This window comes from Streptomyces olivochromogenes, from assembly GCF_021538895.1.
In the GTDB taxonomy this organism is placed as follows: domain Bacteria; phylum Actinomycetota; class Actinomycetes; order Streptomycetales; family Streptomycetaceae; genus Streptomyces; species Streptomyces olivochromogenes_A.
Genome location: NZ_JADDRL010000006.1, coordinates 1 through 56,295 on the forward strand (window position 1 = coordinate 1; position 56,295 = coordinate 56,295).

The 56,295-nt window shown below is 72.6% G+C and carries 48 protein-coding genes and 2 pseudogenes (1 of these 50 only partly in view); 25 read left to right on the forward strand and 25 right to left on the reverse strand.

Translation table 11 applies throughout. The annotated features are described in order from the left end of the window. Positions 1-446: 446 nt before the first annotated feature. The 3 genes from IPZ69_RS04325 (at position 447) to IPZ69_RS04335 (ending at position 4,600) form a co-directional block, all read left to right on the forward strand. Entirely contained in the window at positions 447-1,412 is a 966-nt protein-coding gene (locus IPZ69_RS04325) for an SCO0930 family lipoprotein (protein WP_235452541.1), read from the forward strand. 234 nt (positions 1,413-1,646) lie between these two features. After that, on the forward strand, positions 1,647-2,459 hold the full coding sequence (locus IPZ69_RS04330) for an SAM-dependent methyltransferase (RefSeq protein WP_235452337.1): 813 nt from the start codon (positions 1,647-1,649) through the stop codon (positions 2,457-2,459). Further along, the gene (locus tag IPZ69_RS04335; RefSeq protein WP_235452338.1) at positions 2,456-4,600 is read left to right on the forward strand and encodes a putative bifunctional diguanylate cyclase/phosphodiesterase; all 2,145 of its coding nucleotides are present in this window, start codon (positions 2,456-2,458) and stop codon (positions 4,598-4,600) included. Before IPZ69_RS04330 ends, IPZ69_RS04335 begins: the two co-directional genes overlap by 4 nt. 223 nt (positions 4,601-4,823) lie before the next feature. On the opposite strand, the gene IPZ69_RS04340 is transcribed toward IPZ69_RS04335, so the two are convergent. Beyond that, positions 4,824-5,711, reverse strand: a complete 888-nt coding sequence (locus IPZ69_RS04340; protein WP_235452339.1) for a LysR family transcriptional regulator — start codon at positions 5,709-5,711, stop codon at positions 4,824-4,826. Between the two features lie 120 nt (positions 5,712-5,831). Between IPZ69_RS04340 and IPZ69_RS04345 the strand changes: the two genes are divergently transcribed. From IPZ69_RS04345 to IPZ69_RS04370, 6 genes and pseudogenes are all read left to right on the forward strand, one after another. Further along, positions 5,832-6,503: a succinate dehydrogenase gene (locus IPZ69_RS04345; RefSeq protein ID WP_235452543.1), complete on the forward strand. Its 672-nt coding sequence runs from the start codon at positions 5,832-5,834 to the stop codon at positions 6,501-6,503. Position 6,504: 1 nt separating this feature from the next. Beyond that, positions 6,505-8,454, forward strand: coding sequence for a fumarate reductase/succinate dehydrogenase flavoprotein subunit (locus tag IPZ69_RS04350; RefSeq protein ID WP_235452340.1), 1,950 nt, complete (start codon positions 6,505-6,507; stop codon positions 8,452-8,454). Beyond that, complete coding sequence (locus tag IPZ69_RS04355) at positions 8,451-9,200, forward strand: succinate dehydrogenase/fumarate reductase iron-sulfur subunit (protein WP_235452341.1); 750 nt, start codon at positions 8,451-8,453, stop codon at positions 9,198-9,200. The genes IPZ69_RS04350 and IPZ69_RS04355 overlap by 4 nt, the downstream gene beginning before the upstream one ends. A gap of 104 nt (positions 9,201-9,304) precedes the next feature. Continuing rightward, positions 9,305-9,586, forward strand: a pseudogene (locus tag IPZ69_RS04360) (hypothetical protein); the annotation flags it as partial. 153 nt (positions 9,587-9,739) lie between these two features. After that, a complete protein-coding gene (locus tag IPZ69_RS04365) occupies positions 9,740-10,510 on the forward strand; it encodes a GNAT family N-acetyltransferase (protein WP_235452342.1) in 771 nt (256 codons plus the stop codon). Further along, positions 10,510-11,343, forward strand: a complete 834-nt coding sequence (locus tag IPZ69_RS04370) for a lysophospholipid acyltransferase family protein (RefSeq protein ID WP_235452343.1) — start codon at positions 10,510-10,512, stop codon at positions 11,341-11,343. The genes IPZ69_RS04365 and IPZ69_RS04370 overlap by 1 nt, the downstream gene beginning before the upstream one ends. 90 nt (positions 11,344-11,433) lie before the next feature. On the opposite strand, the gene IPZ69_RS04375 is transcribed toward IPZ69_RS04370, so the two are convergent. Together IPZ69_RS04375 and IPZ69_RS04380 are read right to left on the reverse strand one after the other, a co-directional pair. Next, a complete protein-coding gene (locus IPZ69_RS04375; RefSeq protein WP_235452344.1) occupies positions 11,434-13,764 on the reverse strand; it encodes an ATP-binding cassette domain-containing protein in 2,331 nt (776 codons plus the stop codon). Between the two features lie 105 nt (positions 13,765-13,869). Beyond that, a complete protein-coding gene (locus IPZ69_RS04380; RefSeq protein ID WP_235452345.1) occupies positions 13,870-14,061 on the reverse strand; it encodes an antitoxin in 192 nt (63 codons plus the stop codon). Between the two features lie 148 nt (positions 14,062-14,209). Between IPZ69_RS04380 and IPZ69_RS04385 the strand changes: the two genes are divergently transcribed. Further along, complete coding sequence (locus IPZ69_RS04385) at positions 14,210-16,705, forward strand: ATP-dependent Clp protease ATP-binding subunit (protein WP_235452346.1); 2,496 nt, start codon at positions 14,210-14,212, stop codon at positions 16,703-16,705. Between the two features lie 31 nt (positions 16,706-16,736). On the opposite strand, the gene IPZ69_RS04390 is transcribed toward IPZ69_RS04385, so the two are convergent. After that, positions 16,737-17,753 (reverse strand): LLM class flavin-dependent oxidoreductase, encoded by a 1,017-nt coding sequence (locus tag IPZ69_RS04390; protein WP_235452347.1) that lies wholly within the window; start codon positions 17,751-17,753, stop codon positions 16,737-16,739. Positions 17,754-17,823: 70 nt separating this feature from the next. Between IPZ69_RS04390 and IPZ69_RS04395 the strand changes: the two genes are divergently transcribed. Further along, entirely contained in the window at positions 17,824-18,315 is a 492-nt protein-coding gene (locus IPZ69_RS04395) for a phosphatase domain-containing protein (protein WP_235452348.1), read from the forward strand. Between the two features lie 45 nt (positions 18,316-18,360). Here IPZ69_RS04395 and IPZ69_RS04400 read toward each other — a convergent pair whose 3' ends face one another. After that, on the reverse strand, positions 18,361-18,576 hold the full coding sequence (locus IPZ69_RS04400; protein WP_235452349.1) for a dodecin: 216 nt from the start codon (positions 18,574-18,576) through the stop codon (positions 18,361-18,363). Positions 18,577-18,825: 249 nt separating this feature from the next. Here IPZ69_RS04400 and IPZ69_RS04405 point away from each other — a divergent pair, with 249 nt between their 5' ends. After that, positions 18,826-20,085 (forward strand): extracellular solute-binding protein, encoded by a 1,260-nt coding sequence (locus IPZ69_RS04405; RefSeq protein ID WP_235452546.1) that lies wholly within the window; start codon positions 18,826-18,828, stop codon positions 20,083-20,085. Position 20,086: 1 nt separating this feature from the next. Here IPZ69_RS04405 and egtD read toward each other — a convergent pair whose 3' ends face one another. Genes egtD through egtA form a run of 4 tightly spaced genes read right to left on the reverse strand, consistent with a single transcriptional unit; the run spans position 20,087 to position 24,520 of the window. Continuing rightward, positions 20,087-21,049, reverse strand: a complete 963-nt coding sequence (gene egtD / locus IPZ69_RS04410) for an L-histidine N(alpha)-methyltransferase (RefSeq protein WP_235452350.1) — start codon at positions 21,047-21,049, stop codon at positions 20,087-20,089. Further along, positions 21,046-21,861 carry an ergothioneine biosynthesis protein EgtC gene (gene egtC, locus IPZ69_RS04415; protein WP_235452351.1) on the reverse strand — a complete coding sequence of 272 codons (816 nt, stop codon included), beginning with the start codon at positions 21,859-21,861 and terminating at the stop codon, positions 21,046-21,048. The genes egtD and egtC overlap by 4 nt, the downstream gene beginning before the upstream one ends. Beyond that, positions 21,861-23,177 carry an ergothioneine biosynthesis protein EgtB gene (gene egtB, locus IPZ69_RS04420; RefSeq protein ID WP_235452352.1) on the reverse strand — a complete coding sequence of 439 codons (1,317 nt, stop codon included), beginning with the start codon at positions 23,175-23,177 and terminating at the stop codon, positions 21,861-21,863. Before egtB ends, egtC begins: the two co-directional genes overlap by 1 nt. Continuing rightward, on the reverse strand, positions 23,174-24,520 hold the full coding sequence (gene egtA, locus IPZ69_RS04425) for an ergothioneine biosynthesis glutamate--cysteine ligase EgtA (protein WP_235452354.1): 1,347 nt from the start codon (positions 24,518-24,520) through the stop codon (positions 23,174-23,176). The genes egtB and egtA overlap by 4 nt, the downstream gene beginning before the upstream one ends. A 269-nt stretch (positions 24,521-24,789) precedes the next feature. On the opposite strand from egtA, the gene IPZ69_RS04430 reads away from it, so the two are divergent. Continuing rightward, complete coding sequence (locus IPZ69_RS04430; RefSeq protein WP_235452356.1) at positions 24,790-25,614, forward strand: TIGR02452 family protein; 825 nt, start codon at positions 24,790-24,792, stop codon at positions 25,612-25,614. Here IPZ69_RS04430 and IPZ69_RS04435 read toward each other — a convergent pair. From IPZ69_RS04435 to IPZ69_RS04450, 4 genes are all read right to left on the reverse strand, one after another. Then, positions 25,599-26,045, reverse strand: a complete 447-nt coding sequence (locus IPZ69_RS04435; protein ID WP_235452358.1) for a type II toxin-antitoxin system PemK/MazF family toxin — start codon at positions 26,043-26,045, stop codon at positions 25,599-25,601. The genes IPZ69_RS04430 and IPZ69_RS04435 overlap by 16 nt on opposite strands. 51 nt (positions 26,046-26,096) lie before the next feature. Then, positions 26,097-27,581, reverse strand: a complete 1,485-nt coding sequence (locus IPZ69_RS04440) for a flotillin family protein (RefSeq protein ID WP_235452361.1) — start codon at positions 27,579-27,581, stop codon at positions 26,097-26,099. Between the two features lie 131 nt (positions 27,582-27,712). Beyond that, positions 27,713-27,931 carry a hypothetical protein gene (locus IPZ69_RS04445; RefSeq protein WP_235452363.1) on the reverse strand — a complete coding sequence of 73 codons (219 nt, stop codon included), beginning with the start codon at positions 27,929-27,931 and terminating at the stop codon, positions 27,713-27,715. A gap of 26 nt (positions 27,932-27,957) precedes the next feature. Beyond that, positions 27,958-29,382 (reverse strand): amidase, encoded by a 1,425-nt coding sequence (locus tag IPZ69_RS04450; RefSeq protein WP_235452365.1) that lies wholly within the window; start codon positions 29,380-29,382, stop codon positions 27,958-27,960. 414 nt (positions 29,383-29,796) lie between these two features. On the opposite strand from IPZ69_RS04450, the gene IPZ69_RS04455 reads away from it, so the two are divergent. Beyond that, a complete protein-coding gene (locus IPZ69_RS04455) occupies positions 29,797-33,891 on the forward strand; it encodes a molybdopterin-dependent oxidoreductase (RefSeq protein WP_235452549.1) in 4,095 nt (1,364 codons plus the stop codon). On the opposite strand, the gene IPZ69_RS04460 is transcribed toward IPZ69_RS04455, so the two are convergent. Beyond that, positions 33,888-34,949, reverse strand: a complete 1,062-nt coding sequence (locus IPZ69_RS04460; RefSeq protein WP_235452367.1) for a helix-turn-helix domain-containing protein — start codon at positions 34,947-34,949, stop codon at positions 33,888-33,890. The genes IPZ69_RS04455 and IPZ69_RS04460 overlap by 4 nt on opposite strands. Positions 34,950-35,152: 203 nt before the next feature. Here IPZ69_RS04460 and IPZ69_RS04465 point away from each other — a divergent pair, with 203 nt between their 5' ends. Beyond that, positions 35,153-37,222, forward strand: a complete 2,070-nt coding sequence (locus tag IPZ69_RS04465; RefSeq protein ID WP_235452551.1) for a xanthine dehydrogenase family protein molybdopterin-binding subunit — start codon at positions 35,153-35,155, stop codon at positions 37,220-37,222. An 80-nt stretch (positions 37,223-37,302) separates the two neighbouring features. After that, positions 37,303-37,773 carry a (2Fe-2S)-binding protein gene (locus IPZ69_RS04470; RefSeq protein ID WP_235452368.1) on the forward strand — a complete coding sequence of 157 codons (471 nt, stop codon included), beginning with the start codon at positions 37,303-37,305 and terminating at the stop codon, positions 37,771-37,773. A 28-nt stretch (positions 37,774-37,801) separates the two neighbouring features. On the opposite strand, the gene IPZ69_RS04475 is transcribed toward IPZ69_RS04470, so the two are convergent. Beyond that, positions 37,802-38,776 carry an alpha/beta hydrolase gene (locus IPZ69_RS04475; RefSeq protein ID WP_235452369.1) on the reverse strand — a complete coding sequence of 325 codons (975 nt, stop codon included), beginning with the start codon at positions 38,774-38,776 and terminating at the stop codon, positions 37,802-37,804. 33 nt (positions 38,777-38,809) lie between these two features. Then, the gene (locus IPZ69_RS04480) at positions 38,810-40,117 is read right to left on the reverse strand and encodes an MFS transporter (RefSeq protein WP_235452370.1); all 1,308 of its coding nucleotides are present in this window, start codon (positions 40,115-40,117) and stop codon (positions 38,810-38,812) included. 56 nt (positions 40,118-40,173) lie between these two features. Between IPZ69_RS04480 and IPZ69_RS04485 the strand changes: the two genes are divergently transcribed. Beyond that, positions 40,174-41,163 carry an ArsR/SmtB family transcription factor gene (locus tag IPZ69_RS04485; RefSeq protein WP_235452553.1) on the forward strand — a complete coding sequence of 330 codons (990 nt, stop codon included), beginning with the start codon at positions 40,174-40,176 and terminating at the stop codon, positions 41,161-41,163. Positions 41,164-41,416: 253 nt separating this feature from the next. Then, on the forward strand, positions 41,417-42,298 hold the full coding sequence (locus tag IPZ69_RS04490) for an LLM class F420-dependent oxidoreductase (protein ID WP_235452371.1): 882 nt from the start codon (positions 41,417-41,419) through the stop codon (positions 42,296-42,298). 132 nt (positions 42,299-42,430) lie between these two features. Here IPZ69_RS04490 and IPZ69_RS04495 read toward each other — a convergent pair whose 3' ends face one another. Continuing rightward, on the reverse strand, positions 42,431-42,988 hold the full coding sequence (locus IPZ69_RS04495; RefSeq protein ID WP_235452372.1) for an NADPH-dependent FMN reductase: 558 nt from the start codon (positions 42,986-42,988) through the stop codon (positions 42,431-42,433). A gap of 98 nt (positions 42,989-43,086) precedes the next feature. Between IPZ69_RS04495 and IPZ69_RS04500 the strand changes: the two genes are divergently transcribed. Next, positions 43,087-43,770 carry a TetR/AcrR family transcriptional regulator gene (locus IPZ69_RS04500; RefSeq protein WP_235452373.1) on the forward strand — a complete coding sequence of 228 codons (684 nt, stop codon included), beginning with the start codon at positions 43,087-43,089 and terminating at the stop codon, positions 43,768-43,770. A gap of 71 nt (positions 43,771-43,841) precedes the next feature. Here IPZ69_RS04500 and IPZ69_RS04505 read toward each other — a convergent pair whose 3' ends face one another. Further along, positions 43,842-44,978 (reverse strand): FAD-dependent oxidoreductase, encoded by a 1,137-nt coding sequence (locus tag IPZ69_RS04505; RefSeq protein ID WP_235452374.1) that lies wholly within the window; start codon positions 44,976-44,978, stop codon positions 43,842-43,844. Between the two features lie 132 nt (positions 44,979-45,110). Beyond that, positions 45,111-45,794 (reverse strand): TetR/AcrR family transcriptional regulator, encoded by a 684-nt coding sequence (locus IPZ69_RS04510; protein WP_235452376.1) that lies wholly within the window; start codon positions 45,792-45,794, stop codon positions 45,111-45,113. Positions 45,795-45,919: 125 nt separating this feature from the next. Between IPZ69_RS04510 and IPZ69_RS04515 the strand changes: the two genes are divergently transcribed. Next, a complete protein-coding gene (locus IPZ69_RS04515) occupies positions 45,920-46,966 on the forward strand; it encodes a LacI family DNA-binding transcriptional regulator (RefSeq protein WP_235452379.1) in 1,047 nt (348 codons plus the stop codon). A gap of 144 nt (positions 46,967-47,110) precedes the next feature. On the opposite strand, the gene trxA is transcribed toward IPZ69_RS04515, so the two are convergent. After that, a complete protein-coding gene (trxA, locus tag IPZ69_RS04520) occupies positions 47,111-47,491 on the reverse strand; it encodes a thioredoxin (RefSeq protein ID WP_235452381.1) in 381 nt (126 codons plus the stop codon). A 119-nt stretch (positions 47,492-47,610) separates the two neighbouring features. Here trxA and IPZ69_RS04525 point away from each other — a divergent pair, with 119 nt between their 5' ends. Further along, a complete protein-coding gene (locus tag IPZ69_RS04525) occupies positions 47,611-49,047 on the forward strand; it encodes a dihydrolipoyl dehydrogenase family protein (protein WP_235452382.1) in 1,437 nt (478 codons plus the stop codon). Positions 49,048-49,069: 22 nt separating this feature from the next. Here IPZ69_RS04525 and IPZ69_RS04530 read toward each other — a convergent pair whose 3' ends face one another. Further along, on the reverse strand, positions 49,070-49,765 hold the full coding sequence (locus tag IPZ69_RS04530) for a peptide deformylase (RefSeq protein ID WP_235452383.1): 696 nt from the start codon (positions 49,763-49,765) through the stop codon (positions 49,070-49,072). Between the two features lie 127 nt (positions 49,766-49,892). After that, a complete protein-coding gene (locus tag IPZ69_RS04535) occupies positions 49,893-50,240 on the reverse strand; it encodes a tetratricopeptide repeat protein (RefSeq protein WP_235452556.1) in 348 nt (115 codons plus the stop codon). A 249-nt stretch (positions 50,241-50,489) separates the two neighbouring features. Here IPZ69_RS04535 and IPZ69_RS04545 point away from each other — a divergent pair. Further along, positions 50,490-50,699: pseudogene (locus IPZ69_RS04545) on the forward strand (hypothetical protein); the annotation flags it as partial. Positions 50,700-50,858: 159 nt separating this feature from the next. Next, complete coding sequence (locus IPZ69_RS04550) at positions 50,859-51,737, forward strand: COG4705 family protein (RefSeq protein ID WP_235452384.1); 879 nt, start codon at positions 50,859-50,861, stop codon at positions 51,735-51,737. Positions 51,738-51,741: 4 nt separating this feature from the next. Here IPZ69_RS04550 and IPZ69_RS04555 read toward each other — a convergent pair whose 3' ends face one another. The 3 genes from IPZ69_RS04555 to IPZ69_RS04565 form a co-directional block, all read right to left on the reverse strand. Continuing rightward, entirely contained in the window at positions 51,742-53,121 is a 1,380-nt protein-coding gene (locus IPZ69_RS04555; RefSeq protein ID WP_235452385.1) for a sensor histidine kinase, read from the reverse strand. Continuing rightward, entirely contained in the window at positions 53,118-53,780 is a 663-nt protein-coding gene (locus IPZ69_RS04560) for a response regulator transcription factor (RefSeq protein ID WP_235452386.1), read from the reverse strand. The genes IPZ69_RS04555 and IPZ69_RS04560 overlap by 4 nt, the downstream gene beginning before the upstream one ends. 190 nt (positions 53,781-53,970) lie before the next feature. Beyond that, a complete protein-coding gene (locus tag IPZ69_RS04565) occupies positions 53,971-54,750 on the reverse strand; it encodes a COG4705 family protein (protein WP_235452387.1) in 780 nt (259 codons plus the stop codon). Between the two features lie 335 nt (positions 54,751-55,085). On the opposite strand from IPZ69_RS04565, the gene IPZ69_RS04570 reads away from it, so the two are divergent. Together IPZ69_RS04570 and IPZ69_RS04575 are read left to right on the forward strand one after the other, a co-directional pair. Next, on the forward strand, positions 55,086-56,033 hold the full coding sequence (locus tag IPZ69_RS04570) for an ATP-binding cassette domain-containing protein (protein ID WP_235452388.1): 948 nt from the start codon (positions 55,086-55,088) through the stop codon (positions 56,031-56,033). Further along, positions 56,030-56,295: the start of an ABC transporter permease gene (locus tag IPZ69_RS04575; protein ID WP_235452389.1), read on the forward strand. Its footprint extends 574 nt past the window's final position; the window shows 266 of its 840 coding nt (coding positions 1-266); it begins with the start codon at positions 56,030-56,032; the stop codon falls past the right edge of the window. The genes IPZ69_RS04570 and IPZ69_RS04575 overlap by 4 nt, the downstream gene beginning before the upstream one ends.

A 56,295-nucleotide genomic window follows, 5' to 3' on the forward strand; every position in this document is an offset into this window, starting at 1 on the left:
CAGGAGCCGCCGCCTGCGACGGCCACCGCCACCGTGCCGTCCGGCCCCGTCGATGCGTACGCGCAGGCGTCGGCCGCCGCCGGGCCTGCCGGGCAGCCCACGCACACCCACGTCAGCGTCAACAGGGTCAACATCCTTGCGGCGGGCGCGAATCGGGTCCGTACGGGTCCATGCACGACCGAGATCATGAGCCGCCAAAGGCCCTGTCACGCCGGGGTGCCCGGGGAATGGCCCGAAGGGGGGACAAAGGGCGTACGGCGGTTTGAAAGCCCCGTCCCCGGCGGCCGTCCGGCGTGCACGCCTGTGCGGGGAGTGGCCGGGGGTGTCACAGGTTCCGGAAAGAAATTTGGGCCCGCGTTGAACACATCGGCCCGTCCCGTCCGTACCCAATGTCGTGCGGCGACACAGAGGCGCTGCAACATCCAGGCGATAATGGGGAGTTGACGATGAAGACCTCCTGGCGGGGCGCCTCAATGGTGGCGACGGCCGCGTCGGTGCTGGTGCTGACGACGGCGTGCGGTCAGGACAACGCCACCACTCCGTCGTCGGCGGCCCAGAACGTCGGTGCGACGGCGGCCGCGGGCGATTACGGCAGTGTCACGGCGGGTGCCGGGACCGGTGCGGGCAATGGCTACGGCGCCGACGGCAGCCAGGCTTCGAGCGCCCCGACCGCGGCCGCGTCGCCCGCCGGTGAGCTGTCCGTGGCGAAGAACCCGGAGCTGGGCAGTGTGCTGACCGACAAGGCCGGCCTCACCCTCTACCGTTTCGACGCGGACACCGCCAATCCCCCCAAGTCGAACTGCAACGGCGACTGTGCCACCACCTGGCCGCCGGTCCCCGCGGACGACGCCACGGCCGGCGCCGGTATCGACAAGGCCCTGCTCGGCGAGGTCACCCGCGCCGACGGCACCAAGCAGCTGACCGTCGGCGGCTGGCCGGCCTACCGCTACGCCAAGGACGTCAACTCCGGTGACGTCAACGGCCAGGGTGTGGGCGGCAAGTGGTTCGCGCTGGCCCCCAACGGCAAGAAGGCGGGCGGGGCGAGCTCGGCCGGCCTGTCGACCCGCAAGGACGCCAAGCTCGGCGAGATCGTGGTCGACCGCAACGGCATGACCGTCTACCGCTTCATCAAGGACAAGGCATGGCCCAAGTCCGTGTCCAACTGCACCGGAGCCTGCCTGGAGAAGTGGCCCGCGGTCGCTCCGGTCCAGGCCAATGACACCAAGGGCGTCGAGAAGAAGGGCCTGATGGGCTTCACCCGGTCCGACGGCGTCAAGCAGATGACGGTCGACTGCTGGCCGATCTACACCTTCTCCGGCGACAAGGCTCCCGGGGAGACCAACGGTCAGGGCGTCGGCGGCACGTGGTACGCCGTCCGCCCCGACGGCAAGCTGGTCGGCGCGTCCAAGTAGAGATCACCTCCCCAGGGTCGTCCCACACCGACGCCCGACCACCGGGTCCGCCCCCTCCGCACCGCACGGAGGGGGCGGACCCTTTGCCGCGTTGCGTACTGTCACAGGCCAGACGTGGTGACCGGGAACGGACGGTCAATTTCCGGTTCGGGTCGCTCCTTTGGCGGGCGATCAGTAGCCTCTGCTCGAACACCGGATCGCCTGGACCTGTCGCCTACCCCCTTGGAGAGATACATGGAGCGTCCCGCCTGGGCCCCACGGAGCATCGACATCACGGTGCCGAGCGTTTCGCGTATCTACGACTACTACCTGGGCGGTTCGCACAATTTCGAGGTCGACCGTGAGGCGGCCCGCAAGGCGATGGAGTTCATGCCGGGACTCCCCAAGATCATGCAGGCGAACCGGGCGTTCATGCGCCGCGCCGTGCGGTTCGCGGCCGGCGAGGGCATCACGCAGTTCCTCGACATCGGCTCCGGCATCCCCACGTTCGGCAATGTCCACGAGGTGGCCCAGGCGGCCAGGCCCGGCACCCGGGTCGTCTACGTCGACCACGACCCGGTGGCCGTGGCGCACAGCCATGCCGTCCTGGCGGGCAACGAGGACGCGGACGTCGTCGCCGCCGACCTCCGCAAGCCCCAGGAGATCCTCTCCAGCCACCAGGTCGAGCGGCTCATCGACCTGAATCGGCCAGTGGCGCTGCTTCTCGTTGCCATACTGCATTTCGTGGAAGACGCGGACGACCCGTATGCGGCGGTGGCCGAGTTGAGCGACGCGCTCGCTCCCGGCAGCCTGCTGATCCTCACGCATGCCTCGTACGAGGGAATCCCGCTGTCACCGGAGCGGGCCGAGGGCGCGGTGGACGTATACAAGGACATTCGCAATCCTCTGATCATGCGCTCGCGCGAGGAGATCGCGCGGTTCTTCGAGGGGTACGACATGGTGGAACCCGGACTGGTGCCGATGCCGCGCTGGCGGCCGGAATCGGCGCCGGAGGACGAGGATCCGTATGCCTTCTCCGGATTCGCCGGCGTGGGGCGTACGGCGTGACCGCGGAGCCGGACGGCCCGGAGGACAGACTGCGCCGGTTCGCGACGATCTGGAGCCGGGCGGTCTTCCCGGTGACCTCGACGTCGTTGACCCGGCCGGAGTTCGAGGAACAACTCCTGCCGCTCGCCCGCCGGTTGAGCGGGGCGCTGCGGACCAGGAGCTTCGACGCCGACGAGGCCAAGGCGGTCGGCGCCGCGCTCATCGGCGCGCACTGCACCGACCCCGAGGCGCTCACCCGCACCCTGGACTGCGTCGACGCCTACCTGGTGCTCTACTGCGGTGAGGACGGCCCGCAGGAGGAGTTGCGGATGCGCTCCTCGCGGCTCCAGCACGCCATGGCGGCCGGGTTCGCCCAGGCGCTGCGCGAGCGCACCCTGGGCGAGCAGGAGGCCATCGCCCAGGCCGCGTTGCGCGCCCAGGGAGTCGTGGCGCAGGCGCTGCACGCCACCGAGGCCCGCTTCCGCGCGGTGTTCGAGGGCGCGGCCATAGGAATCGGCATCGCCGACCTCGACGGCAACGTGCTCCAGGTCAACGGGGCGCTGCTGCGCATGTTCGGCGGCTCCGAACAGAGCGTACGAGGCCGCAACGTCATGGAGTGGACCCACCCCGAGGACGCGCCCCAGACCTGGCGGCTCTACGACGAGCTGGTGCGCGGCGACCGCGACCACTACCACGTCGAGAAGGCGTTCAACCGCCCCGACGGCACGGTGCTTTGGACCAACCTGACGGTCTCCCTGCTGCGCGACGCCGACGGCAACCCGCAGTACCAGCTCGCCCTCATGGAGGACACCACCGAGCGGCGGCTGCTCAACCTCCGGCTGCGCTACGAGGCCACGCACGACGCGCTCACCGGACTGCCCAACCGCACGCTGTTCTTCGAGCGCCTGGAGAAGGCCCTGAACGCGGCCGAGGGGCAGCGCTTCGGACTGTGCTACCTCGACCTTGACGGCTTCAAGACCATCAACGACAGCCTGGGCCACGCGGCCGGCGACCGGCTGCTCGTCGAGGTCGCCGACCGGCTCCAGTCCTGCGCGACCGCGCCCGGCGAGATGGTCGCCCGGCTCGGCGGCGACGAGTTCGTGGCGCTGACCACCGGTCCCGCCACCGAGAGCGAGGTCGACGACCTCGCCGAACGCATCATGAACGCGCTCGTCACCCCGATCCGCATCGACGGCCGTGAACTCCTGGTGCGCGGCAGTATCGGCATCGTCGAGGGCCCGGCGGGCGAGCGCACCCCGGCCGAGGTGCTGCGCAGCGCCGACATCACGATGTACCGGGCCAAGTCGGCGGGCGGCAACCGCTCCGAGCTGGCCGACCCGGAGGCCGACGCCCGCGCCATCACCCGGCACGGCCTGACCACCGCGCTGCCCGCGGCCCTGGACCGGGGCGAGTTCTTCATCGAGTACCAGCCGCTGGTCCACCTCGGCGACGGCAGTGTCCGCGGCGCCGAGGCCCTGGTGCGCTGGCTGCATCCGCAGCACGGCGTCCTCGGCCCCGACCGGTTCATCCCGCTCGCCGAACACACCGGGCTCATCGTGCCGTTGGGCCGCTGGGTCCTGGAGGAGTCGGTCCGTCAGGCCCGCGAGTGGCGCGAGCGCCATGGCGAGCAGACGGACTCCGGCCCGCTGCGCATCAACGTCAACCTCTCGCCGTGCCAGCTCACCCATCCCGGGCTGGTGCAGGACACTGTGGACATTCTGGAACGCCTCGGCGTGCAGCCGGACTCGCTGTGCCTGGAGGTCACCGAGTCCGCGTTGATCGGCGCCGACGACGACCTGCTCAAACCGCTGCGCCGGCTCGCCGAGATGGGCGTCGACATCGCCCTCGACGACTTCGGCACCGGCTACTCCAACCTCGCCAACCTGCGCCGGCTGCCGGTGAGCATCCTCAAGCTGGACCGCTCCTTCACGCAGAGCATGCAGCAGTTCCCGGCGGACCCGGTCGACCTCAAGATCGTCGAGGGGATCGTTTCGCTGGCCCACAGCCTCGACCTCGCGGTCACCGTGGAGGGCGTGGAGACGGGCGCGCAGGCCGAACAGCTGCGGATACTGGGCTGCGACACGGCCCAGGGCTGGTACTACGCCCGCCCGGGCCCACCGGAGCGCCTGCACGACCTGGCCCTGGTGGACGCAACGGGCTGAACTCCGAAGCACGGGTCGCGCAGTTGCCCTTTCAGGGGCGCGGGGAACTGCGCGACCAGCCACAACGAACCCGCACCCCCGAACGGCGCTGAAGCGGCAGACGCACCGGGCCAAAGGCCCACCCCCACCCGCCAGGGGCGCGGGGAACTGCGCGACCAGCCACGACGAACCGGCACCCCCGAACGGCGCTGAAACGGCAGACGCACCCGGCCAAAACCCACCCTCACCGCTCAAGCAACATCCGCTGCAACTCCCGCGCGGCCCGAGGCGGAGCCACATCGCTGCGGTGGGCCAGCGCGATCGTGCGGTGCAGCCCCGGCCGGGCGAGCGGCGTCACCCTGAGCCCCTGTCCGGCCCGCGTGGCGACCATGCGCGGCACCACGGCCACGCCCAGCCCCGCCCGCACGAACCCCAACACCGCGTCCATCTCACCCCCCTCGACAGCGAAGTGCGGCTCGAACCCCGCGGAGCGGCACGCGGCCACGGTGAGCTCGCGCAGGTCGTAGCCGTGCCGGAACATCACGAGGCGCTCGCCCTCCAGGTCGGCGACGCGCATCACCAGTCCGTCCCGGCATCCCGGCGCGGGCGCCTCCGTCGACGAGACCACCACCAGGTCCTCGCGCAGCAGCTCCACCGTGGTCAGGGCGGGCGAGGCGGGGGGCAGGGGGAGGACGATCAGGGCGAGGTCGAGGGCGCCGCGCGCGAGCTCCCGTACGAGATCGTGCGAGCCGCCCTCCTCGATCAGCAGCCGGATGCCGGGATAGCGGTCGTGGAAGGCCCGCAGCACGTCCGGGAGCAGCCCGGTGCACAGGCTCGGGGTGGCGCCCAGGCGTACGCGGCCGCCGCGCAGCTGCACCAGCTCCTGCACCTCGTGCCGGGCGGTGTCGGCGTCGGCCAGGATCCGCCGGGCCAGCGGGAGCAGCGCCTCGCCCGCGTCGGTGAGCGTGATGTTGCCCCGGGCCCGCAGGAACAGATCCGCCCCCAGCTCCCGCTCCAGCGCCTTGATCTGCTGGGACAGCGACGGCTGTGCGACATGGACCAGCTCGGCGGCCCGGGTGAAGTGCCGGGTCTCGGCGACCGCCACAAAGTAGTGGAGCTGCTGGAACTGCATGGCTTCAGGATAGCTCTGGCCTATGGAAACGAGCCGGATCATGTCTTGGACCGATCGGGACCTTCGGCCCTAGCGTGCTGACTCATGGCTCTGGCAACGCGGACGGACCGACGGCCGTCCATGGCACGCACCGTGTGGGACTCGACCGTCGGCAAGAAGACCGTGATGGCGGTCAGCGGGCTGATCATGCTGCTGTACCTGGTCGCCCACATGATCGGCAACCTGAAGATCTACTTCGGGGCGGGCGAGTTCAACCACTACGCCCACTGGCTGCGCACCGTCGGCGAACCGTTCATGCACTACGAGTGGACGCTCTGGCTCATCCGCGTGGTCCTCGTGGCCGCCGTGATCGCCCACGCCACGTCCGCGTACCAGCTCAGCCGCCGCGACATCAGGGCGCGGCCCAGCAAGTACGTGCACAAGAAGCCGCGGGCGAGCTACGCGACGCGCACCATGCGCTGGGGCGGGATCATCCTCGGCCTGTTCCTCGTGTGGCACCTCCTGGACCTGACCACCGGCACCGTGCACTCCGGCGGTTTCCAGGAGGGCCGCCCGTACCAGAACGTCGTGGACACCTTCTCCACCTGGTACGGCAACGTCGTCTACATCGTGGCGATGCTGGCGCTCGGCCTGCACATCCGGCACGGCTTCTGGAGCGCCGCCCAGACCCTCGGCGTCGGCAGCCGCACCCGCGACCGCGCCCTCAAGGCCGTCGCCGACGTTCTCGCACTGCTGCTCACGGCCGGCTTCATCGCCGTACCCGTGGGCGTCATGACCGGAGTGGTGAGCTGACATGACAACCTACGCGAACTACGAGACCGGCTCGCCCGTCGTCGACGGCAGGGCACCCTCCGGCCCGATCCACGAGCGCTGGGACAAGCGCCGCTTCGAGGCCAAGCTGGTCAACCCCGCCAACCGGCGCAAGCACACGGTGATCGTCGTCGGCACCGGTCTCGCGGGCGGCTCCGCCGGTGCCACGCTCGCCGAACAGGGCTACCACGTCGTCCAGTTCTGCTACCAGGACTCCCCGCGCCGCGCCCACTCGATCGCCGCGCAGGGCGGCATCAACGCGGCGAAGAACTACCGCAACGACGGCGACTCGATCCACCGGCTGTTCTACGACACCGTCAAGGGCGGCGACTTCCGCGCCCGCGAGTCCAACGTCCACCGCCTGGCACAGATCTCCGTGGAGATCATCGACCAGTGCGTGGCGCAGGGCGTGCCCTTCGCCCGCGAGTACGGCGGCCTGCTCGACACCCGCTCCTTCGGCGGCGTCCAGGTCTCGCGCACGTTCTACGCCCGCGGCCAGACGGGACAGCAGCTCCTCCTCGGCGCCTACCAGGCGCTGTCGCGGCAGATCGCGGCCGGGAACGTGGAAATGCACCCGCGCACCGAGATGCTCGACCTGATCGTCGTCGACGGACGGGCGCGCGGGATCGTGGCGCGGGACCTGATCACGGGCCGGATCGACACGTACTTCGCGGACGCCGTCGTCCTCGCCAGCGGCGGCTACGGCAACGTCTTCTACCTGTCGACGAACGCCATGAACTCCAACGCCACCGCGATCTGGCGGGCGCACCGCCGGGGTGCCTACTTCGGCAACCCGTGCTTCACCCAGATCCACCCCACCTGCATCCCGCGCACCGGCGACCACCAGTCCAAGCTCACCCTGATGAGCGAGTCGCTGCGCAACGACGGCCGGATCTGGGTGCCCAAGGCCAAGGGCGACACCCGGCCGCCGAACAAGATCCCCGAGGACGAGCGCGACTACTACCTGGAGCGCATCTACCCGTCCTTCGGCAACCTGGTCCCGCGCGACATCGCCTCCCGCGCCGCCAAGAACGTCTGCGACGAGGGCAGGGGAGTGGGCCCCGGCGGGCAGGGCGTGTACCTGGACTTCGCGGACGCGATCAAGCGAATGGGCCGGGCGGCCGTCGAGGCGAAGTACGGCAACCTCTTCGACATGTACCAGCGGATCACCGACGAGGATCCGTACGAGGTGCCGATGCGGATCTACCCCGCCGTGCACTACACGATGGGCGGACTGTGGGTCGACTACGACCTGCAGACCACGGTCCCCGGCCTGTTCGCGGTCGGCGAGGCCAACTTCTCCGACCACGGCGCCAACCGGCTCGGCGCCTCCGCGCTGATGCAGGGCCTGGCCGACGGCTACTTCGTCCTCCCGGCCACCGTCAACGACTACCTCGCCCGCAACCCGCACCAGGAGCGGGTCACCGCCGAACACCCGGCGGTCCAGGAGGTGCTGGCCGAGACCGAGGACCGGCTCGACCTGCTCCTCGCCGTCGACGGCGACCGCACCCCCGACTCCTTCCACCGCGAACTCGGCGAACTGATGTGGGAGTTCTGCGGCATGGCCCGCAGCGACGCGGGACTGCGCAAGGCACTGGAACGCATCCCGCAGATCCGCGAGGAGTTCTGGCGGCGCATCAAGGTGCCCGGCACCGGCGAGGAGTTCAACCAGTCGCTGGAGAAGGCCAACCGCGTCGTCGACTATCTGGAGCTCGCCGAGCTGATGTGCCTCGACGCGCTGCACCGCGCCGAGTCCTGCGGCGGCCACTTCCGCGAGGAGTCCCAGACACCCGACGGCGAGGCCGCCCGCCAGGACGACGCGTTCTCCTACGCGGCCGCCTGGGAGTTCACCGGCACCGGCGTGGCCCCCGTCCTGCACAAGGAAGACCTGGTCTTCGAGTACGTCCACCCCACCCAGCGGAGCTACGCATGAGGCTCACCCTGCGCGTCTGGCGGCAGAAGAACGCCGACGCCGACGGCGCCATGTCCACGTACGAGGTGGACGGCATCTCCTCCGACATGTCCTTCCTGGAGATGCTGGACACGCTCAACGAGGAGCTCATCCTCCGCGGCGAGGACCCGGTCGCCTTCGACCACGACTGCCGCGAGGGCATCTGCGGCGCGTGCTCGCTCGTCATCAACGGCGACGCGCACGGGCCGGAGCGCACCACGACCTGTCAGCTGCACATGCGGTCCTTCCGGGACGGCGACACGATCGACATCGAGCCGTGGCGGTCCTCGGCGTTCCCGGTGATCAAGGACCTGGTCGTCGACCGGTCCGCGTTCGACCGGATCATCCAGGCCGGCGGGTACATCACGGCGCCGACCGGGTCCGCGCCGGAGGCGCACGCGACGCCGGTGCCGAAGCCGGACGCGGACTTCGCCTTCGAGCACGCCGAGTGCATCGGGTGCGGGGCGTGCGTGGCCGCCTGCCCGAACGGGGCGGCCATGCTGTTCACCTCCGCCAAGATCAACCACCTGAACGTGCTGCCGCAGGGGGCGCCCGAGCGCGAGACGCGGGTGCTGGACATGGTGGCGCAGATGGACGAGGAGGGCTTCGGCGGCTGCACGTTGGCCGGCGAGTGCGCGACCGCCTGTCCCAAGGGGATTCCGCTGGTGTCGATCACCAGCATGAACAAGGAGTGGCTGCGGGCCACCCGGAAGGGCGCGAAGAGGTAGCGCCTTCGACGGAGTTGACGGCGCTCGCGCACCAGACGTTCGCCGAGCGGGCGGACGGGCGGGACCGGGAGTGGTGCTCATCCCCGGTCCCGCTTCGCCACCCCGAGGCCGCCGTCTGCCGCGACCGGCCCGGGCAGGTGCACACGACCGGCTCGTTCAACCTCGTCACCCCCACCGGCGAATGGGTGTGGAACGAGGGGACGCCCAGCGACATCCCGCTGGTCGACGGGGTCCGGCTGCTCGTCCTGGACCCGCCGCCGTACGAGCGGAGCCGGCCCGCGGGCCGGTTCTTCCCGCACATGACGGGCGACGTCGTCCTGGAGCGCGTGCTCGCTCCGGAGGAGGCCGGGCGCCTGCTCGCCGGGTGCGTGACGAAGTTCGGCTGAACGTCCGGGACCCGGCGTTCAACATCCCCACATCCCCTCTCCTGACGCAGGTCACGCGCACGCCAACCGGCATAGGAAGAACAGGAGCGGCGGGCCGTACGCAACCGGCCCGTCGCCTCCGTCGCCGAACCGGCCCGTGACCAGGAGAGAGCCATGACCGGCGTTTCCACCCTCGACCGTCCCCCGCAGCCCGCGGCACCCACCCGCTACACCGTCACCCTCGCCCGTGACGAGGCCGACGTGCGTGCCGCGCAGCGTCTGCGGCACGACGTCTTCGCCGGCGAGATGGGCGCTCTGCTGTCCAGCCCGCAGCCGGGGTACGACATCGACGCCTTCGACGCGTACTGCGACCACCTGCTCGTGAACGACACCATGACCGGGCAGGTCGTCGGCACCTACCGGCTGCTGCCGCCGGAGCGGGCCGCGGTCGCCGGGCGGCTGTACTCGGAGAGCGAGTTCGACCTGGCCCCGCTCGACTCGATCCGACCGGGCCTGGTCGAGGTCGGCCGTTCCTGCGTGCACCCCGACCACCGCGACGGCGCGGTCATAGGGCTGATCTGGGCCGGCATCGCCCGCTACATGGTCGACCGCGGCCACGAGTGGCTGGCGGGCTGCTGCTCCATCCCGCTCGCCGACGGCGGCGCCCTCGCGAGCGCCACCTGGGACCGCGTCCAGGCCAAGCACCTGGCGCCCGAGGAGTTCCGGGTACGGCCGCTGCTGCCCTGGATCCCGAACCAGCCCGCCCCCACCGAGCGGGCCGAGCTCCCGGCCCTGCTGCGCGGCTACCTCCGCCTCGGCGCCTGGGTCTGCGCCGAGCCGGCGCACGACCCGGACTTCGGGGTCGCGGACCTGTACGTGCTGCTGTCGATGCGCCGGGTCAACCCGCGCTACCTGAAGCACTTCCTCTCGCTCGTGCCGTCCTGATGAGCGTCTGGCTGCCCAGCGCGCCCTGCACCCCCGGGGCGTGCGTGGAGCCGGCGGGGTCCGCCACGGCCGTACCACGTGCCGTGCTGCGGCTCACGGGGGTCGTGATCCTGGTCCTGGCCGGGGTCGTGCTGCTCCCGCTCGGCGGGCGGATCCCCGCCGGGCCGGTCAGGTGGTGGTGCCGGGCGATCGTACGGGTCGCCGGGGTCCGGATCCGGATCACCGGCACCGCCGCACCCACCGGCGGACTGCTCCTGGTGGCCAACCACATCTCCTGGCTGGACATCCCGCTGCTGGCCGCCGTGCGGCCGGCCCGGATGCTGGCCAAGTCCGAGATACGGCAGTGGCCGGTGGCGGGCCCGCTCGCCGCGCGCGGCGGCGTGCTGTTCATCGAGCGTGACCGGCTGCGGGCGCTGCCGGACACGGTCGAGCGGATCGCCGACACCCTGCGCGGCGGCGCGGCGGTCACGGTCTTCCCCGAGGGCAGCACCTGGTGCGGCCGGGCGCACGGCCACTTCCGGCGTGCCGTGTTCCAGGCCGCGCTGAACGCGGGGGTGCCGGTCCAGCCGGTCGGCATCCGCTACCGGCTCGACGGCGGGGCCGCCGGGACCGCCGCCGCGTTCGTCGGCGACGACTCGCTGCTCGCCTCGATGTGGCGGGTGGTCAAGGCGCGGGGGCTGACGGCCGAGGTGGAGGTGCGGGACGCGATCCGTCCCGGCTCGTACCCCGACCGCCGCACCCTCGCCCGCGCCGCCGAGCCGGTCATGGGCGAGCCGACCTGGACCCACACGGCCGTCGTCGCCGACAGCGGCCGTTCCCCGAGCGCCGCCTGACCGGGCCCACGCCGCTGTCGCCGCCCCACGGGACGCGGACGACGGTGGCGTGGGCCCGGCTCGGCACGCAGGGCAGCGGGTGGGCCCGGTTCAGACCATGACGCGGGCGAGGTAGGGCGCGGTGGCGCTGTCCTTCGCCTCGGCCACCTGCGCCGGAGTGCCCGCCGCCACGATGCGGCCGCCCGCGTCGCCGCCGCCCGGTCCCAGGTCGATCACCCAGTCCGCGCCCGCGACCACCGACATGTCGTGCTCGACGACCACCACGGTGTGCCCGGCGTCGACGAGCCCGTGCAACTGGCCCATCAGCACCTCGACATCGGCCGGGTGCAGACCGGTCGTCGGCTCGTCCAGCAGGTACAGGGTGTGGCCGCGCCGCCCGCGCTGCAGCTCGCTCGCCAGCTTGATCCGCTGGGCCTCCCCGCCGGACAGCTCCGTCGCCGGCTGCCCGAGCCGCAGATAGCCGAGCCCCACGTCGAGCAGCGTGCCCAGGCTGCGGGCCACGGCCGGGGTGTCCGCGAAGAACTCCGCCGCGCTCTCCACCGTGAGGTCGAGGACCTGCGCGATGTTCCGCCCCCGGTGGGTCACCCGCAGGGTCTCGGGGTTGTAGCGGGCCCCGCCGCAGTCCGGGCAGGGCGCGTATGTGCTCGGCAGGAACAGCAGCTCGACACTGACGAAACCCTCGCCCTGACAGGTCTCGCAGCGCCCTTCCGCCACGTTGAAGGAGAACCGCCCGACGCCGTAACCGCGCTCCCGTGCCTCGTCGGTGGCCGCGAACACCTTCCGGACCACGTCGAACAGCCCTGTGTAGGTGGCCAGGTTGGAGCGCGGCGTGCGCCCGATGGGCCGCTGGTCGACCGAGACCAGCCGCCCCACCCCCGCCGCCTCCTCGGTGATCTCGCCGATCAGCGTCGACTTGCCCGAGCCCGACACACCGGTGACCGCCGTGAACACGCCGAGCGGGAACTCGGCCGTCACCCCGCGCAGGTTGTGCCGGGTGACCGGCCCGACCGTCAGCCGGCCGCGCGGCGAACGCGCCGGCCGCGCCGGCGCGGGGGAGCGGTCGAAGAGGAAGCGGGCCGTCGCCGACTCCGGGACCGACGCCAGGTCCGCCACCGGGCCGCTGTGCAGCACCCGTCCGCCGTGCTCGCCGGCGCGCGGGCCCACGTCCACCAGCCAGTCGGCGCCGCGCACCACGTCCAGGTGGTGCTCCACCACGAACACCGAGTTGCCGGCCGCCTTCAGCCGGGCCAGCACCGTGAGCAGCGCCTCGGTGTCCGCCGGGTGCAGACCGGCGGACGGCTCGTCGAGGACGTACACCACACCGAAGAGTCCCGAGCGCAACTGCGTGGCGAGCCGCAGCCGTTGGAGTTCACCGGCCGAGAGGGTGGGGGCGGCGCGGTCGAGGCCGAGGTAGCCGAGACCGAGCTCGACGACCGGGGCGATACGGGACTTGAGGTCGTCGGTGAGGACGCGCGCGGCCTGGGACCCGCCGTCGAGCAGCCCGGCCAGCTCGGCCAGGGGCAGCGCGGCCAGTTCCGCGATCGTACGGCCCGCGAAGGTCACCGCCAGCGCCTCGGGCCGCAGCCGGGCGCCGCCGCACACCGGACAGGGCGCGCTGGTCAGGAAGCGCTCCGCCTTCGCCCGCAGGGTCGGGCTCTTGGAGTCCGCGAACGTCTTCATCACATACCGACGGGCACTCATGTACGTGCCCTGGTACGGGCGTTGGATGCGGTCGGCGTCCCGCACCGGGTGCACCGTGACCACCGGCTGCTCGTCGGTGAACAGGATCCACTCCCGCTCCTCGGCGGGCAGGTCGCGCCACGGCCGGTCCACGTCGTGACCGAGCGCGTCGAGGATGTCGCGCAGGTTCTTGCCCTGCCAGGCGCCCGGCCACGCCGCGATCGCGCCCTCCCGCACGGACAGCGAGGGATCGGGGACCAGCGACTGTTCGGTCGTGCGGTGCACCCGCCCGAGGCCGTGGCACTGGGGGCACGCTCCGGCCGCCGTGTTGGGGGAGAAGGCGTCGGAGTCGAGCCGCTCGGCGCCGGGCGGATAGGTGCCGGCGCGCGAGAAGAGCATGCGCAGCGAGTTGGAGAGATTGGTGACCGTGCCGACGGAGGAGCGCGAGGTCGGCGACGAGCGGCGCTGCTGGAGCGAGACCGCCGGCGGCAGCCCCGTGATCTCCCCGACCTTCGGCGCTCCCACCTGGTGGATCAGCCTGCGCGCGTACGGCGCCACCGACTCGAAGTAGCGCCGTTGCGCCTCCGCGTACACCGTGCCGAACGCCAGCGACGACTTGCCCGAGCCGGACACGCCCGTGAAGACGACCAGCACGTCCCGCGGGATGTCCACGTCGACGCCCTTGAGGTTGTGCTCACGGGCGCCGCGGACGCGGACGTACGGGTCGTGAGGGCTGTGCATCGGGGGAACTCCGTACGGGCCGGCCGGGCGGGGACAAACCCCGCGATTCTAGCCCGCGGCCCGGTGCGCCCCGCCGGCGCGGCCCTGCCTTCCCGCCGTCGCGGTTCAGGGGTGCGGCGGGATGTCCCGCTGCTGACCGCCCAGCTCGTCCTTCATCCTCTGCTGGGCCGTGTCGACCTGGGACCGGTACTTGCCCTGGGTCTTGTCGTCGACGTGGTCGCCCGCCTTGTCGATGCCCTTGCCCGCCTGGTCCTCGTGGCCTTTGAGCATGCCCTTGAGCTTGTCCATGATGGACATGGCAACCCTCCTGCCTGATAGAGGCCCCCGCGTCCCAGCCTCACCGCCCCGGACGCGGTTCGCATCTCGGCAGGCCTCCGAATGCACGGTGCCCGGCCCTGTGCGAGCTTGGAGAACGGACGCCTGTTCCCGCAGAAAGGTCCGTCCCATGACTACTCCTGGTTTCGGATTCGGACGCAGCCCGTTCGAGGAGTTCGACGAGCTGATGAACCGCTTCTTCGGTGGGGCCGGTCCGGCCTCGCCCTCTCGGCGGGTACAGACGGTCGACATCGGCAGCCTGCTCTCGGAACGGGCCCGCGAGCTGGTCGCCGAGGCCCGGGAGGTCGCCGCCGCGGAGGGCAGCGACGAACTCGACGCCCGGCATCTGCTGGCCGCCGCCACCCGGCACGACTCGACCCGGCGGCTGATGACCGAGGCGGGCGCGGACCCCGACCGGATCCGGGAGCGGCTCGGCGCCGCCGAGGGCGCCCAGAAGAGCGAGCCCACCACGTTGACCCCGGCCGCCAAGCGCGCCCTGCTGGACGCCTACCAGCTCTCCCGGGCCGAGGAGGCCTCCTACATCGGTCCCGAGCACCTGCTGCGGGCCCTCGCCCTGAATCCGGAATCGACGGCCGGGCGGGAGCTCGCCGAGAGCGGCTGGGAGCCCACCCGGATGCCCGTCGAGGGCGCGGCCGAGCGCAGGAAGCCCAGCAGCACGCCGACCATCGACGAGTACGGCCGCGATCTCACCGAGGACGCTCACGCCGGCCGCCTCGACCCGGTGATCGGACGGGACGACGAGGTCGAACAGACGATCGAAATCCTGTCCCGGCGCAGCAAGAACAACCCCGTGCTCATCGGCGACCCCGGCGTCGGCAAGACGGCCATCGTCGAGGGCATCGCGCAGCGCATCGCCGCCGGGGACGTGCCCAGGACCCTGGAGGGCAAGCGGCTGATCTCGCTGGACCTGGCGGGCATGGTGGCCGGCACCAAGTACCGGGGCGAGTTCGAGGAACGCCTGAAGAAGCTGCTCGACGAGGTGCAGGAGCACGCCGACGAGCTCGTCCTCTTCCTCGACGAACTGCACACCGTCGTCGGCGCCGGCGCGGGCGGCGAGGGCGCCATGGACGCGGGCAACATGCTCAAGCCCGCCCTGGCCCGCGGCGAACTGCACCTCATCGGCGCGACGACCGTCGACGAGTACCGCAGGCACATCGAGAAGGACGCCGCCCTGGAGCGCCGGTTCGCCCCGATCCTGGTCGGCGAGCCCACCGTCGACGACACCATCGAGATCCTGCGCGGCCTGCGCGACCGCTACGAGGCGCACCACCAGGTCCGCATCACCGACGAGGCGCTCGTCGCCGCGGCCGAGCTGTCCGACCGCTACATCACCTCCCGTTTCCTGCCCGACAAGGCCATCGACCTGATGGACCAGGCCGCCGCCCGGGTCCGGCTGCGCGCCAAGACCCCCGTAGCCGACATCCGGGAGATCGAGGACCGGATGGCCGCCCTGAACCGGGAGAAGGACCAGGCGGTCGCCGACGAGGAGTACGAGCGCGCCAAGGAACTGCGCGACCGGATCAAGGCCGTCGAGGGCGAGCGGGCCGACATGGGCAAGGCGGACGAGCACGCGCCCAGGGTCACCGCCGAGGACATCGCCGAGGTCGTCTCCCGCACCACCGGCATCCCCGTCGCCCAGCTCACCGAGGAGGAGCGCGAGCGGCTGATGAAACTGGAGGAGCACCTCCACGAACGCGTCGTCGGCCAGGACGAGGCGATCACCGCGGTCGCGCGGGCCGTCCGCCGCGCCCGGGCCGGCATGAGCGACCCCAACCGCCCCGTGGGCAGCTTCCTCTTCCTCGGCCCCACCGGTGTCGGCAAGACGGAGCTCGCCCGCGCCCTCGCCGCCGCCCTCTTCGGCGACGAGACCCGCATGATCCGGCTGGACATGAGCGAGTTCCAGGAGCGGCACACGGTCTCCCGGCTGGTCGGAGCGCCTCCCGGATACGTCGGCCACGAGGAGGCCGGCCAGCTCACCGAGGCGGTGCGCAGGCAACCGTACGCCGTGCTGCTGCTCGACGAGGTCGAGAAGGCCCACCCCGACGTCTTCAACACCCTGCTGCAGCTGCTCGACGACGGCCGGCTGACCGACTCCCAGGGCCGCACGGTCGACTTCAAGAACACCGTCGTGATCATGACGTCCAACATTGGCGCCGACCGCATCCTGGCCTCCGGCGTGGAGGACTACACCAAGGTCCGCGAGTCGGTGATGCCGGTGCTGAACCAGCACTTCCGGCCGGAGTTCCTCAACCGCATCGACGAGATCATCGTCTTCCGCGGCCTGGACCGCGGCCAGCTGCGCCAGATCGTCGACCTGCTCCTGGAGCACACCCGGCGCCGGCTGCACGCCCAGGACGTCGACATGGAGGTCACGGACACGGCCGCCGATCTGCTCGGAAACATCGGCTACCAGCCCGACTTCGGCGCCCGCCCACTGCGCCGCACCATCCAGCGCGAGGTGGACGACCGGCTCGCCGATCTGCTCCTGTCCGGCGAACTGGCCCCGGGCGACCGGGCCGTGGTGGACGCGGCCGACGGCGCCGTCGTGATCCGCGCGGACAAGCCGACCGGGGCCGGGGCGCGGAAGACGGACGAGACCGGCTGAGGAGGCTCGGGGCCCGAAGGCCCGCAAAGGCTCAGGGCCCGGTGTTCTTCGCCCGGTTCACGATCCCGGCCAGCCGCCGGTAGGAGTCCAGCAGGGCCCCACGGTCGTACGTGCTGGTGGTCACGAGGACTTCCTGCGCGCCGGTCTCCTTCAGCAGCGTCTCCAGCTCGTGGGCGACCTGCTCCTCGGTGCCGGCCAGGTGCCCGGCGAGCCCGGACGCGTAGAAGTCCCGCTCCTTCGCGGTCATCGCGCGGGCGGCGGCGTCCTCGGCCGGCGGCAGGGGCGGGAAGGCGCCGTGCGTGCGCGAGTACGCCATGGACCACGCCTCCGGGATCAGCAGCCGCCGCGCCTCCTCGGGCGTGCCGGCCACCGCGACCGTGCCGGAGACGACGACGTACGGCTCCGACGCCCACGGCGACGGCCGGAACTGCTCCCGGTAGTGGTCGATGCCGCGCCGCATCCGCTCGCGGTCGCGCAGGTCGCCGATGACCATCGGCAGCCCCGCACGGGCGGCGATCCGGGCGCCCTCGCCCATGGCCAGCACGAACGGCGGCACGCTCAGCCCCTCCGCCGGGCGGGCGTGCACCCCGGTCGGGGAGGTCCCCCGGAACCAGCCCAGCAGCTCGTCGAGCTGGGCCGCGAAGTCCTCGGCGTCGTCCTTGCCGCGCCCCAGCGCCCTGCGTACGCCGTCGGTGAAGCCCACGGACCGGCCCAGACCCATGTCGATCCGCCCCGGGAACAGCGACTCCAGCACCCCGAACTGCTCGGCCACGACCAGGGGTTGGTGGTTGGGCAGCATCACCCCGCCGGTGCCGACCCGGATGGTGCGGGTCGCGGCGGCCACGGCGGCGGCCAGCACGGTCGGCGCGGACCCGGCGACCCCGGGCACCCCGTGGTGCTCGGAGACCCAGAACCGGTGGTACCCCAGCCCCTCCAGCTCCCGCGCCAGCGCGACGGTGTCCCGCAGCGCCTCGGCGTGCGTGTGCCCCTCCCGCGTACGGGAGCGGTCGAGAACGGAGAACCGGGTCCGGGCGGTCAACGAGGTCACACGGATGTCAACACCGGGGAGGCCGCAGGATTCCCGGACCGTCCGGTGGGACGCAGATTAGGGTGGTCGGGTGGCTGACAGCAGTGAACCCCAGGTCGCCGTGTTCGACCTCGACAACACCCTCGCCGACACCGGGCACCGGCAGCGGTTCCTGGAGCGCAGGCCGCGGGACTGGGCGGGGTTCTTCGCGGCGGCGCCGAAGGATCCGCCGCTCGCCGAGGGGGTGGCCCTGCTCCGCGAGCTGGCGGGGGAGTGCGAGATCGTGTATCTCACCGGGCGGCCCGAGCGCTGCCGGTTCGACACGCTGGACTGGCTCGCCCGGCACGGGTTGCCCGAAGGGCGTGTGTACATGCGGCGGGACGCCGATCGCAGGCCCGCCCGGAACACCAAGCTGGAGATTTTGCGCCGCCTTGCCCGCGACCGGGTGATCCGCGTCCTCGTGGACGACGACGAGCTGGTGTGCGACGACGCCGAACGGGCCGGGTTCACGGTCGTACGGGCGCGCTGGGCCAAGAAGTCAGCCGCGCTGAAGGACGCCCAGGAGCGGGAGGGCCGTACCTGAGGCGCGCGGTGAGGCCGGGGGGAGCGGTCCGCCCGCGCGGGGCGGTCAGTCCTCGCCCTCGATGCGGAAGCCCACCTTCAGGCAGACCTGCCAGTGCTCGATCTGCCCGTTCTCGATCTGGCCCCGCACCTGGGTGACCTCGAACCAGTCCAGGTTGCGCAGGGTGTCGTTGGCGCGGGAGATGCCGTTGCGGATGGCCTCGTCGACGCCCTCGTGCGAGGTGCCGACGATCTCCGTGAGCCGGTAGGTGTGGTTGGACATGCGGGAACTCCTCTGCGCCGCTGCGCCGTGACGGATGTGTCACGCGTCACTCCACCGTGCCGTATGCGCGGGCGGAGCGCGAGATGTCGGGGCCGTACCCCGGGGTAGCCCTTGACCGTCGCATTGGTCCATACCAAAATCAGCACACCCGTACGAGCCATGTGCTCGTTCCCCCCACGTCGGGCCCGTTTGCCCTGTCCGTCAGACAGAACAGGACCCCTCGTGAGACACGATGTGCGGCACGCTCCGCTGCGACGCCGTCTCCTCGCCCTCGTCTGTGTGTCCGCCTCCCTCGCCGCCGGGTGCGGCGTGCTGCCGGACAGCGGTGGCCACCGGCGGACGGTCACCGTGTGGCTGATGAAGGACAGCGCCTCGAAGGAGTTCCTGCGCCGCTTCACCGAGGACTTCGAGCGCGGCCACGACGACCTCAGGCTCGACATCCGCATCCAGCAGTGGACCGGCATCGTCGACAAGGTGCAGGCCGCGCTGAAGGCGGACGGCGACCACGGGCCCGACGTCATCGAGGTCGGCAACACCCAGGTCCCGCAGTACGTGGAGGGCGGCCGGCTCACCGACCTGACCCTGGAGTCGATGCGTGACTGGGGCAAGGACCGCTGGCTGCCCGGCCTCGCCGAACCCGGCCGGGAGGACACCCAGCAGTACGGCATCCCCTGGTACGCGGCCAACCGCGTCGTCATCTACCGCAAGGACCTGTTCGAGAAGGCGGGCATCAGCGCCCCGCCGAAGACCCGCGAGCAGTGGCTCGCCGACACCGAGCGGCTCAACTCCGGCGGGAACCAGGGAATTTACCTGGCCGGACAGGACTGGTACACGCTCTCCGGGTTCATCTGGGACGAGGGCGGCGACCTCGCCCGGCACACGGACGGCCTCTGGAAGGGCGCCCTGGACTCCCCGGCCGCCCTGCGCGGCATGGACTTCTACCGCCGGCTGCAGGCGCTCGGCGCCGGACCCGTCGGCTCGGACGAGGAACACCCGCCCCAGGCAGGCGTGTTCGCGAACGGCAAGGTGGCACAGATCGTGGCCGTGCCGGGCCTCGCCCAGGCCATCGTCCAGAAGAACCCCGAACTCGACGGCGAACTGGGCTACTTCCCCGTGCCCGGCAAGTCCGCGCAACGGCCCGGCACCGTCTTCACCGGCGGATCCGACCTCGTCGTCCCGCGCAACACCGGCAACGAGGACGGCGCCGTCGCCGTCGTCGCCGCGCTCACCGGCGCCAAGTGGGACACCGAGCTGGCCCGCACCATGAACTACGTCCCCAACAAGACGACCCTGGCGGGCGCCGTGTCCGGGGAGGAGGGGGTCGCCGCCATGGCGGCCGGAGCCGCGCACGGCCGGGCGACCCCCAGCACGCCTCAGTGGACGGCGGTCGAGGCCGACAACCCCATCAAGGAGTACATGACCCGGGTGCTCGGGGGCGCCGACCCGCAGGCCGAGGCCCGCCGTGCCTCCCGCCGGATCACCGACGCCCTGGCGCCGGGCCTCGGCTGACTCACCGGACCGTGCTCAGCGACAGCGCGAACCGGCCCTCCGCGTCCGTCCACCAGTGGGTCAGCTCCAGCCCCGCTCCGGCGAGTTCGGCGGCGACACCGTCCCTGCGGAACTTCGCGGACACCTCGGTGCGCAGTTCCTCGCCCGCCGCGAAGTCGACGGCGAGTTCGAGCGCCGGAACCTTCACGGACTGCTCCGTGAGCGACCGCAGCCGCATCTCGATCCACTCGTGCTCCGCGTCCCACCGCGCCACATGCTCGAAGGCGTCCGGATCGAAGTCGGCGCCCAACTCCCGGTTGATCACGGCCAGCACGTTCTTGTTGAACTCGGCGGTCACCCCGGCCGCGTCGTCGTACGCCCGCACCAGGACCCGCTCGTCCTTGACCAGGTCCGTGCCCAGCAGCAGGCTGTCGCCCGGTGACATCAACTGTCGTACGGAGGCGAGGAACTCGGCCCGTTCGGCGGGCAGCAGGTTGCCGATCGTGCCGCCCAGGAAGGCGATCAGCCGGGGGCCGGGCGTCGCGGGCAGGGTCAGCTGGCCGGTGAAGTCGGCGATCAGGGCGTGCACGGCGAGCCCGGGCCGCTCCTCGACGAGCGACTGCCCGGCCCGGGTGAGCGCGCTCTCGCTGACGTCGACCGGCACGTAGGTGTCCAGGCCGGTGAGCGCGTCGATCAGGTAGCGGGTCTTCTCGGAGGAGCCGGAGCCCAGTTCCACCAGCGTGCGGGCGCGGGCGGCCGCCGCGATCTCGCCGGACCGGACGTCGAGGATCTCGCGCTCGGCCCGCGTCGGGTAGTACTCGGGCAGTTCGGTGATCTTGTCGAACAGCTCACTGCCCCGGGCGTCGTAGAACCACTTCGGCGGCAGCGTCTTGGGAGTGGCGGTGAGGCCGCTTCGGACATCGGCGCGCAGCGCGGCGTCCGTCGCGTCCTCGGGGAGTGTGCGGGTGACGTACAGCGGGCTCACGTACAGGGCTCCTTCGGGGATGGGGATTCCCCCGCTCGAACGGAGTCGAGGGTGGGGGAGGGTGCCCGGTCCTCGACCGGGGCGAGCCGCACGCCGGTTCGGCTCGCCGAGAGCAGCGTGCGGTCGGGCACCTTCTGCCAGTGCGGATCGTCGTCGTACGGCTCGGAGGCGACGACCGTGAGACGGCCGGGCTCCGTGCGGTGCCAGAGGGTGTCGCCCCAGGCGGTGGCGGTGATGGTCTCGCCGTCGGTGAGCAGCAGGTTGAGCCGGGACGCGGGGGCCGCCTCGGCGACCGCGCGGACCGTGTGGGCCAGGGCCTGCCCGGGCTCGTCCCCGGCGTGCAGCCGGTGCAGGACGAGGGCCCAGACGAACGCCGAGTCGGTGCGCGCCTCCATCGACAGCAGGTCCACCGCGGGCAGCCCGGGGACCAGGGGCGCCATCGACCGCGGCCAGTCCGCGACGGCGCCGTTGTGGCTGAACAGCCAGCGGCCCGCGGCGAACGGGGCCGCCGCGGCCTCCCCGTCCGCGCCCGGCAGGGTCGCGTCCCGCACCGCGGCGAGCAGCGCGCCGGTGCGCACGACCCGGGCCAGGTCGGTGAAGGACGGGTCCGCCCAGATCGGGCCGGTCCGCCGGTAGCGGGCGGGCACGGGATCGTCCGCCGCGTACCAGCCCACCCCGAATCCGTCGGCGTTGACCGTCCCGTAGCGCTGCCGGCGCGGTGCCCACGACTGGCGGTACAGGCCGTACGGGGGCTCCACGAGCAGTCGGCCGAGCGGCTCCTCGGGGCCCAGGTAGGCCAGATGACGGCACATCAGACGGCCCCCGAGCGGGCGGTGCGGAAGCCGGAGAAGATCTGTCGGCGGATCGGATAGTCCCAGTTGCGGAACGTGCCCCGGCAGGCCACCTGGTCCACGGCGAACGAACCGCCGCGCAGCACCTTGTACTCGGGCCCGAAGAACACCTCCGAGTACTCCTTGTACGGGAAGGCGGTGAAGCCCGGGTACGGCAGGAAGTCGCTCGCCGTCCACTCCCACACGTCACCGATCAACTGCCGTACGCCCAGCGGGGACGCGCCGGCCGGGTAGCTGCCCGCGGGCGCCGGCCGCAGGTGCCGCTGGCCCAGGTTGGCGTGCTCCGGCGCCGGATCCGCGTCGCCCCACGGATAGCGCGTCGAGCGGTCGGCGGCGGGGTCGTGGCGGGCCGCCTTCTCCCACTCCGCCTCGGTGGGCAGCCGGCGTCCGGCCCAGCGGGCGTACGCGTCGGCCTCGTACCAGCACACGTGCAGCACCGGCTCGTCGGGCGGGACGACCTCGGTGGCGCCGAAGTGGCGCCGCAGCCACTGCCCGCCCTCCCGGCGCCAGAACAGCGGCGCGGTGATGGCGTGCTGCCGGATGTGCGCCCAACCCTCCGGCGCCCACCAGCGCTCGTCCTCGTAGCCGCCGTCCTTGATGAACGCCTGGTACCGGCGGTTCGTCACCGGGGCGGTGTCGATGTGGAAGGGCGCCACCTCGCGCCGGTGCGCGGGGCGTTCGTTGTCCAGCGCCCAGGGTTCGGTGGAGGTGCCCATGGTGAACGGGCCGCCGGGTATCAGGACTTCGGTGGGGCCGGTGAACGGCGGTGCCGGGTCCGGGTCCGGGGCGGTCAGGGCCTGCGGCCCCTTGCGCAGCTGATGGGTGATCAGCATCGTCTCGTCGTGCTGCTGTTCGTGCTGCGCGATCATCCCGAAGGCGAAGCCCGCCTCGGTCAGCCGCGTGCCGTGCAGGGCCGTGCTCTCCAGCAGGTCCAGTGCCCGGCCGCGCACGTCGGCCGCGTACCGGCGGGCCTCGGCGGGCGCCAGCAGCGGCAGCGAGGGCCGTTCGGACCGCGGGTGCTCGAACGCGTCGTACAGGCTGTCGATCTCGGGCCGCATCGGCTCCCGGCCGCCGACCGTGCGCAGCAGCCACAGCTCTTCCTGGTTGCCGATGTGGGCGAGGTCCCACACCAGCGGGGACATCAACGGCGAGTGCTGGGCGGTGAGATCGGGGTCCTCGACGCAACTGGTGAGCAGGGTGGTGCGGTCGCGGGCGGTGAGGAGCGAGGCCAGCGCGCGCCGGCGCAGGTCCTCGGCGTCGAGTTCGGGGGCGGTCATGTGCGGATGTCCTTCCCGTGGATGGTGGAGGTGCCCCTGGTCGAGCGAAGCCGGGACGGGGGGAGACGCGTGCCGCGCACACGGTCCAGCAGGTCGTCGGCGGGGCAGCGGCCCCTCGCGACATAGCGGTCGATGTACGCCGCGACGGCGCCCGTGACCTCGGGTGTGGCGCCGAGCCGGGGCAGGGCCTGAAGTGCCGCCGCGAAACAGACCGTGGCTGCCTCGCCCAGCTCGGGGTCGCCCAGCCCGTCCCGGGCCGCGTCGATCCACAGCGGGTTGTGCGGAGCGGGCAGGTTCAGGGCCCGCTCGGCCAGCGGTTTCACGGTGCGGTAGGCCGTCTCGGCGGCCTCCGGGTCGTCGAACAGCGCCGCCGTCACCGCGAGCGGCACGATCCACCCGTCGTCGCCGGGCTGTGCGTCGATCATGCGCAGCTCCAGGTGGCCGCGCGGTCTGACCGGCGGGAACAGCGTCGTGAGGTGGTAGTCCACGTCCTCGCGCGTCGGCGGCCGGGGCACGCCCGACCGGGTCCAGTCCCGCAGGGTGAGCCCCTCGGGCACGTCCCACGCGCCGTCGTCCCGGCGTACGCACATCACCGGGGCGTCCAGCACGTGCCGCGCCCAGGCCCCGCGCGGGTCCCCGTTCAGCGGGGGAGCGCCCGCCCGGTCCGGGCCGATCTCCGTCCAGTGCAGCTGCCGGGTGGACCGCCAGCCCGTGGGCCGGTGACCGACCAGCGGGGAGTTGGCGAACGCGGCCACCAGGACCGGGCCCAGCTGGTGGGCCAGCCACCAGCGGCGCCCGTGGCCCAGCGGGCCGGGCTCCTCGTGTCCGGCGTCCACGCACACCTGCACGGAGGCCGACGAGCACATCATGTGGCGGCCCGCCGTGCCGGTACGGTCCAGGCAGGTCTCCATGGCGTCGTAGCGCGGCCGGCGCAGGAAACGGCGGGGAGCGTGCCACGGGTCGTGGCCGAAGCCGACGAGGCCGAGGCCGTCCTCGGCCAGTACGGCGCGCACGGCGTCCAGGTCGGCGGAGACGGTGCCGATGCACTCCATCAGGGAGGCGGCGGGCGGCGAGCTCAGCTCCAGCTGGCCGCCGGGCTCCACGGTGAGCGCCGACCCCAGGGGCACGGTGCGCAGTGCGGCATAGGCCGCTTCGAGTCGTTCGGGTGTGACGGGGAGCTGCGGCCGGCGCAGCTCGTGGACGAGCCATTCCACTTCGACCCCGAGACACCTGGGCGGGCCCGTCTTGAAGCAGATGCCCCGGACCAGGGCCTCCACTTCGGCCTCGGTGACGGCCGTACGGGAATCCGTACAGTCGCCACAGTCACGTACCGAATCGGACATATCGGGATCCTCTCAGAGATTCCGCGATGCCACCGCTCCGGTGTTCGACAAGGCCGGCTCGGAGGCACTCGTCCCACCCAAGACGCTCGCGCCGATTCGCACAAGGGTGCGCTTCGGCGCGTTCGCGATACGTAATCTCCGTTTCCCGGGCGTTTCCGGGGCCGGAAAACTCTGTTGCACCTGAGGACCAGCATCGCTCACGATGCGTTCATGAGCACGACGGGGGAAGCCGCGCGGCGCGCGGTCGTGGCGCACACGGGGGTTGCGCCATGAGCGCGCGGCTGCGCGGCATCGCGCAGGAAACCGAACGGATCGTGGCGGCCGGGGCGTACCACGCGCCCGGCGGCCGCGAGGTGTCCCTGGCCGCGGCGATCGACGCCGCGTGCGAGGGCACGCGGATGTACGGGCCCGACCCGGTCCCGGTCCCGGACGTGCCCGGGACGGCCACGGTCGTCGAGGTCACCGGGGAGAGCAGCCTGGAGGCGGCCCGCCGCCTCGAAGAACCGGTCGCCGTGCTGAACTTCGCCTCGGCCCGCAATCCCGGCGGCGGCTACCTCAATGGCGCCCAGGCCCAGGAAGAGGCCCTGTGCCGCGCCTCGGCCCTGTACACCTGCCTGCTGCGGGCCCGGGAGTTCTACGACCACCACCGCGCCCATCGCGACCCGTTCTACACGGACCGTGTCATCCACTCACCCGCCGTGCCCGTCTTCCGGGACGACCGCGGCAGTCTGCTGGCCGAGCCGTTCTCGGCCGGTTTCCTGACGGCGGCCGCCCCGAACGCCGGGGTCGTGCGGCGCACGACCCCGGAGCGGACGCCCGAACTGCCGCGAGCCCTCGCGGTGCGCGCCGAGCGGGTGCTGGAGACCGCCGCGGCGCACGGCTATCGGCGACTGGTGCTGGGCGCCTGGGGCTGCGGGGTCTTCCAGAACGACCCTGCCCAGGTCGCGGGCGCCTTCCGGGCGCTGATCGGCCCCGGCGGCCGGTTCGCGGGGACCTTCGAGCACGTGGTGTTCGGGATCTTGGACCGCACGCCGGGGGCCGTGGTGCGCGAGGCCTTCGTACGGGCCTTCGGGGAGCCTCAGCTCCAGCCGTAGCGCTCGTGGAGCCGGTGCCTGACCAGGTTGAACCGGCCCCGGTCCAGGGCGCAGGCCTCGCGGCGCATGCCCTCCTCGTGCAGCCGGAGCACCCGGTCCACGTCCACCCAGGAGTCGCGCCCCGTGCGGTCCCAGGGACCGCTGCCGATCGCCACCCACTCCCGGTCGCCGTCGTGCCGCTTGCTGGACAGCTGCACCGCGAGAAACGTTCCGGCGGCCTCCCGGGCGACGACGAGGACCGGCCGGTCCTTGCCCCGCCCGTCGTTCTCCTCGAAGGGCACCCAGGTCCACACGATCTCGCCGGGATCCGGGTCGCCGTCGTGCGCGGGCGAGTACTCGGTGCGCACCCGGCCCACCTCGCGGGGGTCGGCCTCGGTGGTCGCGGTGGGGCCTTGGCGGCCGGGGACGTTCTCTTCGGTAAACGCAGTCACGGGGGCACCTTAGAGGGTGCTCCCGTGAACCGCGTCAGTGCGTCACCACCTCTACTCCTTCTCCACCGGCACCTTCTGGGACGGCGGCGGCGTCGCGACCCCGTTGAGGGACGAAGTCCCGGACGGGGTCTGCCCGTTCTGGTTCATCGAGGCGAGCAGCTGCCGGGCCAGGCCCAGACCGGTACCGCCCATGGTGAGCGCCTTCGCGAACAGTTCGGACATACCGTCGGCGCCGTTGAGCAGCACCATGTTGTCCACATTGCCGAACGCGGACGCGCCCGCCCGGACGATCTCCGGCCAGTTCTCGGCGAGTTGCTGGGCGACGACCGCCTCCTGGTTCTCGGCGAGGGCAAAGGCGCGTGCCTTGATGGCCTCCGCCTCGGCGAGACCCTTGGCCTTGGTCGCCTCGGCCTCCGCCAGACCCTTCGCCTGGGCGGAGGCGGCCTCGGCCTCACCGGTGGCCCGGGTGGCCGCCGCGCTGGCGGCACCACGGGTCTTGGTCGCCTCGGCCTCGGCACCCGCGGCCGTCTTGACCCGGGTCGCCTCGGCCGCCGCCGCGAGCTCCGTTTCCTTTGCCTTGGCCTGCGCGGCCGAGATCCGGGCGTCGCGCTCGGCCTCGGCCAGCGTGCGCTTCTCGTAGGCCCGGGCATCGGCGGGCTTGCGCACGTCCGCCTGGAGCTGCTGCTCGCGCCGGTGGGCCTCCAGTTCGGCGACCCGCGTCTCCTGGACCACGACCTCCTGCCGGGCGGCCGCGTCGGCGAGGGGACCGGCCTGGCGGGCCTTGGCCCCCGCCTTGTCCCGCTCGGCCTGGTAGCCGGCCTGGAGGATCTCGCTGTCCCGGGTGGCCTCCGCCATCCGGGCGTAGGACTGCTGCTCCGCCTCGGTGGCGAGACGATTCGCCTCCGCCTGCGCGATGCGCGCGTCCCGCTGCACGGCCGCCGCGTGCGGCATGGACAGGTTCTGGATGTACCCCGTCGGGTCCTCGATCTCGTGGATCTGCAGCGAGTCGACGATCAGGCCGAGCTTCTCCATCTCCGTGCCACAGGCCGCCCGGGTCTGCCCCGTGAGCTTCTCCCGGTCGCGGATCATGTCCTCGACGGTCAACCCGCCCACGATGGAGCGCAGATGACCGGCGAAGACGTTGTGCACCCGCTCCGACATCAGCTTCTGCTGGTCGAGGAAACGGCGGGCGGCATTGGCGATCGACACGAAGTCGTCGCCGACCTTGAAGATGACCACGCCCCGCACCTTGAGCGGAATGCCCTGGTGCGTCACGCAGTCCACTTGCAGCTCGGTCTCGTTCAGGTCCAGGGAGAGCTTGCGCACCGCCTGCACACCGGGCAGCACCAGCGTGCCGCGCCCGGTGACGATGCGAAATCCCATGCCCTCCTCAAGACCCTCGGTCCGGTGCTTCGAACCGGAGATGATGAGCGCCTCGTTCGGTTCGGCGACCCGCCACATCATCTTGAAGAGACCGATCAACGCGAGAGCGGCAACGACCACCACTCCCGCAACGACGCCGACAACCATCGGCATACGCCCCCTTTGCATGGTGCCCTTTCGGCACCGAACGAAGGGAGTGTGCTCCCGTGCAAGGCCCGGGTGAAGACGCTGACGGTTCCTTGTCGCAATCTTGATACCGGCTTCTCACCTGCGGCGGAGCACGCTCAATTGTCGTAGGCGGCGGTGACGTAGACCGTTCTCGGCGGCAGGTGTTCCACCACCATGACCACCGTTCCGCACTCGATCCGGCCGCGTCCGTCCGCGGCGTACGCGAGGAAGTGCTCCGCACCCCCGCGCACCCGGACGATCACCTCGCCGACGAGCCCGGGCCCGATCGTCCCCGTGACCCGCCCCATGAGCCCGACCAACGACGCATCGTCCATGGTCACAGGGTACGTGCCCAAGGGCCTCAGGCCGCCGGGGAATCCGTGGCGAGATGCCGCGGCGGCCACAGCTCGTGCCAGCGCAGCTCCGCCTCCAACTGGGCGGCGAGGGAGAGCAGCAGGGTCTCGCTGTTCGCCGGGCCGAGGAGCTGGGCGCCGACCGGCAGACCCCCGTCGACGAAGCCGGCCGGGACGTTCACCCCGGGCCAGCCGAGGACGTTCCACGGCCAGGCGTACGGGCAGGCGGCGATCATGGCGCGGTCGGTGGCCATACCGCCCAGCGGGAGCATCGCGCCGATGCGGGGCGGGGGAGCGGCTGTCGTCGGGGCGAGCATCACGTCGTACGTCCCGAAGAACGCGCCGATGCGCCGGTGCAGCGTCGCCTCCGCGCGCCGGGCCACCCGCAGCGGGGCCCCGCCGAGCAGCCGGCCCAGCCGGGCCGCGTCGCGGGTGCGCCGGTCGAGCAGCGCGGGGTGCGGTGCCTCGCTGACGTGCTCGGCGAGTCCGACGGTGGCCCGGGGGACGAAGGTCAGCCCGATCTGTCCGTACGGCGGATCCGCCTCCTCGACCGTGTGCCCCAACGCGGCCAGTTTCCCGGCGAGTTCGAGGATCCGGGCCTTCACCTGTGGCCGCAGCCGCGCGGGTACCGCGGTGAACGGCGGCTTCAGGGAGAGCGCGATGCGCAGCCGCCCGGGTTCGCGGCCGACCGCCTCCGAGGCGCTCAGGGCCGGGGGCCGGTGGGGATCCCGCGCGTGGTTGCCGCTCGCCGCGTCGAGGAGCAGCGCCGCGTCGGCGACCGTCCGGGCCAGCGTGCCGTTGACCGTGATGCCCTGGAAGGACTCGCCGCGCGGCCAGGTCGAGATGCGGCCGCGCTGTGGCTTGATACCGATCAGGTGGGTCCAGGAGGCCGGGATGCGGACCGATCCGGCGCCGTCGGAGCCGAGCGCGGCCGGCACCAGACCGGCGGCCACCGCCGCCGCCGAACCGCCGGACGAGCCGCCCGGGGTGTGCTCCCCGTTCCACGGGTTGCGGGTGTCGCCGAAGGCGGGTCCCTCGGTGAACGGCCACTGGCCGAGCTCGCAGGTGTTCGTCTTGCCGACGATCACGGCACCGGCCGCGCGCAGCCGTCGTACCGCCTCGCCGTCCTCGGCCACCGGCGGGTACTCGCCCGGGCAGCCGAAGGCGGTCGGCTCGCCCGCCACGTCCATGTCGTCCTTGACCGCCACCGGCACCCCGAGCAGCGGCCGCCGCGCTCCGGACGCCAACTCCCGGTCGGCGGCGTCCGCTTCGGCGAGCGCGGCCTCGGCGCGGACGATCCGGAAGGCGTTCAGGGTCCCCTGGGTGGCCTCGATCCGCGCCAGCGTCCGCTCGACGAGCGCACGGGACGTCACTTCCCCTTCGGCCAGTGCGCGAGCGGACTCCGCCAGGCCTGCGGAACGGTCGAGCGTCATTGCGGGACACCTCCGTGAGCACGTTGTCTACCGAACGGTAACGTCCGGACCGGGGGCGGAGTACAGGTTTCGCACAGGTGTCATCCAGCCATGTTGAAGACATTGACGTGCACCTGCCTCCCGCTGGGGGTCTGACCGATTTCTCGAACTGTGTCTGAGATATCGGACGGCCGGCTACTCGCCGGCCTGGGCCTGAACCGGTCCGCTCACACCGCCCGGCGGGGCCCTGTGCGGTGCGCTTAACTCCCGATGATCAGCCGAGGTGACGTCCGCGTAATCAGCCCTTCCTAAGGTCGGCTGGGACGGAACAGGCCGATCAGCGGACAGGAGGCGCCCGTGGCCCCGCCGGACTCGCTCACCGAGGACGGGTCGACCGTACGCACGGTGTGCTCGTACTGCGGAGTGGGCTGCGGCATGGTCCTCGACATCGGACGGGGACCGGACGGCCGCCGTACGGTGCTCAAGGCGTCCGGCGACAAGGAGCACCCGGTGAACGCCGGCCGGCTGTGCACCAAGGGCGCCACCACGGCCGACATGCTCAGTGCCCCCGGCCGGCTCACCACCGCCCTGCTGCGGCCCGAGCGGGGCGAGGAGGCGGTGCCCACCGGGCTGGACACGGCGGTCTCGGAGACCGCGCGGCGGCTGCGGGCGATCATCGACGAGCACGGACCGGACGCGGTCGCGCTCTACGTCTCCGGGCAGCTGAGCCTGGAGGCGCAGTACCTGGCGACCAAGCTGGCCAAGGGCTACATCCGCACCAACCTGATCGAGTCCAACTCCCGGCTGTGCATGGCCAGTGCCGCCACCGGCTACAAGCTGTCGCTGGGCGCGGACGGCCCGCCCGGCTCGTACGAGGACTTCGACCACGCCGACCTGTTCCTGGTCATCGGCTCGAACATGGCCGACTGCCACCCGATCCTCTTCCTGCGCATGATGGACCGGATCAAGTCGGCCGGCGCCAAGCTGATCGTCGTCGACCCCCGGCACACCGCCACCGCCGCCAAGGCCGACCTGTTCCTGCGCATCAGGCCGGGCACCGACCTCGCCCTGCTCAACGGCCTGCTGTACCTCCTGCACGAGAACGGCCGCACCGACCCCGCCTTCATCGCCGCCCACACCGAGGGCTGGGAGGCGATGCCCGAGTTCCTCGCCGACTACCCGCCCGCCACCGTGGCGGAGCTCACCGGCATCCCGGAGGCCGACCTGCGCGAGGCCGCCCGGCTGATCGGCGAGGCGGGGGAGTGGACCAGCTGCTGGACCATGGGCCTCAACCAGTCCACGCACGGCACCTGGAACACCAACGCCCTGATCAACCTGCACCTCGCCACCGGCGCGATCTGCCGCCCCGGCAGCGGGCCCTTCTCCCTCACCGGCCAGCCCAACGCCATGGGCGGACGGGAGATGGGCTACATGGGGCCGGGGCTGCCCGGACAGCGCTCCGTCCTCGTCGACGCCGACCGCGCCTTCGCCGAGGACCTGTGGGAGCTGCCCCCGGGCACGGTCCGCGCCGACGGAGTCGGCCAGGGCACCGTCGACATGTTCCGCAGGATGGCCGACGGCGACATCAAGGCGTGCTGGATCATCTGCACCAACCCGGTCGCCTCCGTCGGCAACCGCAAGACGGTCATCGAGGGCCTGGAGGCCGCCGAGTTCGTCGTCACCCAGGACGTCTTCACCGACACCGAGACCAACGCGTACGCCGACGTCGTCCTGCCCGGCGCCCTGTGGACCGAGACGGAGGGCGTCCTCGTCAACAGCGAGCGCAACCTCACCCTCGCCCGGCCCGCCGCCGACCCGCCCGGCGAGGCCACGGCCGACTGGCGGATCATCGCCGCCGTCGCCCGCGCGATGGGCTACGAGGGGTTCGCGTACGACAGCGCCGAGCAGGTCTTCGAGGAGATCAAGCGCGCCCACAACCCCAAGACCGGCTACGACCTGCGGGGCGTGACCTACGAGCGGCTGCGCTCCACCCCCGTCCAGTGGCCCGCGCCGACCCCCGACGGCCCCGCCCGCAACCCCGTCCGGTACGTCGAGGCGGACGGCTCCCTCACCTTCCCCACCCCCGGCGGCCGGGCCGTCTTCCACGCCCGCCCGCACGTCCCGCCGGCCGAACTGCCGGACGACGACTACCCGTTCCTTCTCAACACCGGCCGCCTCCAGCACCAGTGGCACACCCTCACCAAGACGGCGAAGGTGCCCAAGCTCAACAAGCTCAACCCCGGGCCCTTCGTGGAGGTGCATCCGCAGGACGCGGCCGGTCTCGGCATCGCCGACGGGGACTCGGTCGAGGTCGCCTCACGGCGCGGACGGGCCGTGCTGCCCGCCGTGGTCACCGACCGGGTGCTGCCCGGCTGCTGCTTCGCGCCCTTCCACTGGAACGACCTGTTCGGGGAGTACCTGAGCGTCAACGCGGTGACCAGCGACGCCGTCGACCCGCTGTCCTTCCAGCCGGAGCTGAAGGTGTGCGCGGTCTCGCTGACGAAGGTCAACACGCCGGTGACCGTGCGGCCGCCGACGGCCGTGGGAGCGGGTCCCGAGCCGGGCTCCGGGGCAGCGGGCCACGGGCCCGGAGCGCTGGGCCTCGAACCGGGTGCCGCGCCGCCGGGGCTCCTGTCGGCCGCCGTCCACGCGGCCTCGTCCCCTCCGCCCTCCCCGTCCGCCGCCGGCGCCGTCTTCGGCCTCGCCGCCACGCCCCCGCCCGTCCTGACCGAGCCCGAACGGCAGTACCTGGTCGGCTTCCTCGCCGGAATCCCGGTCGGAGCCCCCGGCGTGCCCGTCCTGCCCCCGGACGCCCCCTTCAGCCCCGAGCACGCCCGGTGGGTGAACGGCACCCTCGCCGGCATGTACTCCCGTGCCGTCTCCGCCCCGGTCACGCATCCGGTGCCCGGGCGGCAGATCGTGATCCTGTGGGCCTCCCAGACCGGCAACGCCGAGGAGTTCGCCGCCAGCACCGCGGAGCGGCTCACCGCCCACGGCCATGCCCCGGCCCTGGTCGCCATGGACGAGGCCGACCCCGCCGCGCTGCCCTCCGACGCCGATCTGCTGCTCATCACCAGCACCTTCGGCGACGGCGACGCCCCCGACAACGGCACCGGCTTCTGGGACACCCTGGCCGCGCCCGGCGCCGATCGCCTGGAGGGACGCCGCTACGCGGTCCTGGCCTTCGGGGACTCGTCGTACGACGACTTCTGCGGCCACGGCCGCCGTCTCGACCACCGCCTCGACGAGCTCGGCGCGGTCCGGCTGGCACCGCGCACCGACTGCGAACCGGACTACGAGAGTGCGGCCGAGGACTGGTTCGACCAGGTGCTCACCGCCCTCAAGGACACCTCGGCGGGCCCGGCCCAGGCGCCCACATCGACGCCGACCGCGCCGCCGCGCCGTCCCCGCCCCGCCCCGGTCACCGCCCGCCTCACCGGCAACCGGCTGCTGAGCCTGCCGGGCGCGGGCAAGGAGGTGCGCCGCTTCACCTTCGACACCCGCGACAGCGAGACACCGCTCGTCTACGAAGCCGGGGACGCTCTCGGCGTACGACCGCTCAACTCCCCTTCAATGGTGGACGAGTGGCTGACCGTCACCGGCCTGGACGCACACGCGCCGGTCGAGGTCGCGGACGTGGGCGAGGTCGCCCTCGGCGAGGCGCTCCTGCGCCATCTGGACATCACCCGGATCACCCCGGACCTGCTGCGCTTCGTCGCCGACCGGACCCGCGACCCGCGCGAGCTGCGGAAACTGCTGCGCCCGGACAACAAGGGCGAGCTGGCCAAGTGGTCCTGGGGCCGCCAGGCGGTGGACGTGGTCGGCGAGTTCGGCGCCCGGGCGGGCGCGCCCGAGTGGGCCGCGGTCCTGGGCCGCCTGCAGCCCCGCCTTTACTCGATCTCCTCCAGCCCGCTGACCGACCCCCACCTGGTGTCGGTGACCGTCTCCGTCGTCCGGTACGAGAACCTGCACGGCCGCTCCCGGCAAGGCGTCTGCTCCCCCTTCCTCGCCGACGCCGAACCCGGCACGGCCGTACCGGTGCACATCCAGCGGTCGGCGCACTTCCGGCCGCCCGCCGACCCGTCGACACCCATGGTGATGGTCGGCCCCGGCACCGGCGTCGCCCCCTTCCTCGGGTTCCTGCACGAACGCCGGGCGCGCGGCCATCGGGCGCCCAACTGGCTGTTCTTCGGCGAACAGCACCGGGCCACCGACTTCTACTACGAGCAGGAGCTGACCGGCTTCCTCGCCGAGGGCGCCCTCGACCGCCTCGACACCGCGTTCTCCCGCGACCAGCGCGCCAAGGTCTACGTCCAGGACCGGATGCGCGAACACGGCCCCCTGCTGTGGTCCTGGCTCCAGGACGGCGCCCACTTCTACGTCTGCGGCGACGCCTCCCGCATGGCCAAGGACGTCGACCGGGCTCTCCGTGACATCGCCGTGCTCCACGGCGGCCTCACCGAGGACGCGGCGGCGGCGTACGTCAAGCAGCTCGCCGCCGACCGCAGGTACGTGCGGGACGTCTACTAGCCGCCGTCGACCGCTGCGGACGGCGCCTGACCGCGCGCCAAGTGCCGCATGGCCAGGGCCAGTTGCAGCCGGAACCGGCCCTGCGGGGACCGTACCGGCCAGCCCAGCAGGTGTTCGGCGTGGGTCAGCCGGTCCTGGAGCGTGGAGTGGTGCACGCCGGCCTCGGCGGCGGCCGCCCGCAGGCTCGGCGTCGACACGACCGCGTGCAGCGTGCGCAGCATCCAGGGCGCGTCAGCCGCCGCGGCCTCGACGGCCAGGACGTCGGGGGGCGGCGCGGCACCGGGCGCGACGAGGTCGGCGAGCAGGGCGATGCCGCCCAACTCCTCGGCGCGGACGACCCGTTGCCCCGGGTCCTGCGCGCTCCCTTCGGCGGTGAACCGCAGGGCGGTGCGGGCGGCGGCCCAGGAGCGGGGGAGCTCCGGCAGGGGGACGGCCGGGCCGATGCCCACCCGGCCGGGCGGCAGGTCCAGGCCGGCCGCCCGGCCCCGTGCGGTGTCCCCGGTGGCGGCCCGGATCCGCGGCGGACCCTGGGGTGTGACGACGACGCGGGCCCGGGCCGCCGGGTCGGCCGTGTCCAGGCCGAGGCCGCGGGCCGCGTGCAGCCGGGTCCGTACGGGGGCCGTGGCGTCCAGCACCGTCTCGACCAGCGCCGGATCGTCGACCGGCGGGGCCGGGGCGCGGCCCCGGGTGCGGTCCAGCACGGACCGTACCGCCGAGGCCGCCCGCTCCAGGATCACCGCGTCGACCACGCTCGGCCCGGCCGGCGCCCGCTCCAGCCACAGCGCCGGCGGCCCGCCCGGAACCAGGGGCGCGGACGGCCAGCCCGGGTCCGGCAGCCCGTCCGCCGCAACCCGCCGCCCGTCCGGCTCCACCCGCATCCCGACCCGCCGCTCGGCGTCGACGAGCCGCGCGGGACAGCCCGACAGGACGGCGGCGCCGCGCACCAGCGCCTCCAGACCGGCCCGGGTCTCGGTCAGACGGTCGAAGTAGGCGATGACCCGGACGGCGGCCCCGGCATCCGGATCCACCGCGGCCAGGCGCCCGGCCAGCTCCTTCATACGGCCCATCATCCGTCATCCGCACACCGTTCGAGGAGACCGGGCCCGGCACGCAACCGAGCATGAGGTGGAACCCTCATACCTGTCGAGAACCGAGTCGCGACGCACCGACCGACGCACAGACAATCGACAGGAGTCCTCGGTTGGACCTCAACGACGGCACCGCGCCCGAGCGGCACGGCGGGCTGTCCCGCCGGAGATTCATGGTCTACACGCTGGCCGCGACCACCCTCACGGTCGCCGCGCCGCTCGCCTGCGACTCCCCGTCCGCCCAGGGCGCCGAGGGCGCGCGAGCCTCCGACGTCCTGGTGACCGGCACCGACGAGGAGATGCTCGTCCTGGAGGTCACGGCGCAGAACAAGGTGGTCGTCCGGCTGCCGCGCGTCGAGGTCGGCCAGGGCATCACCACCGCGGTCGCCATGATGATCGCCGAGGAGCTCGACGCCCGGCTCGCCGACGTCGACATCCCACTCGCCGACGCCCGGACCAAGGGCAACCAGTACACCGGCGGTTCCAACTCGGTCAGTTCGCTGTACGGACCGGCCCGGCACCTCGCCGCCACGGCCCGCGCCAAGCTGGTGACCGCGGCCGCCCAGCGGTGGCACCTGCCCGCGCGGACCCTGCGCACCTGGAACGGCCGGGTCGTCGCGCCGGACGGGCGCAACGCCACCTTCGGCGCGCTCACCGAGGCCGCCGCCCGGATCCGCCACCCGGCCGTCTCCGACAAGCCCAAGCCGGCCTCCCGGCACCGGGTGATCGGCCGGCCGACGAACCGGATCGACGCACGGGACATCGTCACCGGCCGGGCCAGGTTCGCGGGCGACCTGCCGGCGGCCGGGGCGAAGCCCACCGTGGTGGCCCGGCCGCCGACGGTCAGGGGCAAACTGGTCTCGGTCGACGACACGGCGGCCCGGGCCATGCCCGGCGTCCTCGCGATCGTCAAGACCGCCGGCACGGTCGCCGTGGTCGCCGAGTCCTTCCACTACGCCCTGAAGGCCAGGGACGCGCTGCGCATCACCTGGGCCCCGGGCCCGCTCGCGCCGCTCTCGGACGCCGCGATCCGGTCCCGGCTGAAGGCCGCCGTCCCCCGGTCCTCCACGCCGCCGCGCGGATCGACACAGGTGCAGGGCGAGTTCGAGTTCGCGTTCGTCAGCCACGCCCCGATGGAGGTGCTGACGGCGGTCGCGGACGTCCGCGCCGACCGCGCGGAGTTCTGGTTCTCCACGCAGACACCGATGGACGCGCGCGACAGCCTAGCCCAGACGGTCGGGCTGCCCGCGTCCAAGGTCCGGGTGCATGTCGTGCGCGGCGGCGGCTCGTTCGGACGGCGGCTGAACTTCGACGCCGCGATCGAGGCGGCCCTGATCTCGAAGGCGGCCCGCCGCCCGGTGAAACTGATGTGGACCCGCGCCGACGACATCCGGCACGGCCGGATGCGCCCGGCCAGCCACCACCGGATCCGGGCGAGCGTCTCGGGCGGTCGGGTGGTGGCCTTCGAGCACCTGATGGCCTCGGTGGGCGAGTCGTTCGACGGGAAGGGCCTGGCCGCGCAGGGCGGCGTCACCCGCGCCGCCGGCCCGCTGCCCAGCGACAGCGGCCTGTACAACTTCGGCCGCGTCGGCGGGAATTCGGGCGGGATCCAGCTGCCGATCCCGCTGGGCGCCTGGCGGTCGGTGGACTCCGGCACGATGCGGACGGCCGAGGAGGTCGTCGTCGACGAGGTCGCCCGCGCCCTGGGCAAGGACCCGGTCGCCTTCCGGCGCACCACGCTGCGGAGCAAGGCGGTGAAGGCCGTACTCGACAAGGTCGCCGCCGCCGGTCACTGGGGCCGCGCCATGCCCACCGGCACCGGCCAGGGCGTGGCCGTCCACGAGGAGTACGGCTCCTGCGTGGCCTGCCTCGTCGAGATCGACGCCACCGACCCGAAGAAGCCCCGGGTGACCAAGGTGGTCATGGCGGCGGACGTCGGCACGTGCGTCAACCCGCGAGGCCTGGAAGCCCAGTTGATGGGCACGGCGATGGACGGGATCTCCACCGTCCTGCAGGCCGGCCTGCACATCGACCGGGGCGCCGTCCGCGAGGGCAGCTTCGCCGACTTCCGCTACGCCCGTCAGGGACAGGCACCGCTGCGCTTCGAGGCGCACGTCATGCCCTCCCACGGCGAGCCGGGCGGCGCGGGCGAACTCGGCGTGCCGGCCGCGGCCGGAGCCGTCGCCAACGCGTACGCCCGCGCGACCGGCACCAGGCCCCGCCGCTTCCCGCTCAACTTCTGATCCATTTCTGATCGCCGCCGATCGCTGGCGATCAGCTCCTGATCGAACTCCCCATCTGATCGACTTCCGAGAAGGCCCCGATGCGTTCGTACTCCTTCGTCCTCAACGGAAAACCCGTCACCGTCGAGGCACCCGACGACATGCCGCTGCTGTGGGTGCTGCGCGACCTGCTCGGCGTCACCGGCCCCAAGTACGGCTGCGGGGTGGGCGTCTGCCGCGCCTGCACCAGCCATCTCGACGGCGCGGAGATCCAGCCCTGCGTCGTGCCCGTCGCGGACTGCGCCGACCGGACCGTCACCACCATCGAGGGGCTGGCCGACGGGGACACCCTGCACCCCGTCCAACAGGCCTGGATCGACCGCGACGTGGCGCAGTGCGGCTTCTGCCAGCCCGGGCAGATCATGGCCGCGGCCGCTCTGCTGAAGAGGACGTCCCACCCGACCGACGCCGACATCGACCGCATCGAGAACGTGTGCCGCTGTGGCACCTACGCCCGGATCCGCGAGGCGATCAAGCAGGCCGCCGCGGCGAGCCCTCCGGCCCAGGGCTGACCCGGCCCAGGGCTGACCGGGCCCGCGCCTATTGCGCCAGCAGCCTGCGCAGCCAGTCCAGTTGCGCCGCACGCGCCGCCTGCGACAGCGCCGCCTGCGGGGCGAAGCCGTCGAAACCGTGGAAGCCGCCCGGCCAGACGTGGAGTTCGGCCACGCCGCCGGCCTGCCACAGGCGCGAGGCGTAGGCGACGACCTCGTCGCGGAAGGTCTCCGCGGATCCGACGTCCAGGAAGGCGGGCGGCAGACCGGACAGGTCCGTGGCGCGGGCCGGGGCGGCGTACGGCGACACGTCCGGCCCGCCCCGCGCGTCGCCGAGCAGCGCGCTCCAGCCGGTCTCGTTGGCCGTACGGTCCCAGACACCTAGCCCCGCCATCTGATGGGTGGACGGCGTGTCGTTGCGGTCGTCGAGCATCGGGCACATCAGCATCTGCCCGATGGCCCGCGGCCCTTCCTCGTCCCGCAACCGCAGGGCCAGTGCCGCGGCGAGGCCGCCTCCCGCGCTGGTCCCGGCGATCACGATCCGTTCCGGGTCGGCGCCGAACTCCTCGGCGTGCGCGGCCGTCCACAGCAGACCCGCGTGGACGTCGTCGATCGGGGCCGGGTGCGGATGCTCCGGCGCCAGCCGGTACTCCACCGACACCACCACCGCGTCCAGTTCCCTCGCCCACTCCAACGGACTGTCCAGGCCGAACCTGTTGTCGCCGAGGACCATTCCGCCGCCGTGCACCTGGTAGACGACCGGCAGCGGGCCGACGGTGGCCGGGGCGGTGGGGCGGCAGATCAGCAGGGAGATGTCGGGCGCGCCCCGGGGCCCTGGGACGACCCGGTCCGCCACCTCGAACGCGCCGCCCAGGGTGAGGTCGAGCGGCATGAGCCCCCCGCTCGCGGCGCCCTGCCGGACGGTGTCGATCTCGTCCGGGGTGAAGCCCGGCGAGACCACGTCCTTGATCAACTCCAGCGAGGCGGCGAGTTCCGGGTCGAACGGGGGCGGGGCCGAGCTCATGGCATCTCCTCCTGTTGGCCACTGGGACATCAGTCATCTTCCGCGCGCGGCGGGCGAACCGGGCGCCGCCGGACGGCGGAAGCCGCCCGCCGTCCGGCGGGTGGCCTCGTCCCGACCCGTCTGCCCCGTCCGCCGCGTCGGACTCCGCAGGCTCGCCAGGTGCCGGCCGAGGGCCACGGCGGTGAGGACGGCCACCAGGGCGCACACCCCCGGCCAGGCGAAGGCGGCGTAGGCGCGGGCGCCGAGCCAGGAGCCCAGACTGCCACCGAGGTAGGCGCACGTCATATAGGCGGTGTTGAGGCGGCTGCGGAACTCGGCACCCAGGGCGTAGACGCGCACCTGGTTGGCGACCATGCCGGACTGCATCCCGACGTCGAGCAGCAGCGTGCCCACCACCAGGGCCGTCAGCCCCGCCGCGCCGCCGACCCCGCCGCACGCCAGCACCGCCGCCGAGACGGCCACCCCCAGGAAGCACACGAGGTTCACCGCGTCCGGGCCCCGCCGGTCCACCTGACGTCCGGCGACCGGCGTGACCAGCATCGTCGCCGCGTTGACCAGCGCGAGCAGTCCGACGGCGTCCGCGCCCATGCCGTACACGGGGCCGGTCAGCAGCAGCGCGACGCCGGTCCACACGGCGGAGAATCCGGCGAACACCGAGGCCTGGTAGAGGCAGGAACGGCGCAGTGGGGGCTCGGCGCGCAGCAGGCGCAACGGCTCGGCGAGCAGGGCCGGGTAGCGGTCCCCGGCGGAGGGCGCCGTGGCCGGGAGCGTACGGGCCAGGAGCGCGGCGACCGTCAGGGAGAGCAGGGCGGCCAGGACGTACGGAGCCCGCCAGCCCAGCCGTTCGCCGAGCGTGCCGCCGATCGCGCGGGACAGCAGCATGCCCGCGATGGCGCCGCTCAGCAGGGTGCCGCCGACCACCCCGCGCCGCCCTTCGGGGACCAGACCGGCCGCCAGCGGCCCGGCCAGCGGGGCGATCACCGTGGTGACACCGACCAGGGCGCTCGCGTCGAGGAGGAGCGGCAGCCCGGGCGCGGCGGCCGCGACGGCCAGTCCGAGGCCGGTCAGCGCGAGCAGGGTGACGAGCAGCGGGCGGTGCGGGAACCGGTCACCGAGCGGGACCAGCAGGAAGATGCCCGCCGCGTAGCCGAACTGGGTCGCGGTGACCACGGAGGTGGCCGCGTCGGGGGAGACGTGCAGGCCCGCGGCGGCGAGCGGGCCGATGGTCTGCGGGAAGTACACGTTGCCGACCGCGACCCCGCAGGCGAGCGCCAGCAGGGCGATCACCCGGGACGACACGGGCGCGGCCGCAGTAGCCTGCCGGTGGATGTGATCCGTCATGCGTCGAAGTCCAGGGCACGGACGGGCGGTTGCCAAAGAATGAAGACGGGGGCTACATGATCGGCTTCCGGCTCGGTGCCGAGGATCTCGCGGACACCCGGTTCGCGATCTCTCCGCTGTCCGAGGTCATGGGCAGCCTGCGCGCGCTGCGTGCCCCCGCCCTCTACCCGCTGCACGCCCGGTGGCGCGCCCGCGTCCTCGGCACCCTCGACCCGGCCGATCTGCCGCTGCTGTCCGCCCTGGTGGGCGACACCCTGGCGCTGCCCGATTTCCTGACGCCCCGCCCGACGGACTTCGCGCCCGCGTTCGAGGACGAGCTGGCCGCCGTACGGGCCACCCCGGTGGAGGTCGTACGGCGCGACCTGCTCGCCGCCCACGCGCCCCGGCCTCTCCCGCACGCCCTGCGGCAGGCCGCGGCACCCGGTGACGCGGTCGTGCGGGACCTGGTCGACGCCCTCTGCGCGGTGCTGAGCCGCTACTGGGCGGAGGCCCTGCTGCCGCACTGGCCCCGGATGCGGCTCGTGCTGGAGGGCGACATCACCTATCGCGCCCGGCAGTTGGCCATGGGCGGCGCGCGGCTGCTCTTCGTCGACCTGCACCCGAACCTGCGCTGGCGGGACAGCGTGCTGACCGTCGACAAGATGATCGGCCACCATCAAGTGGACGCGTCGGGGCGGGGGTTGAGACTTGTCCCGTCACTGTTCGCGCACAAGCCCGCGCCGCCGATCAGCGCCGCCGAGGCGCCGATGGTCGCCTACCCCGGCCGGGGCGCCGCCACCCTCTGGGAACCGCGACCCGGCCCCGACGCCTCGGCGCTCGCCGCCCTGCTCGGCGCGCCCCGGACGACCGTCCTGCGTCTGCTGGCCGAGCCCCTCCCGACGGTGGAGCTCGCCCGCCGCCTCGGGGTGACACCGAGCGCCGTCTCCCAGCATCTGCGGGTACTGCACGGCACCGGACTGGTGACCCGCGCCCGCGACGGGCGGCGCGTGCTCTACCGACGCACTCCCCTGGGCGACACACTCGCCGCGCAACCGGGCGCCGGTTGACTTCGAGAGCACTCGAAGTCCTAGGGCCTGTCAGTCGGATCATGCCGGAGACGCGGGGCTTGGCACGCCCATCTGCGGCGTTGTCGTCGGTTGCCGACGCTCCGCGTCGCCGCCCTCCTCCGCCTTGCAGCTGCACGCGCCAAGCCCCGCTCACCTGTGCTGTACTGGCGCCGTTGACCAACTCCGACCTGATCCGCCGGACAGGCCCTAGCTTCGTGTGCGACGGCGAGAATCCGGGCGCGAGGAGACGGACATGCGCGTGGGCGTGCACATCAACCGGTTCGACCACTTTGGCGGCGGGCCCGCGCTCGGCGGCGAACTGGCCGCCGCGGGTGCCGCGGCCGAGGCGGCGGGCGTGAGCTGGCTGTCGGTGATGGACCACTACTTCCAGATGGAGTTCAACGGCGGCGCCGAGGCACCGATGCTGGAGGCCTACACGACGCTGGGCTACCTCGCCGGCCACACCTCCACGGTCCGGCTCGGCGCGCTGGTGACCGGAGTGACGTACCGCCATCCAGGGCTGCTCGCCAAGATCGCCACCACCCTCGACGTGCTGTCCGGCGGCCGGGCCACACTCGGCATCGGGGCGGCCTGGTACGACCGCGAGCACCACGGGCTCGACGTGCCCTACCCGCCGCTGGCCGAGCGGTTCGAGCGGCTGGAGGAGACCCTGCGGATCTGCCTGCAGATGTGGGACCCGCGGGACAACGGCCCCTTCGAGGGCCGGCACTACCGGCTCGCCGAGACCCTGTGCGTACCGGCGCCGGTGAGCGCGCCGCACCCGGAGATCATGATCGGCGGCGGGGGAGAGAAGAAGACGCTCCGGCTGGTCGCCCAGTACGCGGACGCCTGCAACCTGATCCCCTCGTCCCCCGAGGAACTGCGGCACAAGCTGGCGGTGCTGCGCGGGCACTGCGACGCGGTCGGCCGTGACTACGACACCGTCCGCAAGACCTTCGCCTACACCGGCGACCCCGCCACCACCGGCGACCTCGACGCCTTCCTGCGCGACATCGACGGGTACGCGAAGCTCGGCATCGACACGGTGATCCTGGCGCCGCGCCTGGGCGAGACGGCCGAGTGGATCGAGCGGTTCGCCGCGCCTGCCGTGCGCCGGCTGGCCGACCTCGACTGACGAGGCCAGGTAGGGCCGGGGCGGTCGGGGGCGCCGGGCGAGGGCGGGATCCGGTGGCCGAGGCGGGAGCGGGCGGCGCGAAGGGGCCGGAGCTCGGTGAGCTCCGGCCCCTTCGGTGTGCGGGGGCCCGGATCAGGCGGCCGCGCCCACGTTGCCGTGCAGGCGCGCGACGACCTCGGTCAGCTGCGCGGCGACCTCGGCGTCGTCGACCGGGTGGGTCTCGGCGAAGCGGGTCACGGAACCGGGGATGGAGAGCTTGATGTCCTCGATCACCTTGCCGCCGGCGATGCCCACGGCCTTGCGGGCCTCGTCCTGGGCCCACACGCCGCCGTACTGGCCGAAGGCGGTGCCGATCACGGCGACGGGCTTGCCGCCGAAGGCGCCGGCGCCGTACGGGCGGGACAGCCAGTCGATGGCGTTCTTCAGGACGGCCGGGATCGTGCCGTTGTACTCGGGGGAGAAGAGCAGGAACGCGTCGGCGGCCTGGGCGGCCTCACGCAGACGCGCGGCGGCGGCCGGCACGCTGCCCTCGACGTCGAGGTCCTCGTTGTAGAAGGGGATCTCGGCGAGGCCCTCGTAGACGTTGACCTCGGAGCCCTCCGGAGCGACCTTGACGGCCGCCTCGGCGAGCTGGCGGTTGTGCGAACCGGCGCGGAGGCTGCCGACGAGCGCGAGGATACGAACAGACATGGGGAACTCCAAGGGGGGTGAAACACTGCCGCTACATCCGGACCGGGGTCCGCTTAGTTTCTAGCACCCCAAGCGGACCGCGGTCCAGTTTTCTTCCCGTGCTTTACGCTGTCTTCATGTCCAGCGCCCTGCCGCCCTTCCCGAAGCAGCCCCAGGAGCCCGTCGAAACACCCCAGTTGCTGGAGGTCGGCTCCGCGCCCGACGAGCCGTGCCTGCGTGCCGACGCGGCCCGCAACCGTGCCCGGCTGCTGGAGGCGGCCGCCCGGCTGGTCGCGGAGCACGGAGCGGCCGGGGTCACCATGGAGGCGGTGGCCGCCGCGGCCGAGGTGGGCAAGGGGACGGTCTTCCGCCGCTTCGGCGACCGCACCGGCCTGCTCACGGCGCTGCTGGACCATTCGGCGAAGAAGCTGCAGGCGGACTTCCTCTGCGGGCCGCCGCCGCTGGGGCCCGGCGCACCGCCGGTCGAGCGGCTGCGGGCGTTCGGCGTGGCGGTGCTCTACCGCACGGCCGAGCAGCTGGACCTGCAGCTGGCGGCCCAGGCGGACGGGGCCCGCCGGTTCTCCCACCCCTCGGTCCGGGCGCTGCACACGCACGTCATGGTGCTGCTCCGGCAGGTTCAGCCGGACGCCGACTGCGAGCTCCTCGCCCACACGCTGATGAGCCGCCTCGACCCCGCCCTGATCCTCCATCTGACCCGGGAGTGCGGGATGCCCCTGGAGCGGCTGGAGGCCGGCTGGCTCGACCTCGTCGCCCGCGTGACGGGCACGGAGGCGGCAGGATGACGGGGGCGCGGTCGTCCGCGTGACGGTTGCGCGGTCGTCCGCGGGTACGAATCCGTCCCGCCGAGCCCCGTTCAGCCGCCGGCGGTGAACATGTCGATCAGCCCCTGCGGGGCGTCGGCGCCGAACAGCAGCTCGATGCCGCGTGCGGAGGCGGCCGCGGCCGCCTCGCCGCGCGGGAACAGCCGCTCCTCGTAGGCGGCCAGCGCCGCCTCGGTCGCGCCGGGGTGCGCGGCGATGGCCAGGCCCAGTTCGGCGCCGTCGAGCAGCGCCAGGTTGGCGCCCTCGCCCGCGAACGGCGACATCAGGTGGGCGGCGTCGCCGAGCAGCGTGACACCGGGGACCCGGTCCCAGCGGTGGCCGACCGGCAGGGCGTGGATGCGCCGCGGCACCAGCGCGCCGTCCGCGTCCGCGACCAGCGACCGCAGGCTCTTGTCCCAGTCCGCGAAGTGCTCCAGTACGGCCGCCCTGGCCGCCTCGGTGTCGCCGAAGTCGATGCCGTTCAGCCACTCCTCGGGGGCCACCACGGCGACGTACACGTGCAGGCTGCCGTCGCTCTCGCGGTGGGCGAGGAAGCCCCGCCCGGGCGCGAGCGCGAAGAGCATGCCGCCGCCGACGACCTCCGCGCCCACCGGGTGCCGCAGTTCGGCCTCCAGCAGGTCCGCCTCGACGAACGAGACGCCCGTGTAGGCGGGTTGGGCGGGGGAGAGCAGCGGGCGGATCCGGGACCAGGCGCCGTCCGCGCCGACCAGGAGGTCCGTGGTGAACCCGCTGCCGTCCGCGAGCACGACCTCGTGCCGGCCGCCGCCGAGCGGGCGGGCCGCGGTGACCTTCGCGCCCCAGCGGATCGTGCCCTGCGGCAGCGAGTCCAGCAGCAGGTCGCGCAGCGCGCCGCGGTCGATCTCGGGCCGTCCGCCGGTGCCGTCGTCGGCCTCGGCCATGCGGACCACGGCGTCCTTGTCGAGGACCCGCAGCTCCTGGCCGCCCGGGAGGACCCGCGCGAGGAACCGCTCGTGCAGTCCGGCGGCGCGCAGGGCCTCCTGCCCGGACTCGTCGTGGATGTCGAGCATGCCGCCCTGGGTGCGGGCCTCGGGTGAGACGTCGAGGTCGAAGACGGCCGCCTCGATGCCGTGCACGTGCAGGACCCGGGCGAGGGCGAGCCCGCCCAGTCCGGCGCCTACGACGGCCATGGGGTGGTGGGGCAGGGTCATGGTGGCCTCCTGAGGTGTGCTCGGTGGGGTGTGGCGGTCCACTCGGTCCGGGGCGTGGTCGGTCGGCCCGGGGGAGGGTGGGTTCGGCCCGAGGGAGCGTCAGTTCGGCCCGGTGGGTGGTCCGGTGGGTGGTCAGTTCGGTACGGCGGTCCGCTCGATGCCGACGATCAGTGCCTGGAACGCCCATGACAGGCGGGTCTCGGGCGCCCCCGACACCAGCTCGCCGGCGGTCGCGGCGATGTGCGGGTGGGTGCGGTCGGACGCCTCGCGCAGGGCCCGGGTCAGGGCGTCCCAGTCGTCCCGGGCCAGGGGCGAGGCGTCCTGGCCGGCGTGCTCGGCGGCCGTCGCGGTGGCGTGCTGGAGGAGCAGGTCCACGCCCCACGCGGCCTGCGCGGGCGGCACCCCGCCCTCGTCCAGCAGCGCCAGCAGCGTCTCGATCAGGTTCAGGTAGTGCGGGCCGCTGGGGCGGGCCGACAGTGCGGAGCGGGCGAGGCTCGGGTGTTCGAGGAGCATCACGGTGTACGCGGTGAGCACCCGCTCCAGCCGTTCCCGCCAGGTTCCCTCGGCCGGGGCCGGTCCGACGGTGCCGAGCAGTTCGTCCAGGACGGCGGCGTGCAGCTCGTCGGTGTTGCGCACGTACACGTACAGCGAGGCCGGGCCGGTGTCGAGCTCCTGGGCCAGGCGGCGCATGGTGACCTTCCGGAGTCCCTCGGCGCGCAGCACGTCGACGGCGGCGGCCACGATGCCCTCCCTGGTCAGGGCGGGCTTGGCCGGGCGCTCGCGGCGGCTGCGGGGGGAGTCGGGGCGGGCTGTCATGCCTTCACGCTAACGAACATGTTCGTAAAGAACAAGTACGCGACGAACATGTTCGTCGCAGCGTGTCCGTGGGTCGGGAATCCCGTGTTCCCCCGCCGGGTTCGGGCCTTGGGGCTTCTGCCAAGATGCGGTACGTCATGGTGCAGATACCGAACACGCCCTCGTCCGCGTCGCCCGCACCGCGCTCCGTTCCCACGAGCGCCGATGTGGCCCGACTGGCCGGCGTATCGCGCGCGACCGTCTCCTACGTCCTCAACAACACCAGTGCCGTGCGGATCAGCGAGGCCACGCGCCGTCGCGTCCGCGAAGCCGCCGAGGAACTCGGCTACGTGCCCCACGCCGCCGCCCGCAGCCTGCGCGCCGGACACAGCCGCATGGTCCTGATGCCCGCCCCGACCGTGCCGGTCGGCCCGCTCTACAGCCAGTTCATCAACGATCTCCAGTGGGCGCTCGGCCGCCTCGACTACACGGTGGTGCAGTTCGGCACCGTCGGTCTGCGGGGCGACGAGGCCGCCCGCGCCTGGGCCGAACTGCGGCCGGTGGCCGTACTGGCGCCCGGCGCGGAACTCGGCCCCCAGGGCGTCGCGGTCCTCAAGCGGGCCGGTGCCCGCGCCGTGGTCACGCTCGGCCCCGACGGCGTCGAGGGGGCCCACGCGCTGCTCATGGACCACGACAGCGTCGGCCACTGCGCCGGCACCCACCTGTACGCCCGCGGCCGGCGCCGGATCGGCGTCGTCGTACCCGAGGAACCGGGCCTGGAGGTCTTCTCCCGGCCCCGCCTCGACGGCGTACGCCAGGCCCTGCGCGACACCGACGCGACGGTGACCGAGCTGCCGCTCGCCCACGAGGAGCGGGCGGCCGCCGAACTGGCCGCGCGCTGGCGGCAGTCGGGACTCGACGCCGTCTTCGCCTACAACGACGAGTACGCGATGCTGCTGATGCGCGCCCTCCAGGACGAGGGTGTCCGCGTCCCCGAGGACGCGGCGGTGATCGGCGCCGACGACCTGATGCTCGGCCGGCTGCTGCGGCCGCGGCTCAGCACGGTCCGCATCGACCTGCCCTCCGGCCGCGACCTCGCCGAACTGGTCGACCGCGCGGTGCGCGACCCCGGCGCCGAACCCGAGACCCACAAGGTGCTCGGAGCGTCGGTGGTGCACCGCGACTCCACCTGACGGCGGACTCCGTGCGGGCCGGCCGTCCCGCAGCGGACGCAGAACCGCCCGCGGCGCGCGACGCGCCGCGGGCGGTACCCATCAGCATCTCTTCCACCGGCCCGCGGTCCGGACCGGAGCCGGACCCCGCGGGGCCTTGCCGGCCTACTGCTCGCCGCCCTCCGCCTGCTGCGCGGCGACGGCCTTGCGGACCTCGTCCATGTCCAGCTTGCGGGCCTGGCCGATGACGTCCGTCAGAGCGGCCTCCGGCAGGGCGCCCGGCTGGGCGAACACGGCGACCCGGTCGCGGACGATCATCAGCGTGGGGATCGACTGGATACCGAAGGCCTCGGCCAGCTCCGGCTGCGCCTCGGTGTCCACCTTGCCGAACACCAGGTCCGGGTTCTCCTCGGCGGCCTTCTCGTAGACCGGTGCGAACTGACGGCACGGCCCGCACCAGGACGCCCAGAAGTCGATCAGGACGAAGTCGTTGTCCGTGACCGTCTGGTCGAAGTTCTCCTTGGTGAGCTCCACGGTGCTGCTCATGCGCGTTTCCTTCTTCCTGCTGTGGGGGCGAAGCCGTGGGCACAACACGGCCACCCGGTGAGGTATTCCGCGCTCGTACCCGTGTGGCCCCCGCGCACACCACCCAGCAGACTGTGCCCATGACGGAAACGGAATCCATCGCGTACGACGTCGTGGTGCTCGGGGCCGGACCCGTGGGGGAGAACGTGGCCGACCGCACCCGCGCGGCCGGCCTTTCCACCGCGGTCGTGGAGAGCGAGCTGGTCGGCGGCGAGTGCTCGTACTGGGCGTGCATGCCCAGCAAGGCCCTGCTGCGCCCGGTCATCGCCCGCGCCGACGCCCGCCGCCTGCCCGGCCTCGCCCAGGCGGTGCAAGGTCCCCTCGACACCACGGCGGTCCTCGCCCGCCGCGACGACTACACCTCGCACTGGAAGGACGACGGCCAGGTCGGGTGGCTCGACGGCATCGGCGCCGACCTGTACCGCGGCCACGGCCGCCTCGCCGGACCGCGCACGGTCACCGTGACCGGCCCCGACGGCGACGTCACGACCCTCACCGCCCAGCACGCGGTCGCCGTCTGCACCGGCACCCGCGCCCAGCTGCCCGGCCTGCCAGGACTCGCCGACGTCAAGCCCTGGACCAGCCGCGAGGCCACCAGCGCCCAGTCCGCGCCCGGCCGGCTGATCGTGGTGGGCGGCGGCGTGGTCGCCACCGAGATGGCCAACGCCTGGCAGGCCCTCGGCTCCCAGGTCACCCTCCTCGTTCGGGGCAAGGGCCTGCTGCCCCGTATGGAGCCCTTCGCCGGCGAACTGGTGGCCGAGGCGCTCACCGAGGCCGGTTCGGAGGTCCGCTTCGGCACCTCCGTCGCGTCCGTGACCCGTGAGAACGGCACCGTCGTGGCGGTCACCGACGCCGGCGACCGCATCGAGGCCGACGAGATCCTCTTCGCCACCGGCCGCGCCCCGCACACCGACGACATCGGCCTCGACACGATCGGCCTGGAGCCCGGTTCCTGGCTGCCCGTCGACGACAGCCTCCGGGTGACCGGCAGCGACTGGCTCTACGCGGTCGGCGACGTCAACCACCGCGCCCTGCTCACCCACCAGGGCAAGTACCAGGCGCGCATCGCGGGCGCCGCCATCGCGGCCCGCGCCCTGGGCGTGCCCATCCTGGAGTCGGACCCCTGGGGCGCCCACGCCGCCACCGCCGACCACCACGCCGTACCCCAGGTCGTCTTCACCGACCCCGAGGCCGGCGCCGTCGGCCTGTCCCTCGCCGAGGCCGAACAGGCCGGCCACCGCGTCCGGGCCGTCGACGTCGAGTTCTCCTCGGTCGCCGGCGCGGGCCTGTACGCCGACGGCTACCGGGGCCGTGCCCGCATGGTCGTCGACCTGGACGAGGAGATCCTGCGCGGCGTCACCTTCGTCGGCCCCGGCGTCGGCGAACTGATCCACTCGGCGACCATCGCGGTCGCCGGCCAGGTCCCGGTCAACCGCCTCTGGCACGCGGTCCCGTCCTACCCGACGATCAGCGAGGTCTGGCTGCGCCTGCTGGAGGCGTACCGGGACGGCGCCTGACCGGCCCCGGCCTCACCGCCCGCTAGCGGCCTTCCCCTTCCCGGCCCGTGGGAAGTTCCCTGGTCAGGGGAAGGGGGAAGCCGAGCGCCGCTGCCGCCGCTTCCGGCGTCGGCTGTGTCCAGCGCTCCACCATCGACTGGTTGGAGGACAGGGAACGTAGTTCCGCGCGGTCCAGGTAGAGAGTGCCGTCGAGGTGGTCCGTCTCGTGTTGGACGATGCGGGCGGGCCAGCCGGTGAACGTCTCGTCGACGGTGCGGCCGTGTTCGTCCTGGGCGCGCAGGCGCACCTCGGCGTGGCGGGCGACCACGGCCTGCCAGCCCGGCACGCTCAGGCAGCCCTCGAAGAACGCGGCGCGGGCGGTGCCGACCGGCTCGTACGACGGGTTGACCAGGACGCGGAACGGCTGCGGGACCCGGCCGCGGGCCAGCCGTACCTCGTCCGGGACCGGCGCCGGATCCTCGACGACCGCGAGCCGGAGTTCCACTCCGACCTGTGGCGCGGCCAGTCCGACGCCCGGGGCCGCGTGCATGGTGCGGCGCAGCGCCTCGATGAAACGGGCCAGCAGGGCGGGCTCCAGCTGGCCGTCGAACGGCTCGGTGCCGCGCCGCAGTACCGGGTCGCCGGCCGCGACGATGGGCAACGGGCCGTCACCCGCGAGGAGTTGCTCGACCCGTTCGGCGAGGGGCGCGCGTTCGGCACGGTCATGGGGAGTCGCCATCGGGTCAGCATGCCACGGGCCGCCCGGTGACGGTGCCGGCCCGGAGCGTCGAGCGCGTGCGCGGGGCCCGGTTCAGGTGAACCGGGCCCCGTGTGCCGTGCGTCGGCGCCGTCCGACGCCGCCGTGATCAGTCGCGGTCGAGGTCGCCGACGAGCGCCGAGGCGATCCGCAGGTGCGGCTCCGCCTCCGCGTCCCGCGCCTGCCGCTGGAGCGTGCGGCCCAGCAGCAGCCGGGCGTAGTGTTCCACCGGGTCGCGCTCGACGATCACGCGCAACTCGGCCTCGGCGCGCCGCAGTTGGGCCGAGTGGTAGTAGGCGCGCGCCAGCAGCAGCCGGGGTCCGGTCTGCTCCGGCACCTCCTCGACCAGCCCGGCCAGGACACGGGCCGCGCCCGCGTAGTCCTTGGCGTCGAAGAACTGCCGCGCACGCTCCCAGCGCTCCGCCGCCGTTCCGTGGTCGTAGTACGTCGTCTCCACCTGAGTCTCCACTCGTGACCTCCTTCGAGGCCGACAACGGAGGCGGATGGTTCAATATTCCACTACTTCATTCCGCTATTCGCCGAGGGCGGCCAGCTCGGCGTTGGCCCGCTCGGTCACGAGGGTCAGCACGCGGCCGGCGACGGCCCGGTCCTCCTCGGAGATGCCCGCGTAGGGGCGGTCGGCGACGGCCGAGCCCTCGGCGGAGGCCTTGGCGTACAGGTCCCGGCCCGCGTCCGTGATCCGTAGAGCTTCTGGATCGCCTACATCCTCACCCGGCCGCTCGGCGCCTCGATCGGTGACTACCTCTCCCAGCCGACCTCGGACGGCGGGCTGGGCCTCGGCACGGTGATCACCAGTTCCCTGTTCCTGACCGTCATCCTGGGTCTGGTCGTGTACCTGGGGGTGACCCGCAAGGACGTCGCCACGCCGGAGCGGACCGGCCGACAGACGGTGTGACCTGTACCCATTACGTGTTCAGGATGCGTTCAGGATCTCTGTGCCACGGTCGAAGAGATCGATCTCGGCCGCCGTCGGCGGCCGACTCAACTCACAGGGCGCTCGTCCCGACTCCGGGGGCGAGCGCCCTGTCGTTCGACCGGACAAGGAGAAGCTGAGTTGGAGAAATCCGAGGTCTTCACCGACCTCGACGTGGCGAACACGTCGGGAACGACCAAGTCGGTGATGAAGAAACTGCCCGAGGTCACGCTGGCTTTCTGGATCATGAAGATCGCCGCGACGACCCTGGGCGAGACGGCGGGCGACCTCTTCGCACAAACCCTGAAGCTGGGCTACTTCCTCACCACGATCGCGCTGTTCGTGATCTTCGTGGTGACCCTCGTGGTGCAGCTGCGATCCAGCCGCTACAACCCGTTCTTCTACTGGACCGTGATCCTGTCGACCAGCATGGCCGGCACCACGATGTCCGACTTCATGAACCGCGACGCCAGCGCCAAGTTCCTCTCGAACGGCGCGACCAAGCTGGGCTGGGGCCCACAGGGCCTCGGCCTGGGCTACCCCGCCGGAGCGGCGATCCTGATCTCGATCCTCCTGGCGATCTTCCTCGCCTGGAAGCTGAGCGGGATGACCTTCCAGATCCGCGACATCGTCACGTTCAGGGGCGAGGCCCTGTTCTGGGCGGCGATCCTCGTGTCGAACACCCTCGGCACCTCGATGGGCGACTTCCTGTCCGACAGTTCCGGCCTCGGCTACGCCGGTGGCGCGCTCCTCGTGGCCGGGGCGCTCGGCGTGCTCCTGGCACTGATGAAGGTGCCGGTCGTGCCCAACGTGCTGCTGTTCTGGATCGCCTTCGTCCTCACCCGCCCGCTGGGCGCCACCGCGGGCGACTTCCTCACCAAGCCGGTCGCCAAGGGCGGCCTGGACCTCGGCACCGCGGGCTCGTCCGCCGTGCTGCTCGTCCTCCTGTTCGGGCTGATGGCTTACGCCCACATGCAGGAGCGCCGGACCGCCACCGCGCCGGCGCACGAGGAGCGGTAGCCGGTCACCCGGCGGGGAGACTGACGGTGAACCTGGCTCCGGGCGTGTGCCCGGGATCGTAGGAAACCTCGCCGCCGACGGCGCGGGCCAGACGTCGCGCGAGCGGCAGTCCGAGGCCCGCGCCGTCGTGGCCGTCGCCGGTGTCGGCACGGCGGCCGGGCTGGAACAGCTCGTCCACGAACGGCTCGGGCACACCGGGGCCGTCGTCGACGACGTCGATCCACACGCCACTGGGCAGGCGTCGCGCGGACACGACCACGCTGGAGCGGGCATAGCGGACGGCGTTGGCGAGCAGCGGGCCGACGATGCGTTCGAGGAGGGCGGATGCCACTCCCGCCTCCAGCACCCGCGTGCCCGTCTCCACCGTGGCCTTCACCCGGTCCGGCGGGTCCAGGCTCCGCAGCAGGTGACTCAGCACGGGCACGACATCGGTCGTCGCGGGAGCGGTCGCCGGGTTGAGCGCGTTCTCGCGGGCGTCGTTGAGGAGCGTGTCGCAGATCGAGCGCATGGACTGGGCGGCCTCGCTGATCACCTCGTGAGTGGCCTGGGTCTCGGCTTCGGAGCGCGGGCGGGCCCGCCACCAGTCGAGTTCCATGATGATCCGGGCGAGCGGCGTGCGCAGTTCGTGGGACAGCTCTCCCGTCAGCTGCTGCTCATGGCGCAGGACGGTGCGTATGCGGTCGAGGAGCGCGTCCAACGAGCCGCCCAGACGGGCGAGTTCGACCGGGTGGTCCGCCGCGCCGAAGCGGTCGTCGGAGCCCACGGCGCTCCACTGGGTGGCCTGGTCGGTCATCGTCCGCACCGGTCGCAGCGCCCGGCCGACGGACAGGCGCGTGAGGACGTACGTGCATCCGAGCATCACCGCGTCCAGGACGAGCGACGCCAGCAGCAGGGTGTCGGCCGAACTGCGGTACGGAGCCAGGTCCAGGGCGGTGACGACCGTGGCCGTGGCGTCGCGGCCGGGGATCCGCTGGGAGCACAGCCGGACGGGCCGGTGACCGTCGGCCGTCGCGCACACCGGCTTCGGCTGTGCGGCCAGCCGGCCGGCGGCCCGGGTCAGCGGGCTCCCCGTGGTGGCGGAGGGGGGCTTCTCCAGCAGGCGGGCGCCCGCGTAGATCCACACGTTCGCGTCGAGGAGGCGGTCGTTGACGGTCTCCAGGATGCGCACCCGGGGACCGCTGGTGTCGACGGTGGTGGTCACCGCCGCCGCTCTGGTGCGCAGTTCGTCGTCCACCTGGTGCTGCAGGTGCTCGTCCATCACGGCGTTGAACGCCACGGTCAGGACCGTCATCAGCAGGGCGGCGGTGGCCAGCGCCACGAGGGAGAGCCGGCCCCGCAGGGTACGCGGGACCAGGCGGCGCGAGCGGCGCAGGACGCGGTTCATGACAGGCGGTGTCCGACGCCACGTGCCGTCTCGATCGTCAGCCGGCTGCCGGCCCGGCGCAGCTTGCGGCGCAATCGGGTCAGGTACTGGTCCACCGTGTTGTCGGTGACGTGCGTGCCCTCGGGCCAGCCGGCCCGCACCAGATCACGGCGCCGCACCAGCGTTCCGTCGGCGGCGACGAGTGTGGCCAGCAGCCGGAACTCCGTCGGGGAGAGGTCGGTGCGGACCCCGTGCACGGTCGCACTGTGGTCCACCGCGTCGAGGACCAGATCGCCGGTCGCGGTGCTGGGGCGTGGGGCGGCCCGTCTGATCCCCGCGCGCAGCCTGGCGGCGAGTTCGGCGAGATGAAAGGGCTTGGGCAGGTAGTCGTCGCCCCCGGCGGAGAAGCCGGACAGGCGGTCGGTGAGATGGTGCCGGGCGGTCAGGAAGATCACCGGGGCGAGGAAGCCGTTGGCGCGCATGGCCTGGCAGACGTCCCGCCCGTCCGAGTCGGGCAGGCCGACATCCAGGACGGCCGCGGCGGTGTCGGCGGTCGCCAGCCGCAGGGCGGTGGCACCGTCGGGGGCGAGGACCGGCTCGAACTCCTCGTCCTGCAGGCCTCGGCGCAGCACGTCCCGCAGGGCGTGATCGTCCTCAACAACCAGGATCTTGGGTCGCATGATCCTCCGTCGGCCCTGCGGCCATGCTCGTACGTGCGAGGGGCGTCTCGGGCGGCCACCGGGCGGTCGCCCCCGAGCGAGCGGATGACCACAGAAAAGTAGACCGTCTACGCAACTGTAGACGAACCCCGGACCAGGAGGGTTCCCGAGCCGCGCCTCCTCCTGTCGTACGCCCTGTCCGTCGTACGCCCTAGCGCTCGACGTCCTGACGGGACACGGCCAGGTAACCCACGAAGCACACAATGGCGACCGTCCAGGCGAGGGTGACCGGCCCCAGCCCCAGTCCGAGCCCGCCGCGGGCATGGCCGAGTGCCATCCAGTCGGCGAGGGACGCGCCGAGGGGACGAGTGATCACGTAGGCGGTCCAGAAGGACGTCACGGCGTTCAGTCCGGCGAAGCGGTGGGCGAGGGCGGGCACGCAGATCGCGGCGGCGAACAGGGCGACGGAACCCAGGTATCCGAAGCCGACGGTGGCGGTCAGGTCGCCGGCCGCGGTGCCGAGGGCGAACGTGGCGAGAACGGCCGCCCAGTAGAAGGCCTCGCGGCGGCGGGTGCGGATGCTGTGGATGGAGAGGGTGCGCTCACTGGCGTACCACAGGGCGAAGACGGCGGCCAGTGCGGTGAGGAACAGCGGAGTCGACACCGTGTAGGAGATGCCGAGGCCGACGTGCAGGACGTCGGCCGCCATCGTGCCGAACACGCTGACCATGACGATGGCCGTCCAGTACACCCAGGCGACGTACCGGCGGACGGCGAACTGGACGACCAGGGAGGCCACCAGGGCCAGACCGCCCAGCGCGACCGCCGGGACCGGGCCGAGCAGACGGGCCAGCAGATCCGATGCCGTCTCACCCATGCCCGTCGTGAGGACTTTGATCATCCAGAAGTAGACGGTCACTTCCGGCACCTTGTTCAGCAGGGGCCGGAGGGGAGCGAGGGGGCGGTCGTCGAGGAGGTGCTCTGTGGTCATGACGCGCACGATGACACGGTGAAGTCCCGGTTCCACAGATGCCTTTGCCATTGTTTTGACGCCTCAAATGCATGAGTTTCAAAAGCGGGCCGGCAGTCTGACCGCAACCTGAACACCTTGAGGAAATCCCTGGTCAGGCGAATTGCATCGGTGATATCCCGGTACTTTCGCATGCCCTGCTCCGTGCCACGTCGGCTCGGTGTCCCGTAGTACCGCGGTACCACCGAAGGGCCCGGGTTCAGCCTCCGGTACCACCGAAATGGGGCGATCTCGAACTTAGGTTGTGGGTGTGGCGTCGGATACGACGGACGCCGAGCCCGAGAGAAAGAGCGCCCATGATCGACGCACGGCAGTTGACCAAGAGGTACGGCGAGAAGACGGCCGTGGACGGCCTGGAATTCGTCGTGAAGCCGGGCACGGTGACCGGCTTTCTGGGCCCGAACGGAGCGGGCAAGTCCACGACGATGCGCATGGTCGTCGGCCTGGACGCCCCCACGAGCGGCTCCGTCACGGTGAACGGCCACCGCTACGGCCGGCATCGGGCACCGCTCCAGGAGGTCGGAGCCCTCCTGGAGGCCAAGTCGATCCACCCGGGCCGATCGGCCTACCACCACCTCAGGGCGCTGGCGCTGACGCACGGCATCCCCCGCCGACGCGTCGAGGAGGTCGTCGACATCGCCGGCCTGAGCGGCGTGGCCAGGAAGCGGGCGGGTTCCTTCTCCCTCGGGATGGGCCAGCGGCTCGGCATCGCCGCGGCCCTGCTGGGCGACCCGCAGACGGTGATGCTGGATGAACCCGTCAACGGGCTCGACCCCGAAGGCGTGCTCTGGATCCGTAACCTCCTCACGTCGCTCGCCGAGGAAGGGCGCACGGTGTTCGTGTCGTCGCACCTGATGAGCGAGATGGCGCTGGTGGCCGACCACCTCATCGTCGTCGGGCGTGGCCGGCTGCTCGCCGACACGACCGTGCGGGACCTGGTGCGCGAGGCGGGCGGCGACACCGTGCGCGTGGCCACGCAGGACCCGGCGCGGTTGAGGGACGTCCTGGCCGGGCCGGGCGTCGACGTCACCGGGCGGATCGGCTCCGAGGAGTTGCAGGTCACCGGGCTGACCGCGCGCGAGATAGGCCTGACGGCCGCCGAACACGGGATCGCGCTGTTCGAACTGAGCACGCGCCAGGTGTCGCTGGAGGAGGCGTTCATGAACCTGACCAGGGATGCCGTGGAGTATCACGGCTCCACCACCGGCACCAGGACCGTCGAGTCCGTCGGGAGGCTCGCATGAGCACCCTCACGGCGGCCACCGAAGCGGCTCCCACCGCGCCCGCCCGTCCCGCCTACCGGGTGACCGGTCGGCGCGTGCTCGCCTCGGAATGGGCCAAACTCTGGTCGCTGCGGTCGACCTGGATCACGCTCGGCCTGGGACTGCTGTTCCTCGTCGCGTTCGGGCTGATCGCCGCCGGCCGCTACAAGTCCGGGCTCGGCTCCGGCCGCATGGACCGGGACTTCGCCCGTTCGACCGCGGTGAGTCTCTCGCTCTTCGGCAC

Excerpts from the sequence above, each read along its gene's own strand:
- trxA (WP_235452381.1), bottom strand. The coding sequence starts at position 47,491 with ATGAGCAGCACCGTGGAGCTCACCAAGGAGAACTTCGACCAGACGGTC.
- IPZ69_RS04460 (WP_235452367.1), bottom strand. The coding sequence starts at position 34,949 with ATGAAGGAGCTGGCCGGGCGCCTGGCCGCGGTGGATCCGGATGCCGGG.
- IPZ69_RS04515 (WP_235452379.1), top strand. The coding sequence starts at position 45,920 with ATGCGGTACGTCATGGTGCAGATACCGAACACGCCCTCGTCCGCGTCG.
- IPZ69_RS04505 (WP_235452374.1), bottom strand. The coding sequence starts at position 44,978 with ATGACCCTGCCCCACCACCCCATGGCCGTCGTAGGCGCCGGACTGGGC.
- IPZ69_RS04325 (WP_235452541.1), top strand. The coding sequence starts at position 447 with ATGAAGACCTCCTGGCGGGGCGCCTCAATGGTGGCGACGGCCGCGTCG.
- IPZ69_RS04470 (WP_235452368.1), top strand. The coding sequence starts at position 37,303 with ATGCGTTCGTACTCCTTCGTCCTCAACGGAAAACCCGTCACCGTCGAG.
- egtC (WP_235452351.1), bottom strand. The coding sequence starts at position 21,861 with ATGTGCCGTCATCTGGCCTACCTGGGCCCCGAGGAGCCGCTCGGCCGA.
- IPZ69_RS04525 (WP_235452382.1), top strand. The coding sequence starts at position 47,611 with ATGACGGAAACGGAATCCATCGCGTACGACGTCGTGGTGCTCGGGGCC.
- IPZ69_RS04530 (WP_235452383.1), bottom strand. The coding sequence starts at position 49,765 with ATGGCGACTCCCCATGACCGTGCCGAACGCGCGCCCCTCGCCGAACGG.
- IPZ69_RS04375 (WP_235452344.1), bottom strand. The coding sequence starts at position 13,764 with ATGCACAGCCCTCACGACCCGTACGTCCGCGTCCGCGGCGCCCGTGAG.
- IPZ69_RS04455 (WP_235452549.1), top strand. The coding sequence starts at position 29,797 with ATGGTCCTCGACATCGGACGGGGACCGGACGGCCGCCGTACGGTGCTC.
- IPZ69_RS04345 (WP_235452543.1), top strand. The coding sequence starts at position 5,832 with ATGGCACGCACCGTGTGGGACTCGACCGTCGGCAAGAAGACCGTGATG.
- IPZ69_RS04400 (WP_235452349.1), bottom strand. The coding sequence starts at position 18,576 with ATGTCCAACCACACCTACCGGCTCACGGAGATCGTCGGCACCTCGCAC.
- egtA (WP_235452354.1), bottom strand. The coding sequence starts at position 24,520 with ATGTCCGATTCGGTACGTGACTGTGGCGACTGTACGGATTCCCGTACG.
- IPZ69_RS04475 (WP_235452369.1), bottom strand. The coding sequence starts at position 38,776 with ATGAGCTCGGCCCCGCCCCCGTTCGACCCGGAACTCGCCGCCTCGCTG.
- IPZ69_RS04330 (WP_235452337.1), top strand. The coding sequence starts at position 1,647 with ATGGAGCGTCCCGCCTGGGCCCCACGGAGCATCGACATCACGGTGCCG.
- egtB (WP_235452352.1), bottom strand. The coding sequence starts at position 23,177 with ATGACCGCCCCCGAACTCGACGCCGAGGACCTGCGCCGGCGCGCGCTG.
- IPZ69_RS04465 (WP_235452551.1), top strand. The coding sequence starts at position 35,153 with ATGGTCTACACGCTGGCCGCGACCACCCTCACGGTCGCCGCGCCGCTC.
- IPZ69_RS04485 (WP_235452553.1), top strand. The coding sequence starts at position 40,174 with ATGATCGGCTTCCGGCTCGGTGCCGAGGATCTCGCGGACACCCGGTTC.
- IPZ69_RS04555 (WP_235452385.1), bottom strand. The coding sequence starts at position 53,121 with ATGAACCGCGTCCTGCGCCGCTCGCGCCGCCTGGTCCCGCGTACCCTG.
- IPZ69_RS04565 (WP_235452387.1), bottom strand. The coding sequence starts at position 54,750 with ATGACCACAGAGCACCTCCTCGACGACCGCCCCCTCGCTCCCCTCCGG.
- IPZ69_RS04385 (WP_235452346.1), top strand. The coding sequence starts at position 14,210 with ATGACTACTCCTGGTTTCGGATTCGGACGCAGCCCGTTCGAGGAGTTC.
- IPZ69_RS04570 (WP_235452388.1), top strand. The coding sequence starts at position 55,086 with ATGATCGACGCACGGCAGTTGACCAAGAGGTACGGCGAGAAGACGGCC.
- IPZ69_RS04370 (WP_235452343.1), top strand. The coding sequence starts at position 10,510 with ATGAGCGTCTGGCTGCCCAGCGCGCCCTGCACCCCCGGGGCGTGCGTG.
- IPZ69_RS04560 (WP_235452386.1), bottom strand. The coding sequence starts at position 53,780 with ATGCGACCCAAGATCCTGGTTGTTGAGGACGATCACGCCCTGCGGGAC.
- IPZ69_RS04480 (WP_235452370.1), bottom strand. The coding sequence starts at position 40,117 with ATGACGGATCACATCCACCGGCAGGCTACTGCGGCCGCGCCCGTGTCG.
- IPZ69_RS04445 (WP_235452363.1), bottom strand. The coding sequence starts at position 27,931 with ATGGACGATGCGTCGTTGGTCGGGCTCATGGGGCGGGTCACGGGGACG.
- IPZ69_RS04450 (WP_235452365.1), bottom strand. The coding sequence starts at position 29,382 with ATGACGCTCGACCGTTCCGCAGGCCTGGCGGAGTCCGCTCGCGCACTG.
- IPZ69_RS04350 (WP_235452340.1), top strand. The coding sequence starts at position 6,505 with ATGACAACCTACGCGAACTACGAGACCGGCTCGCCCGTCGTCGACGGC.
- IPZ69_RS04380 (WP_235452345.1), bottom strand. The coding sequence starts at position 14,061 with ATGTCCATCATGGACAAGCTCAAGGGCATGCTCAAAGGCCACGAGGAC.
- IPZ69_RS04510 (WP_235452376.1), bottom strand. The coding sequence starts at position 45,794 with ATGACAGCCCGCCCCGACTCCCCCCGCAGCCGCCGCGAGCGCCCGGCC.
- IPZ69_RS04365 (WP_235452342.1), top strand. The coding sequence starts at position 9,740 with ATGACCGGCGTTTCCACCCTCGACCGTCCCCCGCAGCCCGCGGCACCC.
- IPZ69_RS04355 (WP_235452341.1), top strand. The coding sequence starts at position 8,451 with ATGAGGCTCACCCTGCGCGTCTGGCGGCAGAAGAACGCCGACGCCGAC.
- IPZ69_RS04490 (WP_235452371.1), top strand. The coding sequence starts at position 41,417 with ATGCGCGTGGGCGTGCACATCAACCGGTTCGACCACTTTGGCGGCGGG.
- IPZ69_RS04430 (WP_235452356.1), top strand. The coding sequence starts at position 24,790 with ATGAGCGCGCGGCTGCGCGGCATCGCGCAGGAAACCGAACGGATCGTG.
- IPZ69_RS04440 (WP_235452361.1), bottom strand. The coding sequence starts at position 27,581 with ATGCCGATGGTTGTCGGCGTCGTTGCGGGAGTGGTGGTCGTTGCCGCT.
- IPZ69_RS04495 (WP_235452372.1), bottom strand. The coding sequence starts at position 42,988 with ATGTCTGTTCGTATCCTCGCGCTCGTCGGCAGCCTCCGCGCCGGTTCG.
- IPZ69_RS04340 (WP_235452339.1), bottom strand. The coding sequence starts at position 5,711 with ATGCAGTTCCAGCAGCTCCACTACTTTGTGGCGGTCGCCGAGACCCGG.